At 69.0% G+C, this 57321-nt stretch carries 47 protein-coding genes and 2 pseudogenes (1 of these 49 only partly in view); 33 read left to right on the forward strand and 16 right to left on the reverse strand.

The window, feature by feature from the left end; all coding sequences use genetic code 11:
• The first annotated feature begins 41 nt into the window (after positions 1–41).
• Together JHL17_RS23065 and JHL17_RS23070 are read left to right on the forward strand one after the other, a co-directional pair.
• Entirely contained in the window at positions 42–395 is a 354-nt protein-coding gene (locus JHL17_RS23065; RefSeq protein ID WP_200196777.1) for a DUF6867 family protein, read from the forward strand.
• A 375-nt stretch (positions 396–770) separates the two neighbouring features.
• Positions 771–2456 carry a methyl-accepting chemotaxis protein gene (locus JHL17_RS23070; protein WP_200196778.1) on the forward strand — a complete coding sequence of 562 codons (1686 nt, stop codon included), beginning with the start codon at positions 771–773 and terminating at the stop codon, positions 2454–2456.
• A 30-nt stretch (positions 2457–2486) separates the two neighbouring features.
• On the opposite strand, the gene JHL17_RS23075 is transcribed toward JHL17_RS23070, so the two are convergent.
• The 3 genes from JHL17_RS23075 to JHL17_RS23085 form a co-directional block, all read right to left on the reverse strand.
• On the reverse strand, positions 2487–3155 hold the full coding sequence (locus tag JHL17_RS23075; RefSeq protein WP_200196780.1) for a hypothetical protein: 669 nt from the start codon (positions 3153–3155) through the stop codon (positions 2487–2489).
• A gap of 21 nt (positions 3156–3176) precedes the next feature.
• On the reverse strand, positions 3177–4709 hold the full coding sequence (locus JHL17_RS23080; RefSeq protein WP_247893757.1) for a selenium-binding family protein: 1533 nt from the start codon (positions 4707–4709) through the stop codon (positions 3177–3179).
• Positions 4710–4954: 245 nt separating this feature from the next.
• Positions 4955–6133: an acyl-CoA dehydrogenase family protein gene (locus JHL17_RS23085; RefSeq protein WP_200196781.1), complete on the reverse strand. Its 1179-nt coding sequence runs from the start codon at positions 6131–6133 to the stop codon at positions 4955–4957.
• 248 nt (positions 6134–6381) lie between these two features.
• Here JHL17_RS23085 and JHL17_RS23090 point away from each other — a divergent pair, with 248 nt between their 5' ends.
• Both JHL17_RS23090 and JHL17_RS23095 read left to right on the forward strand, forming a co-directional pair.
• Entirely contained in the window at positions 6382–8100 is a 1719-nt protein-coding gene (locus JHL17_RS23090; RefSeq protein WP_200196783.1) for a VTT domain-containing protein, read from the forward strand.
• A gap of 31 nt (positions 8101–8131) precedes the next feature.
• Positions 8132–8782 (forward strand): DUF1345 domain-containing protein, encoded by a 651-nt coding sequence (locus tag JHL17_RS23095; protein ID WP_200196785.1) that lies wholly within the window; start codon positions 8132–8134, stop codon positions 8780–8782.
• On the opposite strand, the gene JHL17_RS23100 is transcribed toward JHL17_RS23095, so the two are convergent.
• From JHL17_RS23100 to JHL17_RS23115, 4 genes are all read right to left on the reverse strand, one after another.
• Positions 8775–9836 carry a hypothetical protein gene (locus tag JHL17_RS23100; protein WP_200196787.1) on the reverse strand — a complete coding sequence of 354 codons (1062 nt, stop codon included), beginning with the start codon at positions 9834–9836 and terminating at the stop codon, positions 8775–8777. The two genes, JHL17_RS23095 and JHL17_RS23100, sit on opposite strands and share 8 nt — an antisense overlap.
• A gap of 259 nt (positions 9837–10095) precedes the next feature.
• Positions 10096–11412, reverse strand: coding sequence for an aspartate aminotransferase family protein (locus tag JHL17_RS23105; RefSeq protein WP_200196789.1), 1317 nt, complete (start codon positions 11410–11412; stop codon positions 10096–10098).
• Between the two features lie 6 nt (positions 11413–11418).
• Entirely contained in the window at positions 11419–12456 is a 1038-nt protein-coding gene (locus tag JHL17_RS23110; RefSeq protein ID WP_200196791.1) for a phosphotransferase, read from the reverse strand.
• A 109-nt stretch (positions 12457–12565) separates the two neighbouring features.
• Positions 12566–13285, reverse strand: a complete 720-nt coding sequence (locus JHL17_RS23115) for a GntR family transcriptional regulator (RefSeq protein WP_247893759.1) — start codon at positions 13283–13285, stop codon at positions 12566–12568.
• Positions 13286–13629: 344 nt separating this feature from the next.
• Between JHL17_RS23115 and JHL17_RS23120 the strand changes: the two genes are divergently transcribed.
• The 13 genes and pseudogenes from JHL17_RS23120 (at position 13630) to JHL17_RS23175 (ending at position 26010) form a co-directional block, all read left to right on the forward strand.
• Positions 13630–15537, forward strand: a complete 1908-nt coding sequence (locus JHL17_RS23120) for an ABC transporter permease subunit (protein WP_425599645.1) — start codon at positions 13630–13632, stop codon at positions 15535–15537.
• Between the two features lie 14 nt (positions 15538–15551).
• Complete coding sequence (locus JHL17_RS23125) at positions 15552–16202, forward strand: amino acid ABC transporter permease (protein WP_200196796.1); 651 nt, start codon at positions 15552–15554, stop codon at positions 16200–16202.
• Positions 16189–16917 carry an amino acid ABC transporter ATP-binding protein gene (locus tag JHL17_RS23130; RefSeq protein ID WP_200196798.1) on the forward strand — a complete coding sequence of 243 codons (729 nt, stop codon included), beginning with the start codon at positions 16189–16191 and terminating at the stop codon, positions 16915–16917. The genes JHL17_RS23125 and JHL17_RS23130 overlap by 14 nt, the downstream gene beginning before the upstream one ends.
• Before the next feature lie 68 nt (positions 16918–16985).
• Positions 16986–17786, forward strand: a complete 801-nt coding sequence (locus tag JHL17_RS23135; protein WP_200196800.1) for a transporter substrate-binding domain-containing protein — start codon at positions 16986–16988, stop codon at positions 17784–17786.
• A gap of 33 nt (positions 17787–17819) precedes the next feature.
• Complete coding sequence (locus JHL17_RS23140) at positions 17820–18164, forward strand: RidA family protein (protein ID WP_200196801.1); 345 nt, start codon at positions 17820–17822, stop codon at positions 18162–18164.
• Positions 18165–18255: 91 nt separating this feature from the next.
• Positions 18256–19290 carry a M14 family metallopeptidase gene (locus JHL17_RS23145; RefSeq protein ID WP_200196803.1) on the forward strand — a complete coding sequence of 345 codons (1035 nt, stop codon included), beginning with the start codon at positions 18256–18258 and terminating at the stop codon, positions 19288–19290.
• 32 nt (positions 19291–19322) lie between these two features.
• Complete coding sequence (locus JHL17_RS23150) at positions 19323–20444, forward strand: LacI family DNA-binding transcriptional regulator (RefSeq protein WP_200196804.1); 1122 nt, start codon at positions 19323–19325, stop codon at positions 20442–20444.
• A gap of 29 nt (positions 20445–20473) precedes the next feature.
• Positions 20474–20699: pseudogene (locus JHL17_RS37240) on the forward strand (IS5/IS1182 family transposase); the annotation flags it as partial.
• Between the two features lie 165 nt (positions 20700–20864).
• A complete protein-coding gene (locus tag JHL17_RS23155) occupies positions 20865–21119 on the forward strand; it encodes a BrnT family toxin (protein WP_200196806.1) in 255 nt (84 codons plus the stop codon).
• Positions 21112–21495: a helix-turn-helix domain-containing protein gene (locus JHL17_RS23160; protein WP_200196808.1), complete on the forward strand. Its 384-nt coding sequence runs from the start codon at positions 21112–21114 to the stop codon at positions 21493–21495. The genes JHL17_RS23155 and JHL17_RS23160 overlap by 8 nt, the downstream gene beginning before the upstream one ends.
• 333 nt (positions 21496–21828) lie before the next feature.
• Positions 21829–22827: an MYG1 family protein gene (locus JHL17_RS23165; protein WP_200196810.1), complete on the forward strand. Its 999-nt coding sequence runs from the start codon at positions 21829–21831 to the stop codon at positions 22825–22827.
• 86 nt (positions 22828–22913) lie between these two features.
• Positions 22914–23732: an alpha/beta fold hydrolase gene (locus JHL17_RS23170; RefSeq protein ID WP_200196876.1), complete on the forward strand. Its 819-nt coding sequence runs from the start codon at positions 22914–22916 to the stop codon at positions 23730–23732.
• A 574-nt stretch (positions 23733–24306) separates the two neighbouring features.
• Positions 24307–26010: a methyl-accepting chemotaxis protein gene (locus tag JHL17_RS23175; RefSeq protein WP_200196812.1), complete on the forward strand. Its 1704-nt coding sequence runs from the start codon at positions 24307–24309 to the stop codon at positions 26008–26010.
• A gap of 102 nt (positions 26011–26112) precedes the next feature.
• Here JHL17_RS23175 and poxB read toward each other — a convergent pair whose 3' ends face one another.
• From poxB to JHL17_RS23190, 3 genes and pseudogenes are all read right to left on the reverse strand, one after another.
• Positions 26113–27840 (reverse strand): ubiquinone-dependent pyruvate dehydrogenase, encoded by a 1728-nt coding sequence (poxB, locus tag JHL17_RS23180; protein ID WP_200196814.1) that lies wholly within the window; start codon positions 27838–27840, stop codon positions 26113–26115.
• A gap of 70 nt (positions 27841–27910) precedes the next feature.
• Positions 27911–28207: pseudogene (locus JHL17_RS37245) on the reverse strand (malate:quinone oxidoreductase); the annotation flags it as partial.
• Between the two features lie 153 nt (positions 28208–28360).
• The gene (locus JHL17_RS23190) at positions 28361–29836 is read right to left on the reverse strand and encodes an aminotransferase-like domain-containing protein (protein WP_200196816.1); all 1476 of its coding nucleotides are present in this window, start codon (positions 29834–29836) and stop codon (positions 28361–28363) included.
• A gap of 521 nt (positions 29837–30357) precedes the next feature.
• Between JHL17_RS23190 and JHL17_RS23195 the strand changes: the two genes are divergently transcribed.
• From JHL17_RS23195 to JHL17_RS23235, 9 genes are read left to right on the forward strand one after another with little or no spacing between them, the layout of a single operon-like run.
• Positions 30358–30840 carry an MSMEG_0572/Sll0783 family nitrogen starvation response protein gene (locus JHL17_RS23195; protein WP_200196818.1) on the forward strand — a complete coding sequence of 161 codons (483 nt, stop codon included), beginning with the start codon at positions 30358–30360 and terminating at the stop codon, positions 30838–30840.
• Positions 30841–30873: 33 nt separating this feature from the next.
• A complete protein-coding gene (locus tag JHL17_RS23200) occupies positions 30874–31887 on the forward strand; it encodes a Nit6803 family nitrilase (protein ID WP_200196820.1) in 1014 nt (337 codons plus the stop codon).
• The gene (locus JHL17_RS23205; RefSeq protein WP_200196822.1) at positions 31853–32965 is read left to right on the forward strand and encodes an MSMEG_0568 family radical SAM protein; all 1113 of its coding nucleotides are present in this window, start codon (positions 31853–31855) and stop codon (positions 32963–32965) included. Before JHL17_RS23200 ends, JHL17_RS23205 begins: the two co-directional genes overlap by 35 nt.
• Positions 32966–32987: 22 nt before the next feature.
• On the forward strand, positions 32988–34244 hold the full coding sequence (locus JHL17_RS23210) for an MSMEG_0569 family flavin-dependent oxidoreductase (protein WP_200196825.1): 1257 nt from the start codon (positions 32988–32990) through the stop codon (positions 34242–34244).
• A gap of 33 nt (positions 34245–34277) precedes the next feature.
• Positions 34278–34877: an MSMEG_0567/Sll0786 family nitrogen starvation N-acetyltransferase gene (locus JHL17_RS23215; RefSeq protein ID WP_200196827.1), complete on the forward strand. Its 600-nt coding sequence runs from the start codon at positions 34278–34280 to the stop codon at positions 34875–34877.
• On the forward strand, positions 34874–35896 hold the full coding sequence (locus JHL17_RS23220) for a sll0787 family AIR synthase-like protein (RefSeq protein WP_200196829.1): 1023 nt from the start codon (positions 34874–34876) through the stop codon (positions 35894–35896). The genes JHL17_RS23215 and JHL17_RS23220 overlap by 4 nt, the downstream gene beginning before the upstream one ends.
• The gene (locus tag JHL17_RS23225; RefSeq protein ID WP_200196831.1) at positions 35893–37071 is read left to right on the forward strand and encodes an MSMEG_0565 family glycosyltransferase; all 1179 of its coding nucleotides are present in this window, start codon (positions 35893–35895) and stop codon (positions 37069–37071) included. Before JHL17_RS23220 ends, JHL17_RS23225 begins: the two co-directional genes overlap by 4 nt.
• Complete coding sequence (locus JHL17_RS23230; protein ID WP_200196833.1) at positions 37064–37348, forward strand: MSMEG_0570 family nitrogen starvation response protein; 285 nt, start codon at positions 37064–37066, stop codon at positions 37346–37348. Before JHL17_RS23225 ends, JHL17_RS23230 begins: the two co-directional genes overlap by 8 nt.
• Positions 37349–37367: 19 nt before the next feature.
• Positions 37368–38252 carry a Pnap_2097 family protein gene (locus JHL17_RS23235; RefSeq protein WP_200196835.1) on the forward strand — a complete coding sequence of 295 codons (885 nt, stop codon included), beginning with the start codon at positions 37368–37370 and terminating at the stop codon, positions 38250–38252.
• 34 nt (positions 38253–38286) lie between these two features.
• Here JHL17_RS23235 and JHL17_RS23240 read toward each other — a convergent pair whose 3' ends face one another.
• Positions 38287–39429, reverse strand: a complete 1143-nt coding sequence (locus tag JHL17_RS23240) for a D-alanyl-D-alanine carboxypeptidase family protein (protein WP_200196837.1) — start codon at positions 39427–39429, stop codon at positions 38287–38289.
• Positions 39430–39582: 153 nt separating this feature from the next.
• The gene (locus JHL17_RS23245) at positions 39583–40005 is read right to left on the reverse strand and encodes a MerR family transcriptional regulator (protein ID WP_200196839.1); all 423 of its coding nucleotides are present in this window, start codon (positions 40003–40005) and stop codon (positions 39583–39585) included.
• Between the two features lie 76 nt (positions 40006–40081).
• Between JHL17_RS23245 and JHL17_RS23250 the strand changes: the two genes are divergently transcribed.
• Positions 40082–42361 (forward strand): heavy metal translocating P-type ATPase, encoded by a 2280-nt coding sequence (locus tag JHL17_RS23250; protein WP_200196841.1) that lies wholly within the window; start codon positions 40082–40084, stop codon positions 42359–42361.
• 72 nt (positions 42362–42433) lie between these two features.
• Here the strand turns inward: JHL17_RS23250 and JHL17_RS23255 are convergent, their stop codons facing one another.
• Positions 42434–43381 carry a LysR substrate-binding domain-containing protein gene (locus tag JHL17_RS23255; RefSeq protein WP_200196842.1) on the reverse strand — a complete coding sequence of 316 codons (948 nt, stop codon included), beginning with the start codon at positions 43379–43381 and terminating at the stop codon, positions 42434–42436.
• Positions 43382–43614: 233 nt separating this feature from the next.
• Between JHL17_RS23255 and JHL17_RS23260 the strand changes: the two genes are divergently transcribed.
• Positions 43615–44547 (forward strand): zinc-dependent alcohol dehydrogenase family protein, encoded by a 933-nt coding sequence (locus JHL17_RS23260; protein WP_345773864.1) that lies wholly within the window; start codon positions 43615–43617, stop codon positions 44545–44547.
• Between the two features lie 23 nt (positions 44548–44570).
• On the opposite strand, the gene JHL17_RS23265 is transcribed toward JHL17_RS23260, so the two are convergent.
• From JHL17_RS23265 to JHL17_RS23275, 3 genes are read right to left on the reverse strand one after another with little or no spacing between them, the layout of a single operon-like run.
• Complete coding sequence (locus JHL17_RS23265) at positions 44571–44768, reverse strand: hypothetical protein (RefSeq protein ID WP_200196844.1); 198 nt, start codon at positions 44766–44768, stop codon at positions 44571–44573.
• Entirely contained in the window at positions 44765–45919 is a 1155-nt protein-coding gene (locus tag JHL17_RS23270; protein ID WP_247893760.1) for a PepSY-associated TM helix domain-containing protein, read from the reverse strand. The genes JHL17_RS23265 and JHL17_RS23270 overlap by 4 nt, the downstream gene beginning before the upstream one ends.
• A gap of 44 nt (positions 45920–45963) precedes the next feature.
• Complete coding sequence (locus tag JHL17_RS23275) at positions 45964–48132, reverse strand: TonB-dependent siderophore receptor (RefSeq protein ID WP_345773865.1); 2169 nt, start codon at positions 48130–48132, stop codon at positions 45964–45966.
• A gap of 292 nt (positions 48133–48424) precedes the next feature.
• Here JHL17_RS23275 and JHL17_RS23280 point away from each other — a divergent pair, with 292 nt between their 5' ends.
• The 5 genes from JHL17_RS23280 to JHL17_RS23300 all read left to right on the forward strand — a co-directional run.
• A complete protein-coding gene (locus JHL17_RS23280) occupies positions 48425–48913 on the forward strand; it encodes a hypothetical protein (RefSeq protein ID WP_200196845.1) in 489 nt (162 codons plus the stop codon).
• Positions 48867–49643, forward strand: coding sequence for a nucleotidyl transferase AbiEii/AbiGii toxin family protein (locus tag JHL17_RS23285; RefSeq protein ID WP_200196846.1), 777 nt, complete (start codon positions 48867–48869; stop codon positions 49641–49643). Before JHL17_RS23280 ends, JHL17_RS23285 begins: the two co-directional genes overlap by 47 nt.
• A 169-nt stretch (positions 49644–49812) precedes the next feature.
• Complete coding sequence (locus JHL17_RS23290; RefSeq protein ID WP_200196847.1) at positions 49813–51168, forward strand: efflux RND transporter periplasmic adaptor subunit; 1356 nt, start codon at positions 49813–49815, stop codon at positions 51166–51168.
• Positions 51165–54308, forward strand: coding sequence for a multidrug efflux RND transporter permease subunit (locus JHL17_RS23295; protein WP_200196848.1), 3144 nt, complete (start codon positions 51165–51167; stop codon positions 54306–54308). The genes JHL17_RS23290 and JHL17_RS23295 overlap by 4 nt, the downstream gene beginning before the upstream one ends.
• 6 nt (positions 54309–54314) lie before the next feature.
• A protein-coding gene (locus JHL17_RS23300; RefSeq protein ID WP_200196850.1) for an efflux RND transporter permease subunit crosses the window boundary here: on the forward strand, positions 54315–57321 show its 5' portion. The gene runs 113 nt beyond the window's last position; the window shows 3007 of its 3120 coding nt (coding positions 1–3007); it begins with the start codon at positions 54315–54317; its stop codon lies beyond the right edge, outside the window.

Here is a 57321-nt window from a genome sequence, read left to right on the forward strand (position 1 = left end):
CCCGGAGGTGCGCTCGGCCTATCTGGAAGGGGGGCACTGAGATGGAGACGATCCTTGGGTCTTCGGTTCCGGTGTTCGTGTTCCTGACGGTGCTGGTGTTCGGCGGCTGCGGCGTGCTGACCGGGCAGACGCTGGCGGAGGGCTGGAAGCCGGTGTCCAGCGTGGCGGCCTACTCGCTGCTGCTGGGGGCGGGCGACCGCTTCCTGGCCTGGGGCCTGTTCGGCGAGCAGCTGTTGTCGCCCTGGGGCTTCATCGTCCACACCCTGGTGATCGGGCTGATCACCTTCACCGCCCACCGCATCGCCATCGCAAGGCGCATGGTCAACCAGTACCCGTGGCTCTACGAGACTGTCGGGCCGTTCGGCTGGCGCGAGCGCAACCCAGCCCGTGGCTGAGACGATTCCGTCCTGACGCGGTCCGGTTCCCGTAGAAGAACGGGCCGCATCAGGAAAAAAGGCTCCCACCAGAAGAACTGAAGCCGGATTGGCGACATTTCCGGCTTGAAGAGGCGCCGCCCCGTCAAAGAAACGGCGGCGCCTTTTCTTTAATCATTTCCGGGCAAGACTTTTGGATTGCCGTCATGATCGGCAATCATCCGAAAGTCAGAGAAGAAGATCATGGCGCAGTCCATGACCTCCTGTTACAATACCATTTAAATTTTGCAATTCGTTGACGCTTTCACAGCGAACGCCGGCATTGCCGGCGACTGGATCGTCGTGCCTGCGCGGCCGGCGATGCAGCAGGGCATCCGCACGGGAAGGGACAAGAGCATGGCAGTGGACAAGGCGGCCGGATCCCGGTCGCGGCGGTTCTGGAGCGTCGGGCGGAAGGTGACGGCGGCCTTCGTCGCCGCCATCGTCGGCGGCTTCATCGTCATCATGGGGTTGCAGGCCAAGATGCAGTATGACGACGCGGTGCGGCTCGCCACGCACGACGCCCGCGTCAAGACGGACATGCTGGCGAACGCCACCAAGACCAGCTTCGTCGCCGGCGACGGCGCCTCCATCGAGACGGAGTTCATGCCGCTGGCCGACAGCCACGAGGTCCAGCTCGCCTCGCTGCGCGCCGCATCGGCATCCTCCACGCTCGCCGACTTCTCCAACCCGCGCTTCGCCAAATACGACCTGAAGGCCGATCAGGATCTCGTCGAGGCGGTGCTGGCCGGCAAGGGAGCGCAGACCCGCTCCGCCAACGGCCATATCGTGGTGACGGTGCCGGTGGTGACCGGCAAGAGCAACCGGCTGGTCGGCGCCCTCCAGATCGCCTGGAGCCTGGACCAGCAGGTCGACGCCATCGCCGCCCAGATGCGCAACCAGATCGCCATCTGCCTGATCGCCCTGGTTGTGCAGATCGCCCTGCTGAACGCCCTGCTCGGCCGCATCGTCATTCGCCCGCTGCGCGCCATGGCGGCGGCGATGGCGAAGCTCGCCGACGGCGACACCACCGTCGAGGTGCCGGGCAACGCCCGCTCCGACGAGATCGGCGCCATGGCCGGTTCGGTCACCGTCTTCCGCGACAACGCCCGCGCCATCGAGCGCATGCATGCGGCCCAGGCCGAAGCCGACGCCAAGGCGGAAGCGGTCAAGCGCGCCGCCCTGCTCGACCTCGCCGACCGCTTCCAGGGCACGGTGAAGCGGCTGGTCGAGGGCATCGCCGAGTCGGCATCGGGCATGGCCGACAGCGCCGACCGCATGGCCGCCGTCGTCGGCGAGGCGTCCAGCCAGACCCGCAACGTCGCCCGCGAATCCGACGACATCCAGTCGAACGTCCGCTCCGCGGCGGCGGCGGCGACCGAACTCGCCAGCTCCATCGGCGGCATTTCCGAGCAGGTCGGCCATTCCGCCCGCATCGCCGGCGAGGCGGTGTCCCATGCCGACCGCACCAACGCCACCGTCCAGGGGCTGATCGCCAACGCCGAGCGCATCGGCCAGGTGGTCGGGCTGATCCACGCCATCGCCAAGCAGACCAACCTGCTGGCGCTGAACGCCACCATCGAGGCGGCCCGTGCCGGCGAGGCCGGCAAGGGCTTCGCCGTGGTGGCGACCGAGGTGAAGGGGCTGGCCGACCAGACCGCCAAGGCCACCGACGAGATCGCCGCCCAGGTCAACGCCATGCAGTCGGTGACCCGCGAGGCCGCCGACGCCATCGGCGCCATCGGCAGCACCATCACCGAGATCGACGGCATCTCCGGCACCATCACCCAGTCGGTGCAGGAACAGAATTCCGCCACCCAGGAGATCGCCCGGGCGGTGGAGATGGCGGCGCTCGGCACCCAGGGCGTATCGACGACCATCGCCGCCCTGGCCCACACGGCGGAGAGCGCCGGCAGCACCGCGCTCGGCGTCCAGGATGCCGCGCGCGGCCTATCCGGCCAGACCCGTACGCTCGCGGCGGAGGTCGAGCGCTTCCTGACGGAGGTGCGTCAGCAGGCGACCGGGGACGTGAAGGCGGCGTGAAGTCCCTGACGGGACTCACGCCGGCGGATCTCACCCCAGCAGCAGGAACCCCACCCCGGTGCCGATCAGGGCGCCCGCCCACAGCAGATCGAAATTCACCCAGCCGCGGCGCAGGATTCCGAGCCCGACGGTTTCGAAAACCGCCAGCCCGATGACGGCGATCATCGCCAGCATCGCCGCCATATGCACGAGGACCACCGCCAGCCCGGCCGCCGCCGATCCGAGCGCGGCGACCGGGCCGGTCATCTCCGCCCCCGGTCCGCATAGGGACAGCGCCATCAGCTGAGCCGGGGCCAACATGCCCAGCAGCAGGGGCAGGATCATCAGCCCGGCCCCGTGGGCCGACGCCATCAGGAAGGACCAGAGCGTCAGCCCGGCAAAGCCGGCGCGCATGCCGACCCGCAGCCGGTGACGGTATCCTCGCACCAGCCGGTAGAGGCCGAAGCCGATCAGAAGGGCGGGCGTGACCAGCCTCAGCGGGGCCGTCGTGACGACCAGCTGCAGGACGGCAAATCCCGCCACCACCACCAGCACCGACAGGGCATGCCCCAGCGCGATGGGGGGCAGAGCCCTGATGACGGCGGCGCGCCGCCCCTCCTGAAGGCCGAGCGCCACGGCGAAGAGCCATCCCATCGCCGGGTTCAGTCCATGGAAGGCGCCGAGTCCCGCGAGCGCCAGCCATTGCCAGGGGTCATCCATGGGGCGCCCCTCCGGCCGCGGTCATGGATAGCAGTAGGAATCCGAGGAGGCGTCGCCCCCCTCCAGCCGGATCTGGTGACCGCGGAAGTCATCGTCGAAGCGCAGGAAGAACCGCTCGTCGATGGTCAGGCCGCCGTCCGGATCGGCATCGAGCTTGACCATCCAGCTCTTGATGCCGTCCGGGTAGAACTGGTCGTCCCAGCTCCGGTACAGCGAGTTGGTGAAGTAGACCCGCTTGCCGTCGCGGCTGACCTCGACCATCTGCGGACCACCGTTGAGGGCTCCGCCATCGGCATCGCCGCCGCCGGGATGACGGCCGCGTCCGACGATCCCTCCCAGCCGCACCGAGCCGGTCAGCCTGGGCTGGAACGGATCGGACACGTCGTATCGCCGCATCTCCCCCGTGCCCCAGCACGACACGTAGAGCCAGCGGTCGTCCAGAGACAGGTCGATGTCGGTGACGAGCGGCGGCACCGCCTTGAAGCCCTTGAGCATCGGCGGCAACAAATCCGGGTCTGCCGGTTCGGCCGGGATATCGATCACCTTCCGCATGGCCCAGCGGCCAGACTTGCTGCCGTCATCCTCGCGATACCAAAGCCAGATCGACGAGGACAGGTCCGACAGGTTGACCACGGCATTCATGAATCCGTGCGTCCTGGTCGGGTCGTGGGCCGGCCGCAGCTCCAGCGCCAGCTGATACTCCGGGCCCAGGTCGATGGTCTGCCGGTGCCGGCGTTTCCGCAAATCCCAGAAATGGACCTGATGACCATATTTTCCGCCGAGCAGCAGTTCGGGGTTCAGTCCGCCCTCGATCATGTCGGGCGTGCCCCATTCGCTGGTGATCAGCGTGTCCTGGCCGAGATGCCACCAGACATCGTAGGCCAGGAATTGCGGTCCGCGGTCAATTTCCCACTGGCCGAGCACATCGAAGGTTTCGTGATCCATCAGGAAGACGCCGCCCGGCCCGCCGCCATCGCCGCTGCCATTGCCGAGCGCGCTGACATAGATGCCTTCCGGCCCGCAATGCATCGTATGCGGGCGGGAGTAATTGGCGCGTGCCGCGAGCTCCTCCGGCTCGATGACCTTGACGATCCTGGGGCTGGCCGGATCCGGCTTGGTGTCCAGGATGTGGATGCGCGACGACCGCAGTCCGGGCACGATCAGGTACCGCCGCTCCACATGCGGATGCGGAGCGTAGGGGCACAAGGCGGAACTGCAAGCGTTCCAGCCGAAATGATGCAGTTCGTCACCGACATTCGGCATATCGACGCGGCGAAGGAGCCGGCCGTAGCTGGCCGAGGAGGGGTCGACATCGACCACCCCCAGCGCATCCGGCCCCGCACCGACGTTCAACATCGCCACATAGGCCAGCCGTTCCGGAGGGGCTTGCATCGCCATGCGTGGCGAAGGATAGAAACTGGGGTCAGGAGTCCAGGTTGCCATGGAAAATCCTCCCAAGTCGGCCTGCGCCGAATTGGAAAGAATACCCCAGCCTTGAGAGACGGCCACGGAAGCAATCGGGGTGTATTGTCTATATACCGAGCCGACAATCATCCCAATTTCGAATTACGGGAAAATTCCCGCCTCGGGAAAGAGGAAGCCGACGCCGCCCGAGAGGAGGGGCCTGTTCCGGGAATCCGCAACCACACCGATTCCCGTATGTGCCCACGCCTCCGCCGCATCGCGATGACTCCCTCCCTCTCCCGGACATCGGAGCGGATCTGCGATCCGCCCGATGCCGCCGGCAACGCATGCGTTGGCCCGAGAGGCGGGAAAGGGGATGGACGCTCCGTACCGGTTTACGAGAACGCCTGCAGGCCCGTCTGCGCCCGGCCCAGGATCAGGGCGTGGACGTCATGGGTGCCTTCATAGGTGTTCACCGTCTCCAGGTTCACCATGTGGCGGATGACCTGGAACTCCTCGGAGATGCCGTTGCCGCCGTGCATGTCGCGGGCGATGCGGGCGATGTCCAGCGCCTTGCCGCAGTTGTTGCGCTTGATCAGCGACACCGCCTCCGGCGACCAGCTGCCGTCGTCCATCATGCGGCCGACCCGCAAGGCAGCCTGCAGGCCGAGCGTGATCTCCGTCATCATGTCGGCCAGCTTCTTCTGCACCAGCTGGGTCTGGGCCAGCGGCCGGCCGAACTGCTTGCGGTCCATCGTGTACTGGCGGGCGGCGTGCCAGCAGAACTCCGCCGCGCCCATCACGCCCCAGGCGATGCCATAGCGCGCCTTGTTCAGGCAGCCGAACGGACCGCCGAGACCCGACGCGTCGGGCAGCAGGTTCTCGTCCGGCACGAAGGCCTCGTCCAGGACGATCTCGCCGGTGACCGACGCGCGCAGCGACAGCTTGCCCTCGATCTTCGGGGTGGAGAAGCCCTTGGTCCCGCGCTCCACCACGAAGCCCTTGATCTTGTTGTCATGGGCGGCCGACTTCGCCCAGACCACGGCGAGATCGGCGATCGGCGAATTGGTGATCCACATCTTGGAGCCCGACAGCAGGTAGCCGCCGTCGACCTTGGTGGCGCGGGTCTTCATGCCGTTAGGATCGGAGCCGTGGTCCGGCTCGGTCAGGCCGAAGCAGCCGATCAGTTCGCCGGTGGCGAGCCGCGGCAGCCACTTCTTCTTCTGCTCCTCGCTGCCGTAGGAGTAGATCGGGTGCATGACCAGCGACGACTGCACCGACATGGCGGAGCGATACCCGCTGTCCACCCGCTCCACCTCGCGGGCGACCAGACCATAGGCGACATGGCTGACGCCCGGCCCGCCGTATTCCTCCGGGATGGTCGGCCCCAGCAGGCCCAGCTCGCCCATCTCGGTCATGATCTCGCGGTCGAACCGCTCCTCGCGGAAGGCGGAGATGACGCGGGGCTGCAGCCGGTCCTGGCAGTAGGCGCGGGCGCTGTCGCGCACCAGCTTCTCATCCTCGCTCAGCTGGGCTTCAAGGAGGAAGGCGTCGTCCCACTGGATGCTCTGCACGGTGCGTCTCCTGGTCATGTCGGGTGGCGGTTCGGCCGCCGGTCATCGATTGAAGCGCACTCTGCCGTGCCATCGCCATACCTGCAAACACATATTTTCTATCATGCCCATAACGATACGATATGGCTCAAAAGAAACAGTCGCTGTGTCGCACGGTTCCATAAAAGTTTTAACGTGAAGCTTACCATTTCCTATGCAATTTTGCCTAAGGTACACCAGCCGCCACCCACCCAACGGACATCCGCCCCGTGTTTGCTGCATTGCAACCAATAACCGCCTTCGCCGGTTTCCCCCTATTGCTGGGCCTTGCTTTGCTTACGCTTCTGCACGAAGACGTTGCGATTGCGGTCGGAGCCAGCCTCGTCAGCGTCGGTACCGTCAGCATCGGGGTGACCGCCATCACGCTGCTGTGTGGGATTGTTATCGGAGATTTGTTCATTTATGTCCTCGGACTATTGTCGCTGCGGATCAGTTGGATTCGGCGGCGGACCGAAGGGCCAATGCTTGAACGCTGCCGCAAGGCCTTGCAGGGCAACCTGCTGCCGACCTTGGTGACTTGCCGGCTGGTGCCGGGCGTCTTGTTCCCGACCTATTTCGCCTGCGGCGTGATGCGGGTGCCGTTCCTCCGCTTCGTCGCCATCACGCTGGCGACCGCGGGCGTGCATGTCGGGCTGCTGCTGACGCTGATGACCTCCTCGCTGGAGGCGGCGGCGGTGCAGGTCCAGGTGATCGGCATCGGCTGCGCGGCGCTGCTGATGATCCTGCGCACCAAGCGCGCCCAATCCATCGTCCGGGCGCTGTTCGGCCGCATCCGGGCGGCGCTGGAGCCGCTGCTGCCCAAGCCCTTGCGCGACGCCCTGCACGGCAGCCCGACCCCGCGCGCCATCGCCCTGCCCGGCCTGCCGGTGGTGCCGGCCGGGGCCCCGACCATCGGCTGGGCGGAGCGCATCCCGCCGCTGCTGTTCTACATCCCGCTGGTGGCGCAATGGTTCGCGCTGGGCCTCCGCTACCGCAGCCTGACCCTGCCGACCGCCGCCAACCCGTCGATCGAGGCGGGCGGGCTGCTCGGCGAATCGAAGATCGCCTGCATGGACCTGATCGGCCCGGAGGCACGCAAATGGGCGGCGAAGTCCGTCGCCCTGGTCAACCGGCCGTCGCTGACCCCGGCGATGCTGGAGTCGCTGGCCTCGGGCGCCGGGCTGTCCTTCCCGCTGGTCGCCAAGCCCGACATCGGCTGGCGCGGCATCGGCGTGCGGCTGGTGCATGATTCCGCCGACCTCTGCGCCTATCTCCGCGGCTTTCCGGCGGACGTGCGGCTGATCCTGCAGGAGCATGTGCCCTATGTCGGCGAAGCCGGCATCTTCTACGTCCGCAAGCCGGGCGAACGGCACGGTCGCATCTTCTCGATGACCTTTCGCTACTACCCGCATGTGGTCGGCGACGGGCGCTCCAGCCTGCGCGCCCTGATCGCCGCCGACCCGCGCGCCTCCTGGAAGGCCGACCTGCACCACGAGGCGCTGGCCGACCGGCTGGATGAGGTTCCGGCGGCGGGCGAGACGGTGCGGCTGTCGCTGGTCGGCAGCAGCCGGGTCGGCGGCCTCTACAAGGATGCCTGCGGCCATGTCACGGCGACGCTGACCGCCCGTTTCGACGAGATCGCCGACGAGATGCCGGGCTTCCATTTCGGCCGCTTCGACGTGCGCTTCCTGTCGGTGGAACAGCTGGCGGTGGGCGAAGATTTCCGCATCATCGAGGTGAACGGCGCCGGGGCCGAGGCCATCCACATGTGGGACCCGGAGTTCAGGCTGGGCGACGCCTACGCCACCCTGTTCCACCAGCAGGCGCTGATGTTCGAGGTCGCCGACGCCTGCCGGGCGCAGGGAGCCCGGCCGCTGACGGCGCTGGAGCTGGTGCGCTACCAGCGCCGCCAGCAGACCTTGCTTCCGCTCTACCCCGCCTCCAACTGATCGCACGGACACTCCACGATCCGGAGGCGCGATGCGCCACAGCCTGAACCATCTCCGCAACCGCCCTTCCCTCGCCAGCGCGCTGGCGGTGGCGCTGATGGCCGGAGGCACCGCGGCCTTCTGGCTGCACGCGTCCACCGCATTGCTGATCGGCTGGGACCTCGGGGTCGCCGTCTACATCCTGCTGGCCGGCATCCTGATGAGCCGGGCGACGGTGGCGTCGATGCGCCGGCGGGCCCGACTGCTGGATCCCGGCAAGTGGGGTGTGCTAGCCGGGGCCGTGCTGGCCTCGCTGGTGGCGCTGGCCGCCATCGTGGTGGAGCTGGTGTCGGCCAAGGGCTCCCCGCATGAAGGGATGGCGGCGGTGCTGTCGGCGGCGACGGTCCTGCTGTCCTGGAGCTTCCTGCACGTCTTCTTCGCCCAGCATTACGCCCATGACTACTGGCTGAACGGCCGGACGGAGCAGGACCGCAGCCTGGATTTTCCCGGCAACGACACGCCCGATTATCTGGAGTTCCTGTATTTCAGCTTCACCGTCGGGATGACGGCGCAGGTCTCCGACGTCACCACCCGCAGCGCCGGAATACGCCGGCTGGTGCTGATGCACGGCGCGCTGTCCTTCCTGTTCAACACCGCGGTGCTGGCGCTGGGCGTCAACCTGGCCGCCGGGCTGGTCAGCTGACGGGGGCCGAAGCCGCCGGGCGCAACGCCCGCCACAGGCGCAGCGCCGCCTTCAGCTTCATCACGGCGCAGACGAGGAACGACAGGGCGCTGATCACCGCCGCGACCAGCGCGAGGATCAGCTTCGCGCCCATCTTCCAGGCATGTGCCATCACCGAGAACACCCGCTTTCCGGCAAGCCGGAAGGCACCGCTCACCGGCTTGCCGAGGAGCTTCGCGGCGCGCTCGGCATCCCGCAGATCCTTGATGTCGTCGACATGGCGCAGGATGGCCAGGGTCCTGGAAGGCGACGTCGCCCTGCCGACTTCGGCCACCGAACCGAGCACATGCCGCAGCTCGCCCATGTCGACACGGGCGGCATGGCTGCGGGCGGCCCGCGCCAGATCGTCGACGCGGTACCAGGGGATCCCCGCCACCGATTGCCGGAAGGCAGGCGTATCGGCGGCGCGGACGACGACCCGGGAGAGTTCCTGCTGAAAGCGGGCGGTCAGCGCGCCGGTCCTCCGGGCCAGCTTGGCCAGGGAAACCCCGGTCTTGACCGGCAGGGCGCCTCCCGCCGTGGCCATGGTCGCCGCCGACATCGCCACCCCGGCGATCGCAAGGCCCAGCACCAGATCGTCGACCGGCTCGCCCCTGACGATGCGCGACGCCTGCTCCGTCAGGTCGCGGATGTCGCCGACCACCGTCAGGTCGGAGGCGATCGCGGCGGCCATTCCCGCGGCTCCCTCCCCGTCGCCGGTCACGAAGCCCGTCGCGGCACGCCTGACCGTCCGTTCCGCCGCCCGCAGGCCCGAGGTCTCGTCGGCGAAACGGCTGCGCAACGCCGGGTCGATCGGCACCCGCAGGAAATCGGCGACGTCGAGATAGTCCTCGGCCTCCTCGGGCGCATCGCGGTCGAGCGCCGACGCGATCCGCTGTTCCAACTGCTCCTTGGGGGCGGCCTGTTCGAGCATGGAGACCAGCGCGGCGCGGACATCCTCGTCCGTCGGGGCCGTGTCGTGCAGCGGAAGCCAAAGCAGGGCCGCGGCGGCGGCGGCCGCGACTCCCGCAACCATCAGCCGAGTCCCCGAACGGCCGGACTTCCCCTCCGGGCTGCGATCGGCTCCCGGCCCGGCCCCCGGCCCGGTCCTCGTCGACGCTGGAGACTGAGTCATCGGCTGGCGGCCACTCCTCTCGACGTCACCATCAGGAATGGCATGAGGGTAGCAGTTTCATGCCGGCCGTACAGAGGGATCGCCTCTTCCGTCGCCCACCTGTCGCGGGTTCGCCCGACGGCGAACCCGCATTGCGCTGACCGATGGTCGGCGGCCCGGATCAGAGCGCCGCCAGCACCTCGTCCAGCGTGGCGAGGAACAGCTTGGCGTCGTCGGAGGAGAACACCAGCGGCGGACGGATCTTCAGGATGTGCCCCTCCTGCCCGGTGGCGCTGATCAGCACCCGGCGCTGGCGCATGCCGTTGACCACGCGGGCGGTCTCCTCCGGGGCCGGGGTCTTCAGGCCGCGGTCGCGCACCATCTCGACGCCGATGAACAGGCCGCTGCCGCGGACGTCGCCGATCAGGTCGTGCTTGGCGGCCAGCGCGCGCAAGCCCTCGATCATCTCGGTGCCGACCGCCAGGGCGTTCTCCTGCAGCCGGTCCGCCTTGATCACGCGCAGCACGGCCAGCGCCACGGCGCAGGACACCGGGTTGCCGCCGAAGGTGTTGAAATAGCGCTGGCTCCGGCCGAACGCCTCGATCACCTCCGGCCGGAACACCGCCCCCGCCACCGGATGGCCGTTGCCCATCGGCTTGCCCACCGTCACGATGTCGGGCACCAGCCCATGGCGCGCGAAGCCCCACATGTGGGTGCCGAGCCGGCCGAAGCCGGGCTGCACCTCGTCGGCGATGAAGAGGCCGCCGGCCTTGCGCATCGCCTCCACCGCCGGGGCGAGGAAGCCGGCCGGATCGGTGAAGACGCCGCTGCTGGAGAAGATGGTGTCGACCAGCAGCGCCGCCGGGGCGATGCCGTTCTCGCGCAGGTCGGCGATGGCCGCCTCGACGGAGCGCGCGAAGGCGGCGCCGACCTCCGACTCCGGGATGCGGTAGCCGTCGGGGGCCGGCACGACGCGGACATGGTCGCCCAGCTTCACCGCGGCGCCCAGCGAGGGCGACATCTCCGCCAGCGCCGAGGTGACGCCGTGATAGGCATTGTGGGCGATGACGACGCCGGTCCCGCCGGTGTGGACGCGGGCGACGCGCAGGGCCAGATCGTTGGCCTCGCTGCCGGTGCAGGTCAGCATCAGCTGCGACAGTTCCGCCGGGAACTCCGCCAGGAAGGCTTCGGCGAAGTCGAGGATGCCGTCGGTCAGGTAGCGCGTGTGGGTGTTCAGCACGGCCGCCTGCTTGGCCATCGCCTCCACCACCTCCGGCCGCGAATGGCCGACCGAGGCGACGTTGTTGTAGGCGTCGAGGTAGCGGTTGCCCTCGGCGTCATAGAGCGACGAGCCCTCCCCCCGCACGACATGGATCGGGTCGGCGTAGAACAGGCGGTAGGCCGGGCCGAGCAGCCTCTCGCGGCGGGCGATCAGGGTGCGCTCGCGCTCCGGCAGGGATCCGGCGGAGTCGGGCGCGTAGGCGTTGATCATGGTCATGGCGGTTCACACTCTCTGGCAGGCGAGATGGAGCAGGCGGTGCGCGGTGGCGGCCTCGTCGCCGGTCAGCTTTTCCAGCCCGGCGAAGGCGCGTTCGGAATTGCGCAGGATGTAGGCGGCGTTGTCCGGATATTCGGCCGCCCGCCAGCCGGTGATGGCGATGGTGAGGGCCAGCCGGGCCGCCACCAGTTCGGGCAGCAGCTCGACCTCCTCCGCCGTCAGCGGCAGCACGGCGTTGTAGGCGCGGGTCATCTCGACCAGCGAGCCGAAGGGCGTCTCGCCGCTGGTGACGTGGTAGGCGAGCGCCGTCGCCAGGTCGTTGACCAGCGGCGCCTTCAGCGCGTCGCCGAAATCGATGATCCCGGTGACCGTCTCGTGCCCGACCGGATCGACCACCGCGTTGTGCGGGTTGAGGTCGTTGTGGATCACCTGATGCCGCAGGCCAGGCAGCCGCGGCGCCACCCGCTCGGCGAAGCGGGCGATGAAGCGCTCGACCATCCGGCGGCGCGGGCCGTCCGCCAAGTAATGCAGCCGGTCGGCGACACCGGCGGTGCGCGTGATGTCCCACAGCAGATCGCGCTCCGAGCCGGGATGCTCGTAGTCGGCCAGCGCCAGATCCAGCCGGGCCAGCGTCGACCCCAGCGCCCGCATCTGTCCCGCCGAGGCCGGCGCGGCGTGAAGCGGCGTGCCGTCGAGATAGGTCAGCAGCCGCAGGACCATCGCGCTGCCCTCGACCTGGACGACGGCCTGTGCCTGCCCCTCCAGCGTCGGCACGACGCGCGGCACCGGCAGGGCCGGGTCGCGGGCGGCCACATGCTGCATCGCCCCGGTCTGGAAGCCGGTGACCAGCTGCGACTCCGCCGGGTTGGTGAACTTCAGCACATACCCCCGCCCGTCGGGGGCGGTGACGTGGAAATTGCGGTCGCGCTCGCTGCTCAGTTCGCGAATCCCGCCGGTCACCCCGAAATGCCGCTGCATCATGGCGCCGGCCTCGTCCGGGGAAATCGGCGGCGCGACGGTGGTCAGAACATCACCCGCTGTCATGGCCGCACTCTCCTCGTTGCTCGAAGCCTCGTTGCTCGAAGCGTTGAATGTTTGATGCATCATCACCATGGCTGGCTTGGCCTTGGGAACCGATGTGGGGGCAGGGGGATCAGGAGACCAGCGCCTCGGGACGTTCGGCATCGACCCGTTCCAGGATCGGGCCGCTGGCCAGCAGGATGTCGGCCTGGATGGCGCGGGCGGCGGCCGGGCCGTCATGGCGGCGGATGGCGTCCATCAAGGGATAATGGTGGTCGATCATCGTGCGCCCGGCACCGCCATAGACGTCGGCGATCAAGGGTCCCATCTGGAGCCACAGGCGGCGCAGGATGTCGCCGAGCACCGGCATGTCTGCGATTTCCGACAGCTTGAAATGGAAGATCTGGTTGAGTTCGGTGGCCCGCGCGGTGTCGCCGGCGGCCATGGCGTCCTCATTGCGCTTCAGCAGCGCTTCCAGCAGCGCGATCTCGGCGGGCGTGACCTTCTCGGCGGCGCGCGCGGCGGCCAGCCCCTCGAGAGTGACGCGGATGTCGCGAATTTCCAGATAGGCGGCGCGGGTCAGCATCGGAACGCGGATGTCGCGCGGCGAGCGCAGCACCAGCGCCTGATCCTGCACCAGACGCAGGATGGCGTCCCGCACCGGCGTGACGCTGGTCCCCAGCCGTTCGGCGAGATCGCGGATCTTGAGGCGGTCGTTCGGCTTGAACGCCCCCTTCATCAGGGCCTCGCACAGCTTCTGATAGATCGTGCTGCCGAGATTGTCGTGCTCGAGAAGTGTGAGGTCGAACCCGCTCATCGTCAGCCCTTCGCCGCCATCCGTAATTTGCTGCATGATGCATCATAATGCCGGCGGGCGGATGGAAGGTCAAGGCGTCCCTTGCGCCGAACGGGACTGAGGCGTGAGGAAACCATCAGCAACGGCAACCAATGTTTGAAATTTCACCAAATCGCAATGACAACGTTGTCATTTACGGCCTGCCACTTTATGGTAACGTTGTCATCAGGCATTCGCCGCCCCTTCCCGTTCGGCCGTTCAGGATTTCCCTCATGAGCCCGTTTCTCGACGCCCTGCTCGACAGCAGTTTGGACGACAGCATCCGCGGGGTGCCGCCGGGGACGGCATCATTGCGGCTGCGCGACGTCGGCGCCCAGGGCTGGCGACCGGCCGCCGGCGACATGGCGTTGCCGGTGCTGACGCTCGACGAGGAAGCCTTCGCCGCCAACCGCGACCTGATCTTCGCCTATGCCCGCCGCCATGGCGTGGCGCTGGCGCCGCATGCCAAGACGCCGATGGCGCCGCAGATCGCGGCCGGACTGATGGAGGCCGGTGCCTGGGGCGCCACCGTCGCCAATTTGCAGCAGGCCGCCGTGCTGCTGCGCGCCGGCGTGACTCGGCTGATCCTCGGCAACGAGATCGGCGGCCTCGCCAGCGGCAAGCGGCTGGGCGCGTTGCTCGCCGCCCATCCCGATGCTGACCTGCGCGCCTTCGCCGACTCACCCGCCGCCGTCGAGACGCTCGCCGCCGCCGCGCGTGCCGCCGGCCGGCCCCCCGAAAATCCGCTGGCCGTCCTGGTCGAGGTCGGCGCCGGCCGCGGCGGCGCCCGCGACCGGGCGGCGGTGGAGGCGATCCTCACCGCGGTGCTGCTGCATCCCGGCTTGCTGGTCCTCGACGGGGTCGCCACCTACGAAGGGGCCGTCGCCACCTCCGACCCGGCCGAGACCGCCGCCAACATCGCCACCCTGATGCAGCGCACGGCGGAAGCCTTCGCCCTGGTGCGTTCGCTGGCGCCGGAGCGGCCGCTGCTGCTCACCGCCGGCGGCTCCGCCTTCTTCGACATGGTGGTCGCCGGCCTGGCGCCGGTCGCCGAGACCGACGGCAACGCCACGCTGGTGCTGCGCAGCGGCGCCATCTTCTTCCACGACCATGGCGTCTACGAACGCGCGCTCGGCGCGCTCGACGCCCGCCGCGGCTTCGCCTGCGGCGGGGCGGCGGCGGCCGATTTCCGCCCGGCCCTGCGCCTGTGGGCGGAGGTGCTGACCCGGCCNCGATTTCCGCCCGGCCCTGCGCCTGTGGGCGGAGGTGCTGACCCGGCCGGAGCCGGGCCTCGCCATCTGCGGCTTCGGCATGCGCGACGCCTCCTTCGACCAGGATCTGCCCCGCCCGCTGCGAATCCACCGCGACGGCGTGGCGCTGCCCGCGGATGGGCTGCAGGTGATCCGGCTGAACGACCAGCACGCCTTCCTCGCCGTGCCGGCCGGCCAGGAACTGGCCGTCGGCGACATCGTCGAGTTCGGAATCTCCCATCCCTGCACCTGCATCGACCGCTGGCGGGTGCTGTTCGGCCTCGGCGCCGACGGGCGGGTCCGCAGCGCCTACCGCACCTTCTTCGGCTGACCCGAGACGGCCCGGCATCCATGCAGACCTTGAATTTCCAGCAGCTCTGGCGCTACCAGGACCAGCTGATCGACGGCACGCTGCACACGCTGCTGCTGACCCTGGTCGCCGCGGCGATCGGCACCGCCATCGGCGTCGCCGCGGCGGCGGCGGTGCGCAGCGGGCCGCGCCCGGTGCGCTGGGCGATCCGCGGCTATGTCGAACTGATCCGCAACACGCCCTCGCTGATCCAGCTCTTCGTGGTCTTCTTCGTGCTGCCGGGCTTCGGCCTGCGGATGGGAGCCTTCGAGGCGGCGTCGATCGCGCTCGGCCTCTATTTCGGCGCCTACTGCACCGAGATCGTCCGCGCCGGGCTCGACGCCATTCCCGGCAGCCAAGTCGAGGCCGGCCAGTGCCTGGGGCTCACCCGCTGGCAGGTCTTCCGCCACATCGTGCTGCCGCCCGCCCTGCGCAGCGTCTATCCCGCCTTTACCAGCCAGTTCGTCCTGCTGCTGCTCGGCACCTCGCTGGCCTCGCAGATCTCGGCGGAGGAACTGTTCCACACCGGCGGTTTCATCGAGACCCGCACCTACCGCAGCTTCGAGGTCTATGCCGTCATCTGCGGCATCTACTTCGCCCTGGTGATGACCTTCAAACTGCTGTTCGCCGCGGTGGGGCATCTCGCCTTCCGCTGGCCGGTTCGGCGCTGACGGAGACACCAGCCATGCGTTCCTTCTCCCTCGGCGACTTCCTGTCGCTGCTCAGCGCCCTGCAATGGACCGCCGTCCTCGTCCTCATCGCGCTCGGCCTCGGCGCGCCGCTGGCGCTGCTGCTCGCCCTGATGCGGACCAGCGCCAGCCGTGCGCTGCGCTGGACCGCCACCGCCTTCCTGCAGCTCGTCCAGGGCGTGCCGCTGCTCGGCCTGCTGATGTTCTTCTATTTCGGCATGCCGGTCTTCCTCGGCATCGAGATGCCGCCGCTGGTCGCCGTCGGCATCGCCATGACCGTCTACACCGCCTCCTTCCTCGGCGAGATCTGGCGCGGCGGCATCGAGGCGGTGAAGCACGAGCAGTGGGAGGCCGCCGCCTGCCTCGGCCTGTCGACCTGGCACCAGTTCCGCTACGTCATCGCGCCGCAGGCCTTCCGCATGGCGCTGCCGCCGACCGTCGGCTTCCTCGTCCAGTTGATCAAGGGGACCTCGCTGGCCTCGATCGTCGGCTTCGTCGAACTCGCCCGCGCCGGCCAGCTGGTCAGCGCCGCCACCTTCCAGCCCCTGCTGGTCTACTCGATCGTCGCGGCGATCTATTTCGCCGCCTGCCTGCCGCTCACCCTGTGGGCCCGTTCCCTGGAGGTCCGTCTCAATGGCGCTCGTTGACATCCGAAACGTTTCCAAGAGCTATGGGTCGACCCAGGTGCTCAAGGGGGTGTCGCTCGACATCGACGAAGGCGAGATCGTCACCATCATCGGCAAGTCCGGGTCCGGCAAATCGACCCTGCTGCGCTGCATCAACGCGCTGGAGCGCATCGACGGCGGCGAGATCACGGTGGAGGGCCGGCCGGTGCGTACCGACATGCCGAACCTGCGCGATTTCCGCCAGCGCGTCGGCATCGTCTTCCAGGCCTTCAACCTGTTCCCGCACATGACGGTGGAGCGCAACATCACGCTGGCGCCGGTCCTCAACAAGCGGATCGCCAAGGCGGAAGGCCGGGCGCTGGCGCTGGAGGTGCTGGAGCGCGTCGGGCTGGCCGACAAGATCGACGCCTATCCGGCCCAGCTCTCCGGCGGGCAGCAGCAGCGCGTCGCCATCGCCCGCTGCCTCGCCATGAAACCGCAGCTGATGCTGTTCGACGAGGTGACCTCGGCACTGGACCCCGAACTGGTCGGTGAGGTGCTGAAGGTGATGGAGGACATGGCGCGCCAGGGCATGACCATGGTCCTGGTCACCCACGAGATGGGCTTCGCCCGCAACGTCGCCTCCAAGATCGTCTTCATGCACCAGGGCCGCGTCTGGGAGGAGGGGCCGCCGGCCGAACTCTTCGCCAACCCGCGCACTCCCGAATTGCAGAGTTTCATCGCTTCCGTGCGCTGAGGCGCGCCGAGCCAACCACCGGTTCCCTGCCGAGGACCGGACAACGAGCAGAACAGAGGAGAAACGTCGTGAGACTCTTCCGGACCTTCGCCGCCGCCGTGGCGGTCTGCGCCACCGTCGCGCTCTCCGCCGCCCTGCCCGCCACCGCGAAGGCGGATGCCCTGCAGGACGTGCTGTCGGCCGGCAAGCTGCGCGTCGGCGTGCTGATGGACGCCGCCCCCTGGGGCTTCAAGGACGCCAAGGGCGAGGCCGCCGGCCTCGACATCGACATGGCCAAGCTGATGGCCGCCGACATGGGCGTGAAGCTGGATCTGGTCCAGGTGACCGGCGCCAACCGCATTCCCAGTCTGCTCGCCAACAAGGTGGACGTGCTGATCGCCGCCGCCGGCGCCACGCCGGAGCGTGCCCAGCAGGTGACCTTCACCCAGCCCTACGCCGCGGTCAATCTCGGCGTCTACGGGCCGAAGTCGATGGCGACATCCACCGATCCGGCCGAGTTGAAGGGCCACAGCATCGGCGTCGCCAAGGGCTCGACGCTCGACATCTGGCTGACCGACAACGCCCCCGGCGCCAAGGTGGTGCGCTTCGAGGACACCCCCGGCGCCATCGCCGCCTATCTGGCCGGCCAGGTCGAGACCTTCGCCGAGAACAGCGCCATCGCGCTGAAGGTCGCCGAGGACAATCCCGGCAAGGACGTCGAGCTGAAGTTCCTGATCCGCCAGTCGCCGGCCCATGTCGTCCTCCGCCACGGCGAGCAGGACCTGCGCGACTGGGTCAATACCTTCCTGTTCTACAACCGCCTGAACGGCAAGCTGGGCGCCCTTCAGATGAAGTGGTTCAAGGAAAAGCAGACGCTTCCGCAGATGTAATCCGCCGTTCGGCATCCAAGAGAGGTTTTTTCGATGATCACGAGGTTCCAGGTCGGCCCGCGCATGAGCCAGGCCGTCGTCTGCCACGGCATGGTCCACATCGCGGGCCAGGTCGCCGACAACCGCACCGGTTCCATCCGGGAACAGACCCGCGACGTGCTGGCGAAGATCGACGCCCTGCTGGAGGAAGCAGGCAGCGACAAGTCCAAGCTGGTCGCCGTCAACGTCTTCCTGCCGCACATCACCGACTTCGACGCCATGAACGAGGTCTACGACGCCTGGATCGATCCGGCCAACCCGCCGGCCCGCGCCTGCACCGAGGCGCGGCTGGCCGACCCGGACCTGCGCGTCGAGATGACGGCGCTGGCCGCCCTGTAAGCGGGCCCCTTAGGCGAACCGGGGGAGGCGCCGGGCAGCCGCTGCCGCGGCAGATGCTGCCGAGGCGCCCCTCCGCCAGAAGGTTTTTGGAATGCACACTGGCCTCTACCACGCGCTCGATTTCACCGTCGACGGCAAGTCGCTGGATTTCCTCAGCATCCCGTTTTCGGTGGACCGCTCCCCCTATTACCAGGTGAAGGTCCCGGTCTGCCGCGTGCGCAACGGGACGGGCCCGCGCGTGCTGCTGATGGCGGGCAACCACGGCGACGAATACGAGGGCGAACTGCTGCTGGGCCGGCTGTTCCGCCGCCTCGATCCCGCGCGCATCCGCGGCGAGGTGACGATCCTGCCGGCCGTCAACGCGCCGGCGGTGATGGCGGCGCGGCGCCGGTCGCCGCTGGACGAGGGCAACCTCAACCGCGCCTTCCCCGGCGACCCCGCCGGCAGCCCGACCTTCCGGCTGGCGCATTTCCTGGAGCACGAGCTGTTCCCGCGCCACGACGTGGTGTTCGACATCCATTCCGGCGGCACCTCGATGGCCCACCTGCCCTGCGCCCTGATCGAGCGGCAGGGCACGCCTGACCGGCTCGGCCGCGCCCTGGAGCTGATGCGGGCGCTGGGTATGCCCTACGGCTTCGTGGCGGAGAACGGCGCCACGGCGCCGACCTCGATGGCCGCCGCCGCACGGGCCGGTGTCCTCGGCATCAGCGGCGAGTTCGGTGGTGGGGGGACGGTGACGCCGGAGACCATGGCCTATACCGCCCGCGCGATCGACAATTTGCTGATCACCGTCGGATTGACCGATGCGCCGGTCCTCTCGGACCCCGCGCCTGTTCCGGACCAGATGCAACTGCTGCAGCTTGACAGCCACCGTCAGGCGATCTACGCGCTGCGGCGCGGCTGGTTCGAGCCGGCGGTCGATGTCGGGGCTCGGGTCGCCGCCGGTGATCTCGCCGGCTGGTTCCACGACCTGACGCGGCTCGACCAGCAAGAGGAGGAGCTGCGCTTCCAGGAAGCCGGCATCGTCATCTCGCGGCGCCTGCACAGCGACAGCGAAGCCGGCGACTGCCTGATCCAGGTGGCGCGTCCGGTGGAGGAGGCGGGCATCCTGGCGCGCGCGGCCTGACCCGCGGGACATCCTATGGAAAGGCGGGCGGCATGAGTGAGAGCAGCACGGCGAAGCGTCCGCCGACCATCGACGACGTCCTCCGACTCCGGGCGGCGGAACCGGTGCCGCCAGCCGACGGAGAAGCAGCCGCCGGGGAAGCCGCCGGGGACGCAGATGGGGGGGCGGCCCCGACGCGCATCGTCGAGATCGCCCGGCTGGCCGGGGTGTCGCCGATCACCGTGTCGCGCGCCCTGCGCCAGCCGGAGAAGGTGGCCGAGGCCAAGCGCCGGAAGATCCTGGAGATCGTCGAGCGCACGGGCTACGCCACCAACCCCCATGCCCGCGCGCTGCGGTCGGGCCAGTCGAACATCGTCGCCGCCTTCGTCTCCAACCTCCAGAGCCAGCAGTTCTGCCTTGCCGTGCAGGGCTGCGGCGAGGTGCTGGAGCCGCAGGGCTACCAGTTGATGATCGGGCAGACCTCCTACTCCTACGCCAAGGAGACGACGATGATCCAGTCGCTGCGCGAGATGCGCCCGGCGGCGGTCATGTTCACCGGCGTCATCGAGATCGAGGAGAACCGGCGGGCATTGCGGGCGCTCGGCATCCCGATCATGGAGACCTGGGCCTATCCCCGCGATCCCATCGACATGCTGGTCGGCTTCTCGAACATCGACGGCGGCCGGCTGGCGGCCGAGCATTTCGCCGGGCGCGGCTATCGCCGCGTCGCCTTCATCGGCCGCCGCAGCGGCCGAGGCGCCCTCCGCCTCACCGGCTTCCGCGAGGGCGCCCGCGCCGCCGGGCTCGACATCGTCGCCGAGCTGTCGGTCGACAGGGTCGGCAGCATGCTCGACGGCCGCCGGGCGCTTGGCGAGCTGCTGGCGCGCAACACGGCGGTCGAGGCGGTGTTCTGCGCCAACGACCTGCTGGCGGCCGGGGCTCTGCTGGAGGCGCGCCGGCTGGGCATGCGGCTGCCCGACGACATCGCCATCCTGGGATTCGGCCACAACGACGTCGCCGAGGAACTGCCGCCCGGCCTGACCACCATCGGCATCGACAGCCGCGACCTCGGCCGCCAGGCCGGATCGCTGATCCTGCAGCGGATGCGCGGCGAGACGCCGGATGAGCCGACCCGCGCCGTCGAACTGACGCTGACCCGCCGCGGCAGCAGCTGAGACGGCCCCGGCCGGCATCTTGCTCTTGTTGCAGTCCGGGCATGACCTCTGCTGGCACCGGCTGCACGAATGGCACCGAGCCGGTATCTCTAAGCAGCTGGAACTCGTGTTGCTCGACCGGATCGGCGACGCCAACGCCATGAACCGTGATAACGCGGCGGAGGACAGCGCCAGCATTCCGGCCAAACGGGGGCGATCGGGCCAACCCCGCCGGGCTGTGGCAAGGCGAGTTCCAAGCGTCATATCCCCGTCGATGTGCAGGCCGGGGGAGACCGGCAGCAGGCCTTGTCCACCATCCGCCGTTCGGCCCCATCGGATGCGTGCACCATCAGAATGAGCGCAGTACGGGCATCCCGTAGCTGTCTGTTGACGGAGATACCGAAAACCCACAGCATGGGCGCATCGAGAACGGAACCAACGATGTACTGCTGGGACGACGCCAAAAACGAGACCAACATCGAAAAGCACGGTGTCGGGTTCGTCGCCGCTGCCCTGGTCTTCGAAGGCCTCGTCGCCGAAATTCAAGACACCCGCACCACTTCCGAGATACGCATCAACGCGTTTGGCCTGATCAACGGGCGGCTATTCGTCTGCACCTACACACTGCGCTACGGCTGGCGCCACATCATCAGCCTGCGCAAGGCCAATAAGAGAGAGGTGAAGCGCTATGGGTAAGCCAACCCTCACTGATGCCGAACGTACCGCGGCCCTGGCGGCTGTCGATTGGGAGCGCATCGACGCCATGACGGACGAGGACATTGCTCGTCAGATAGCCGAGAACCCCGATGCCGCTCCCGACCTGTCGGATGTCCCGGCCGACGCGCTACGCGTCATCCACCCGCCAGGTGGCGTTAGTGTTCGCGGCATTCGTGCTAAGCTCAATCTTACCCAACGCGCATTTGCCGACCGTTTCGGTTTCAATCTCGCAACCCTGCGGGATTGGGAGCAGGGCCGTTATCAGCCCGACATTGCCACCCAAACCCTGCTCTTCGTGATCGAACGGGAACCGGAATTGGTGGCAAACGTGGTGGCCGAGAGGAACGCCGCATGAATTGGCCGATAGGCTGACGGGGGAGCCTCGCTACGCTCCGCTGGCGAAGGGGGGCGGCGATCACCTCCCATCCGCAGGCGGCACAAGATCGCGTAAACGACGGCGCACCGATATCGCGAGCGCATGGACTGCACCCGCGAATAGCGGGACGGAGCATGCCCGCTGCAGCCGGATCCTTCGGACGCGCCGGTCACGGAAAGCCTTGACCCTGACATCCTCGGCAGGGGAGAAGGTGGCGACCTTCGGCGACCTGGGAAGGCCCCGGCCGCATCGGCCGGGAGATGGGTGGGTTTCCGGGAATGATCGCCGGATCCCGGATGATGGGAGACCGGCATGACCGATGGACTTCGACTTGTCACCCATGGCGGCTCGTTCCACTGCGACGAGGTGCTCGGCTACGCCATCCTGTGCCGCGCCCTGCCGCCCGGGACGCTGGCCGCCTCCACGCTGGTGCGCACCCGCGATCGCGGCGCGATCGAGGCCGCCGACATCGTCTGGGACGTCGGCGGCGTCTTCGATGCCGCGCGACGGCGCTTCGACCATCACCAGCGCGGCGCCCCGGTGCGCACGGACGGGTCGCCCTACTCCTCGGCCGGCCTGCTGTGGGCCGCCTTCGGCCGCGACGCGGTGCGCGCCGCCCTGGCCGGGCGCGGCGGCGAGGACGTCGTCGAGCGGGTCTGGGCGGAGATGGACGAGCAGGTCGTCCGCCTCGTCGACCTCGCCGACAACGGCCAGCGCCCGGTGCCGGATTTCAACGACGAGGCGCTCGACCGGGCGGCGCGGATCGCCGAAGGCTTGGCGCTGCCGTCCCTCGTCGAAGTCCTGAACCTGCCGTGGGACACCGCCCCGGCCGACCGGGCGCGGGCCGAGGACGAGCGCTTCGCCCGGGCGGCGGAGATCGCAGGCGCCTTCCTGGACGGCCGCATCGAGCGGATCCGTGCCCGCGTCGCCGCCTATGACACCGTCCTTGAAGCGCACGCCCGCTCGGCCGACCCGCGGGTGCTGGAGCTTGCCCGCGGCATGCCCTGGCAGGGGCCGGCGCATGACGCCGACCTGCCGGTGCTGTTCGCCGTCTATCCGGACAAGGGCGGTGACGCCTGGATGGTCGGCTGCATGCCGCCGGAGCCGGGCAGCTTCGCCCAAAAGCTGCCGCTGCCCGCGGCGTGGGCGGGCCTGCGCGACGCCGACCTCGCCCGCGTGTCCGGGGTGGGTGATGCGGTGTTCTGCCACCTGAACCGCTTCATCGCCGCCGCCCGCTCGCGCGAGGGCGCGCTGGCGCTGGCCCGCACCGCCCTCGGCCTTGCCCCCGTGCCGGCGGCCGGCCTCCCGTAAGATCGGGCTCCGACCGCTTCATAGGTCTTCGGAACGTTGGGCTTGATCGGCGGGTTGATGGCCGGCAAGTCCCACGGAGATCAATGATGGCATTCGTCGAAGCGAAAGATGGTACCAAGCTCCATGTAAAGGACAGCGGGCACGGTCGTCCCGTCGTCCTCATCCATGGATGGCCCCTGACGGGCGACATGTTCGAGTATCAAAGCCTCGCCCTGCTCGAGGCGGGGTACCGGGTCATCACCTATGATCGCCGCGGCTTCGGCCAGTCGGGCCATCCGGCGTCCGGCTACGACTACGACACCTTCGCCGACGATCTGGCTGCCGTTCTCGATGACCTCGACGTGCAGGGCGCCACGCTCGTCGGATTTTCCATGGGCGGCGGCGAGATCGCACGCTACCTGACGCGGCACGGCGCCGGGCGGATCGCCAAGGTCGCGCTGGTCGCGTCCGTCGTGCCCTATCTGCTGAAGGACCAGGACAACCCCGACGGCGTCGACCAGAGCGTCTTCGACGACATGAAGGCGCAGATCCGCAAGGACCGCTTCGCTTTCCTGCAAAGCTTCGCCAAGCAGTTCTACGGCGTCGGCTTCGTCACCAGCCCGGTCAGCAGCGCCCTGCTCGACTGGACCTTCGTGCTTGCGGTGATGGCCGGCCCGAAGGCGACGATCGACTGCGTCGATGCGTTCGGCAAGACCGATTTCCGCCAGGATCTCCGCTCCTTCACGGTGCCCACCCTGGTCATCCACGGCACCTCCGACAAGACCGTGCCGATCACCCCCTCCGGGCGCGCGGCGGCGCAGGGAATCCCGGGCGCCAAGCTCATCGAGTATGACGGGGAGCCGCACGGCCTGTTCGCAACGGCGCCGGACCGGTTGAACGGCGACCTCATCGACTTCATCGGCTGACCTTCACCGCCGGAGCCGTCAACGTCGAAGGAGGCTTCGCCTGCCTCTGGCCGACGACGGCTCCGGCGTCTTTGGCGGGCGTCGGTCGGCTCGAAAGGTCGGGGAACGAGCCGGACCGAACCGGTACGGAGCGAGTTCGACGGCCGTCTTCCTGGGCCATACGCACATAAATTCAGCAATCCAGTCTCGGAGACCATGTCTTGATCTTTCCGCTAAGGAAGGATCGGGAGGCCGGCAAGTCGTGCCATTCCCTTGAATAGAGTCTTCGCTGAAACCGCCCAGTACGGCGACATCCCCCCACATAATTACCTTCAACGTCCAATGTGCGGCCAAATACGGCCGAACTACTTGTTCACGCATCGGCACCGTACGGCTGCGTACAAGGCGCACGGTGCAAAACACACGGCCGGCAGGAAAAACTATTTGTTCGAACATAAGCTATTGTTTATCATATTGCAGTTGGACCAATTGCATAGCGATTATGTTGGCCGGGGCATTCCGTTCCCGCCATCGATCGCCTTGGGCAGAACACCCCCCTTCCGGTCCGCTCCATGTCTTCAGAAAGAGATAAGCAATGGCCCTGAACCGCTGGTTTTCCGACCGGAAACTGATCCACAAGCTGCTGATCCCCGCGGTTCTGCTGCTTGCCGTCATGGGGAGCGTGGTCTGGACCGCCCAGTCGGCCCTGGTCGAACTGACCGCCTCCACCAGCCGGGTGACCGACGTGGTGGCCGGACGGCTGTCGGCGGCGCTGGCGATCCAATCCGCCATGAGCGACGCGATGGACGCGGAGTCCAACGCGCTGGTCGCCGGAACGCGCGACCGCATCGACGCCGCCTTCGGGACCTACAAGGACAACATCGGCAAGGCGCTGACCGCCATCGACCGGCTGGCCGCGGCCTATGACGCCCCGGCCGACCGCGAGGCGATCACCGGGATCAAGTCCATCGTCGGCGAGTACGAGCGGGTGTCGCAGAAGGCGGTGGAACTGGCGCGGGGCTACGACACCGACAGCGCGATCCGCGTGTCGATCGACGTCGGCCGCCCGGTCCGCCAGAAGCTGACCATGGCGCTGTCGGAGCGGGTGGAACACAGCCTGGAGGAAACCAAGCGAGCCGAGGACCGGGCGCTGGCGCTGTCGTCCAGCGTGATGACCCGCCTCTATGCGGTGACCGGCGCCGGGCTGCTGGTCGCCTTCGGCCTGTTCGGCTCCATCATCCTGGCCTTCGTCGTCCGGCCGCTGCACCGGCTGGTCGCCGACATGACCGCCATCGCCGGCGGCGACCTCGCGGTGGAGGTCCAGGGCGCCGCGCGCAAGGACGAGGTCGGCCTGCTCGCCCGCGCGCTGCAGGTCTTCAAGAGCAACGGCCTCGCCATGCGCAGCCTGCAGGAGGAACGCGAGGCGCAGAAGCTCCAGGCGGAACGCGACCGGCAGGCCGCCATGCGGGCGCTGGCCGACCGCTTCGACGCCGACGTGCAGGACGTGGTGCAGGCCGTGGCGTCCGCCGCCCGCCATCTCCGCGGCAATGCCGAGACCATGACCGCCATCGCCTCGCACACGACGGAACAGGCCTCGGCCGTCGCCGCGACCACGGCGCAGTCCTCCGCCAACGTCGCCACCGTCGCCGCCGCGTCGGAGGAGCTGGGCGGCTCGATCGGCGAGATCGGCCGGCAGGTCAACGCCGCCGCCGCCATCGCCCGCGACGCGGTGCAGGAAGGCGAGCGGACCAACGCGCTGGTCACCCGGCTGGTGCAGGCGGCCCAGCGGATCGGCGACGTGGTCAGCCTGATCCAGAACATCGCCAGCCAGACCAATCTCCTGGCCCTGAACGCCACCATCGAGGCCGCCCGTGCCGGTGAAGCCGGCAAGGGTTTCGCCGTCGTCGCGCAGGAGGTGAAGGCGCTCGCCACCCAGACCGCCCAGGCGACGGAGGAGATCGGCAACCAGATCGCCGAAATCCAGACGGTGACCGACGGCACCGTGACCGCGATCCAGACCATCGGCCGCACCATCAACGACGTCGACGCCATCGCCAGCGCCATCGCCGCGGCGGTGGAACAGCAGACCGCCGCCACCCGGGAGATCGGCCGCAACATCCAGCAGGCCGCGCAGGGAACCCAGTTGGTCACCGGCAGCATCGCCGCGGTCAGCGGCTCGGCCGGGCAGGTCGGGCAGGCCGCCTCGGAGGTGCTGGGCGCCGCCGACAGCCTGTCCCACGACTCCGACCGCCTGCGCGAACGGATCCAGGCCTTCATCGGCGAGGTCCGGGCGGCGTAAGGCGGGCAGGCGAAGCGGTTTCCGGACTGCGGATCGCGTCGGATCGGTCGGGGTGGAGCTGGAACCGATCCGACGCGTGACCTTCGGCCGCCGCAGCGGACGTCAGCGCAGAAGGTTGGTGCGGGCGAGATCGATCAGCTCGTCGCCCCGCCCGTTCATCACAGCCTGCAAGGCCCACAGGCCGAAGCCCTTCACCTGCGCCGGCCCGATCGTCGGCGGCAGCGCCAGTTCCTGCGGCGCCACGACGACGTCGAGCAGAGCCGGCCCCGGATGGGCGAGCACGTCGCGGATCGCGGCGTCGAGTTCGCCCGGATCCTCGACGCGGATCGCATGGACGCCGGTCGCCCGCGCCATGGCGGCGAAGTCGGGGTTCTGCAAATCGGTGCCGGTCTCCAGGAAGCCCGCCCCCTTCATCTCCAGCGCGACGAAGCCGAGCGAGCCGTTGTTGTAGACCACCACCTTGACCGGGAGCTTCTGCTGGTTGAGGGTCAGGAAATCGCCCATCAGCATGGTGAATCCACCGTCGCCCGACAGGCTGATCACCTGGCGTCCGGGGAAGGCCGCCTGGGCGCCGATCGCCTGCGGCATCGCATTGGCCATCGATCCATGCGACAGCGAGCCGATCATGCGGCGCCGTCCGTTCATCCGGAGGTAGCGTGCCGCCCACACGGTCGGCGTGCCGACGTCGAAGGTGAACACCGCATCATCCGACGCCTGCTCGCTGAGCAGCCGGGTGAGATATTGCGGATGGATCGGCTTGCGGCCCGGCTTGCCGGTGGCGAGGTCGTCCAGCCCCTCGCGCGCGGCGCGGTAGTTGGCGAGGCTGCCGGCGAGGTGCGCGTCGTCGGACTTGACCGTGAGGCGTGGCAGCAGCGCCTCGATCGTCGCCTTCACGTCGCCGACCAGCGCAAGGTCGAGCGTCGTTCGATGGCCGAGATTTTCGGCGCGGAGGTCGACCTGCGCGATCTTCGCATCCGTCGGATAGAACTGCCGGTACGGGAAATCCGTGCCGAGCATCAGCAGGGTGTCGCACTCCTTCATCGCCCGGTAGCCGGAGGAGAATCCCAGCATGCCGGTCAGCCCGACGTCATAGGGATTGTCCCACTCGACATGCTCCTTGCCGCCGAGCGCGTGGACGATCGGCGCCTTCAGCGTCTCCGCCAGCTTGATCAGCGGCTCGTGCGCGCCCTGGCAGCCGCGGCCGCAGAACAGCGTGACGCGGCTGCCGGCATTGAGCAACTCGGCCAGCGCCTCGACCTCCTCGACGGCGGGAACCGTGACCGGCCGGCGGATGGCGAGTGCCGCCGGCGCCGAGAAGGGCGCCTCGAACTCCTCCAGGGCAATGTCGCCCGGAATGACGATGACCGAGACGCTGCGCCGCCCGAGCGCGCTGCGGACGGCCGCCTCCAGCACTCCCGGCAGCTGCGAGGGATGCGAGACCGTCTCGCAGAAGTCGCTGCAGCCGCGGAAGAGTTCCTCCGGCTTGGTCTCCTGGAAATAGTTGCGGCCGATCTCGGCCGACGGGATCTGCGCGGCGATCGCCAGAACCGGTACGCGCGTCCTGTGGCAATCGTAGAGCCCGTTGATGAGGTGGAGGTTGCCGGGCCCGCAGGAGCCGGCGCAGACCGCCAGCTCGCCGGTCAGGGCGGCCTCCGCACCGGCGGCGAAGGCGGCGACCTCTTCATGGCGCACATGCACCCAGTCGATGCCGCCCTTGCGGCGGAGCGAGTCGGTGAGCCCGTTCAGGCTGTCGCCGACGACGCCGTAGATGCGGCGCACGCCCGTCGCAGCGAGGATGTCGATGATCAGGTCGGCGACTTTCTGCGTCATGGTCGAATGCCCCTGGGGTTGATGGTCGCGGACGGGAAGCCCGTCCTCGGACGAACGCGAGCTTGAGGGCCCCGGCGGTGGCGGCTGGGATGTCGCGGCAGGCGGTCGCGTTCCGCCGGAGGTCGATCCCGTAGCTTGGAATGATCCTCTTCAGCCCGTCCAGCCACCCGTCCGGAGTCAGCCGGTCGTCGAAACAGGCTTGCAGGACCTCCACCGCGATGAAGGCGGCGGTCGAGGCCCCGGCGAGGCCGCAATGCCCGCCCGCATGTCTCAAGCCATGCCGTCGAGGTTGCATCGCTCGCCATCGCCGCCGGCTCCGCAATTCCAATCGGAAGCGTTGCGCCGCGCCGGTCCCGAGCCCGGTCATGGCAAAGGAGGTGACGCGGGATCCGCTTCCTCGGATTTACCCTGACATCCGGCGGGTGCGCCGATCAACCACACCTACAGATAACTGGAATAGACCCAACCGCGCGGTCGCACGGCTGTCGTCAGGAACCTCACCCAACGGTTCGCAACCCCCTCACAGGAAAACGGAGGCCAGTTCCGGCGGACGCGACAGGGTGTGGGCGATCATGTCGAGCGCGCCGCGGGTCTCGTCGCGGTCGCAGCCACCCAGGCACAGCCGCACCGCCTCCGGTGCCGGGCTGTTCACCGAAAAGGCGTCGCTGACGACGATGCCGAGCTTCGCCCCGCGCAGGGTCGCGGCGAAGCTCGACCGGCTCCATCCCGCGGGCAGCGGCAGCCAGTAATGGAAGGCCTCCGGCCTGGAGCGCGGGGCCGGTCCCGGTAGGGTGCCGCGGGCGATCGTCTGTCGCAGCGTCGATTCCGCCCGGATGGCCGCCAGGATCGCCTGCGCCGTGCCGTCGCCGATCCAGCGGGTCGCCAGCGCCACGGTCAGCGGCGAGGCCATCACCGTCGTCGCCCGCAGGAAGGCGGACAGCTGCCAGACATGGCGCGCCTCCGGAACCACCAGATAGGCGACGCGCAGGCCGGCCCCCAGGACCTTCGCCAGACCACCGATATAGAAGACGAGGTCCGGGGCCAGGGCCGCCATGGGAACCGGCCCGCCGACCGGCAGCGCGCCATAGGCGTCGTCCTCGACGATGGCGACGCCATACTGGCGGGCGATGTTGACCAGGGCCTGACGGCGTTCCGCCGACAGGGTGACGGTGGTCGGGTTCTGCAGGGTCGGGTTGCAGTAGAGCGCCTTGGGCGGACGGGTGCGGCAGACCTCGGCGAAGGCGTCGGGCAGGATGCCGTCCTGGTCCATCGGCAGGCCGACCACCTCCAGCCCGAGCTGCGCCGCCAGCCCGCGCAGGCCGGGATAGGTGAGATCCTCGGCGCAGATGCGGTCGCCCGGCTTTGCCAGCGCGCCCAGCACCGCATGCAGGGCGCTGTGGGTGCCGGCACAGACCAGCAGCCGCTCCGCCCGCACCGGCAGGCCGCGCAGCGCCAGCCAGTCGACGCCGGCCTGCCGGTCCTGTTCGGCGCCGCCGAATTCCTGGTAGCGCAGCAGATCGACCAGATCCTGCCCGACCTCTGCCAGACCGGCGCGCATGCGCGCCAACAGTTCCGGATCGTCGATGTCCGGCGGCAGGTTCATCGACAGGTCGGCGGAACAACGCGCGGTGGACCGGGCAGGCGGCTGGGCGGCAGGAATGATGGCATCCGCGGTCGGCAGCGCTTCCGGAGCGCAAGGGGCCGCCCCCGCCCCGTCACGGACGAAGGTGCCTGCGCCGACGCGGGATTCGATCAGGCCGCGCCGCTGCGCCTCCTGATAGCCGCGGGCGACCGTGGTGAAATCGACCTCCAGCGCTTCGGCCAGCACCCGCTGCGCCGGCAGCCGGGCACCGGGCGGTAGCCGGCCGTTGAGCATGTCGTCGGCGATGACGTCGGCGATCGCGACGTAGCGCGGCTTGTCGCTGCCGTGGATCACCGCATGCCAGGGGTGCGGGCGCCCGACGGGAGAGAGAGACTGACCTTGCAGCGTTTGCATTCAAACCACGTCCAGCGCATGGATCCAAAATATGCAGCGCCCGTTCCGAAGGCACCCCGCCCCGGACGGGACGGCGCATCCTAAGCGCCCCACCCCACCCGTGGCAACCACCAGCTCCGACGCCGCGACAAAGTCCCGCGGCCCTTTGTTTCCGGCCATTTCGATCATCCCACGCTGCATGCCGCACCCCCGGCGTCTTCTCCCCCGCACTTTGCGGAACAGCATCGCGTCGAGACGAAAAACCCGCTCAAATCATGGGCAGTCTGGCCGATTGGTCAAAAATTCGCCACTCACAGCCCGATCATTGAGCGGAAGCCGCCCTCTTGAACGCAGTCATTATACGCGGTCGCGGCGTTGATTGTATGGAAATCTAGAAGTTCCGCCGGAAAAATGACAGGATAAGTGACTGGCACGCACTTTGCTGATGACTGGATGCCGGACGCCGTCACGCCAGGAGCGGACAGTCCGGCGCCGGGGGCGTCGATCCCGAAGACGCCGAGACCAATAAAGGAGTGCGATCCATGCCTGCCGTCACCAAGCCGCAAAACCAGACCGGCGACGTCCTGGTGGATTATGAGGAAAAGGTGTTCGAGGACGTCAAGGCCGAGCCGGGGGAAAAGGCTCTGGTCACCTTCCACACCGTGGCGTTCGAAGGGTCCATCGGGCTGGTCAACCTGCTGCAGGCGACCCGGCTGCTGCGCAAGGGGTTCGAGACCTCGGTCCTGCTCTACGGCCCCGGCGTCACGCTGGGCGTGCAGCGCGGCTTCCCGACCCTGGGCGACGAAGCGTTTCCGGGCCATCAGGCGATGAACAAGCAGATCGTCAAGTTCATGGAGGAGGGCGGCAAGGTCTATGCCTGCCGCTTCGCGCTCCAGGCGCTCTACGGCCATGGTGAAGGGGCGCTGATCCCCGGCGTGCGCCCGATCAATCCGCTGGACGTGCTGGACATCGTCCTGTTTCACCGCAAAGCGAATGCATTCATTCTGAACACCTGGACGCTGTAACGGCGCTGCGAGCGTAAGTCTGGAGGGCGGAGCATGATGGAGAAAAGAACGGTCCGGGTGGCGGCGGTGCAGATCGCCCCCGACCTGGAGAGCGCGGACGGGACAGTGGAGCGGGTGTGCCGGGCGATCGCCGACGCCGCGGCGCAAGGGGCGGCGCTGGTCGTCTTCCCGGAGACCTTCGTCCCCTACTATCCCTATTTCTCCTTCGTGCGTCCGCCCGTCCTGGCCGGCGCCGACCATCTGCGGCTCTACGAGCGCGCGGTCGTCGTTCCCGGCCCGGTCACCGAGGCGGTCGCCGCCGCCGCCCGCGCCCATGGCGTGGTGGTGGTGCTGGGGGTGAACGAGCGCGACCACGGCTCGCTCTACAACACCCAGCTGGTGTTCGACGCCGACGGCCGGCTGGTACTGAAGCGGCGCAAGATCACCCCGACCTATCACGAGCGCATGATCTGGGGCCAGGGCGACGGCGCCGGGCTGACCGTCGTCGACACCGCCGTCGGCCGGGTCGGCGCGCTGGCCTGCTGGGAACATTACAACCCGCTGGCCCGCTATGCCCTGATGACCCAGCACGAGGAAATCCACGTCGCCCAGTTCCCCGGCTCGCTGGTCGGCCAGATCTTCGCCGACCAGATCGAGGTCACCATCCGCCACCACGCGCTGGAATCCGGCTGCTTCGTAGTGAACGCCACCGGCTGGCTGACCGACGACCAGATCCAGTCGATCACCCCCGACGCCGGCTTGCAGAAGGCGCTGCGCGGCGGCTGCATGACCGCCATCGTCTCGCCGGAAGGCACCCATGTCGTGCCGCCGCTGACCTCGGGCGAGGGCATCCTGGTTGCCGACCTCGACATGGCCCTGATCACCAAGCGCAAGCGGATGATGGATTCGGTCGGCCACTACGCCCGGCCGGAGCTGCTGTCGCTCCATCTCGACAACCGTCCCGCCGTGCCGATGACGACGACCGCCCAGGCGACGGCGCCCATCCCCTCCCCTCAGAAGACCGAGGCCGACCATGACGACGCCCAGCTCCTCCAGCTTGCCCGCTAGCCGGCTGATCACCGAACTGCAATCCTTCGGCGTCCGTCTGGCCGATCCGCGGGCCGGCGCCCCCAGCCGCCGCGGCGGCGCCGGTCCCAGCGACCACAAGGCGATGACGGTGGACGGCCGCACGGTGATGGTGCCGGTCCACACCGCCGGTGCCTTCTCTTCCCCCTATATCGCCGAGCCGCCGGGCGCCGACGGCGCCAGCTTGGTGCGGCGCGACGGGGTGGCGATGGGACGGGTGACCTTTCCGCGCCAGCCGCGCTTCCACGCGCTGCAGACCATGGACGGAATCCCCTATTCCAAGATCGCCGTCCTGCACGGCGCCGACGTGCTGGCGACCACGGTTCTGCAAACCTGCATCCGCTACCAGAGCCGGACCAAGACCTGCCAGTTCTGTTCCATCGGCCAGTCGCTGGCGGCAGGACGGACCATCGCCCGCAAAACGCCGGAACAGCTCGCCGAGGTGGCGCGGGCCGCCGTCCTGCTGGACGGCGTCCGCCACATGGTGATGACCACCGGCACACCGGCCACCCCCGACCGCGGCGCCGCCATCCTGTGCGAGAGCGCCGCCGCGGTGAAGGCGGCGGTCGACCTGCCGATCCAGGGCCAGTGCGAGCCGCCCGACGACGACCGCTGGTTCGCCCGCCTGCGCGACGCCGGCATCGACACGCTCGGCATGCATCTGGAGGCGGTGACGCCGGAGGTGCGCGCCCGCATCATGCCCGGCAAGGCCAGCGTCCCGCTGGAGCGCTACTACTCGGCCTTCGAGGCGGCGGTGCCGGTCTTCGGCCGCGGGCAGGTGTCGACCTACATCCTGGCCGGGCTGGGCGACAGCCGCGAGGCGATCCTCGCCATGGCGGAGCGGCTGATCGGGATGGGTGTCTATCCCTTCGTCGTCCCCTTCGTCCCGGTTTCCGGCACGCCGCTGGAGGACCACCCCGCCCCGCCCCCCGCCTTCATGCACGACCTGCTGTCCGCCGTCGGCGGCATGCTGAAGCGCGCCGGCATGCGGGCCTCCGACAGCAAAGCCGGCTGCGGCAAATGCGGCGCCTGTTCCGCCCTGTCGCTCTTCGAAGACTGACCCTTTCCCCGGAGTGTTTCTCATGACCAGCGTTCCCCATGTCCCGGTCGTCATCGTCGGCGGCGGACAGGCCGGCCTGTCGGTCAGCCACAATCTGAAGAAGCAGGGCGTCGAGCATCTGGTGCTGGAGAAGAACCGGATCGGCCATTCCTGGCGCAACGACCGCTGGGACAGCTTCTGCCTCGTCACGCCCAACTGGCAGTGCCGCCTGCCCGACTACCCCTATCGGGGGGCCGATCCCACCGGCTACATGGTGAAGGACGAGATCGTCTCCTACCTGGAGGGTTTCGCCGAGATGGTGAAGCCGCCGATCCGCGAAGGCGTCGCCGTCACCCGCCTGTCGCGCGGCACGCATGGTGGTTTCGATCTGGAGACCAGCGACGGGCCGATGACCGCCGATCAGGTGGTGGTGGCGACCGGCGGCTACGACATCCCGATCGTCCCGCCCTATGCCCATGCCCTGTCGCGCGACATCGTCCAGATGCATTCGGTCGACTACCGCAACCCGGACCAGCTGCCGCCGGGCGCCGTGCTGGTGGTCGGATCCGGCCAGTCGGGCGTGCAGATCATGGAGGATCTCTATATCGCCGGCCGGCAGGTGCATCTCTGCGTCGGCCCCGCCCCGCGCTCCCCCCGCCGCTACCGTGGCAAGGATGCGACCGAATGGCTGATGGAGATGGGCTATTACCAGCTGACGGTCGACAAGCACCCGCTGGGCGACCGCGCCAAGGAGAAGACCAACCACTATATGTCCGGCCGCGCCGGCGGTCATGAGATCGACCTGCGCCGCTTCGCCCTGCAAGGCGTGAAGCTCCATGGCAGCATGGCCGGGATGGACGGCACGACGGTGCGCTTCGCCGACGATCTGGCGAAGAATCTCGACGATGCCGACGAGGTCTACGTTTCCATCCGCCGCGACATCGACGCCTACATCGCCAGGGCCGGCCTCGACGCGCCGGAGGAACCGCCCTTCGTCCCGGTCTGGGCGCCGGACGCCATCCCGGACGTCATCGACTGCGCCGCCGAGGGCATCTCGGCCATCGTCTGGGCCATCGGCTTCCGCCCCAACTATGGCTGGATCGAGCTGCCGGCCTTCGACGGCCGCGGCAACCCGAAGTTCCGGCGCGGCGTGTCGCCGGTGGATGGGCTTTATTTCATCGGACTGCCCTGGCTGAACACCTGGGGTTCGGGCCGCTTCCTGGGGGTGGCCGAGGATTCGGCCTATCTGGCCGAGGTGATGCGCGCCCGCATCGACGCCCGCCAGCCGGTCGCCGCCTGACCCCCGTTCCGCCCTCGCAGGGAGCCTGTCCCCATGGCAGAAACGACGACACATGACAGCCCGCTGTTTTCCGTCATCGCGAACCCGCTCCCGGAACGGCCCTTCGTTCCCGGTCTCCACCGCATCAAGCATGCGACCGAAGGCTGGGAACTGCGGCAGGCGGCGGCCCTGCGCCGGCAGGTCTTCTGCGTCGAGCAGGGCCTGTTCGACGGCGACGACCGCGACGCCATCGACGACCGGGCGCTGACCATCGTCGCCCTGTCCGAGCTTTGCGGCATGCCGGACCGGGTGGTCGGCACCGTCCGCATCCACCAACCGGAACCGGGCCCGGCCCCCGGCGAATGGATCGGCTCCCGGCTGGCGGTGGCGGCGGACCACCGGCGGGCGGGGTCGCTGGGGGCGTCGCTGATCCGCATGGCGGTCTGCACGGCGACGGCGCGCGGCTGCACCCGCTTCCACGCCCTGGTGCAGAGCCGGAACGCCCTGCTGTTCCGCCGGCTGCGCTGGCGCACGCTGGCGGAGATGGACCTGCACGGCCGGCCGCACCACCATATGGAGGCCGATCTCGCCCATTACCCGCCGATCCATGACGGCGCGGCCGGCTTCCTGACGCTGGCGCGGCGGGCGGCATGAGCGCCGCCGTTCCCTCCTTGTCGGAACTGGCCCTGTCGGAGCTGGCCGACCGGCTGCGCGCCAGCCCCGGCTTCGCCCACAAGGCCGACATCGCCGCGGTGGTCGGCGCGCTCGGCGTCGGCGGAGTGGTAGCAGGGGCCGGAGCGGTGCCGGTCGGCGACGACTGCGCCGCTCTTCCCGATGGCGACGGCCATCTGCTGGTCGCGGCCGAGGGCTTCGTCAACGGCTTCGTCGCGGCGGAGCCCTGGTTCGCCGGCTGGTGCGGCGTGATGGTCAATGTCAGCGACATCGCGGCGATGGGCGGCCGGCCGCTCGCCATCGTCGATGCGCTGTGGAGCTGCGGCGAGGCGCAGGCCCGGCCGATCCTCGACGGGCTGCGCGCCGCCTCGGCCGCCTATGGCGTGCCCGTCGTCGGCGGCCACACCAACAGCCGCAGCGACCGGCCGCAGCTGGCGGTGTCGATCGTCGGGCGGGCCGGGCCGCTGCTGACCAGCTTCGCCGCCCAGCCGGGCGACCAACTAATGATGACGGTGGATCTGCGCGGCCGCTATCACGAACCCAACCCCTTCTTCGATGCCGCCACCGCCGCCCCGCCGGAGCGGCTGCGCGGCGACCTCGCCCTGCTGCCGGGGCTGGCGGAGGACGGGCTGTGCCGTGCCGCCAAGGACATCAGCATGGCGGGGACCGTCGGCACGGCGTTGATGCTGCTGGAATGCTCCGGCGTCGGCGCCGTCATCGATGTCGGCGCCGTGCCGAAGCCCGAGGACGTGCCGCTCGACCGCTGGCTGCTGTCCTTCCCCAGCTTCGGCTTCCTGCTGAGCGTGGCGCCGGAGCATGAGGCAGCGGTCGCCGCCCGCTTTCACGCCCGCGGCTTGGCCTGCACGACCATCGGCGAGGTGCTGGAAGGACGGCGGGTCACGCTGACTGACGGCACGGACGCGGTGCCGCTGTGGGATTTCGCCGATCGGCCGCTGATCGGCTGCGGCACGGCCGGCCTGCCGGCGAAGGCGCGGTCATGACGCTGTCCGTCGCCATCCTCGCCCATTCCACCAACCCGCGCGGCGGCGTCGTCCATGCGCTGGAACTGGCAGACGCGCTGACCGCGCTCGGCCACCATGCCGTGGTGCATGCGCCCGACCCGGCGGGACGCGGCTTCTTCCGGACGACCCGCTGCGCAACGGTCGGCGTGCCGGCCCGCCCGGTCCCGCGCGACGCCGGGCTGCGGGCGCTGGTCGAGGCGCGGATCGCCGACTATGTCGCCTTCTTCGCCCAGCCCGGCGCGGCGCGGTTCGACCTCTACCACGCCCAGGACGGCATCAGCGGCAACGCGCTCGCCGACCTGCACGACCGGGGGCGGATTTCCGGCTATCTCTACACCGTCCACCACATCGACGGCTTCGGCGACCCGGTGGTCGACGCCCTGCAATTGCGGGCGATCCGCTCCGCCGACCGGGTGCTGTGCGTCAGCCGGCTGTGGCGGGACGCCCTGGTACAGGACCACGGCATCGACGCGGCCATCGTCGGCAACGGCGTCGACCGCAGCCGCTTCACCCCGGTTTCCGCAGCGGAGGACGTGAAATGGCGCAGCCGTCTCGGCCTGACCGGTGGCCCGGTCTTCCTGTCGGTCGGCGGGGTCGAGGCGCGCAAGAACAGCGTCAGGATCCTCGATGCCTTCCGCGAGGTCCGGCACGACCGCCCCGACGCGCAGCTGGTTGTCGCCGGCGGCGCCTCGCTGCTCGACCACAGCCCGGAATTGCTGGCGTTCGAAGCGCGCATCGCCGCCGACGCCCTTCCCACCGGTCCCGGCGGAGCCATCATCCGCACCGGACCGTTTCCCGACGCGGCGATGCCGGCGCTCTACCGGCTGGCCGACGCGCTGGTCTTCCCCTCCCTGCGCGAGGGATTCGGGCTGGCGGTGCTGGAGGCGATGGCCTGCGGCACCCCGACCATCGTGCCGGCCATCGCCCCCTTCACCGAACATCTCGAACCCGGCGACGCCCTATGGGTCGATCCGCTCGACGGCGGCGACATCGCACGGGCGATGCTGGCCGTGCTGGAGCCGCGCCGGGCGCAGGCCCTGCGCGCCGCCGGCTTGGCAAGGGCGGCCGGCTTCGGCTGGGAAGCCTGCGCCGCACGCCATGTCGCCGAATACACCCGTTTCCCGACCCTGCGGAGGAGCCTGTCCCATGCCTGAAATGATCTTCCGCGTGCGCTGGCCCGACGGCAGCCTGTCCGACTGCTATTCGCCCTCCCTGGTGATCCGCGACCATCTGGAAGAAGGGAAAACCTACGGCCTCGCCGATTTCGTCCGCATCAGCCGCACCGCCCTGACCATCGCCAGCGACCGCGTGGCGGCCAAGTTCGGCTTCCCCTGTTCGCGGGCCGCCCGCCAGATCGCCGCCATCGACGTCGCGGCCGCCCGCTTCGCCGGCGATCCGGCGGCGACGGTCACCGTCGTCGCCCTCACCTGACCGCAAGGGGAGCCCCGCCATGGCCGTCGCCCTCACCCGCCCCATGCCATCCGGCCCGTCGGCGGACATCGTCCGGCCGGTCACGGTCGGCATGCCGCAGCTCGCCCTGCACGGGCTGTCGGAAATCTGGCTGCTGAAGGACTGCGGCCACCGGCACTGGCTGATGCTGGCGGAGCTGTTCGGGCAGCCCCTGCCCGACTTCCGCGACGGCGAGGGCGCGACGCTCTACGCCACCTTCACCGGCCTCTCCCTGACCGGCGCCTGTCTCGACCGGGTGGCGGAACATGACCGGCTCGACATCGCCGGCCGGATCGTCCGGATCTCGCGGACCCAGTATCTGAGCACCCAGACCGTCCATGCCAACGGCGCCCCCGTCGGCACCGTCACGCTGCAATCGATCTTCCTGAAACGGGCCGTGGCGGGGGACAATCACAGCGTTCTGCGCGCCGTCCCGCAGCCGGCGCCGCTCTTCGCTCCCGCTCCCACCGAGGGGCTGCCCTTCGCCTCGCTGTGCCAGGGCTTCCGCCGGGACAATTGGGAGACTCATCGCGGTTTCCGCCGCGACCTGCGCCGCCCCGATGGCGAAACTGTCGTCGACCCCTGCCCGGCCGCCGACTTCAACGGTGCCGGCTTCCTCTATTTCGCCAGCTTTCCGGCGATCCTGGACCGGGCCGACTGGGCACTGGAACGATCGGCGGGGCCGGACTGGATCACCTCCGAGCGCGAGATCTTCTATTACGGCAACGTCAACCCCGGCGACCGGCTGATCGTCCGCCGCTGCGGCGCCCGCGACGGGGCGGACCGGCGCATGCGCTGGGTCGACATCCTGCGGGAAAGCGACGGGAAGCGCATCGCCGACGCCTTCTGGACGAAGGCGAAAGGCGCCGGACGATCCGCGGCATGATCCGGCCGGATGCCGCCCCTGCGGAACGGAACGATCAGGAGGTTTTCCGGATGGCGATGCAGTCCGTCTTCGCCTTCTTCAGGCTCCGGCAGGCGGACCGCGCCGCCGCCGCGTCGAACCCGACGAGCTGGGCCTTGTACTGCGCACCCGACCGCTGGACCGCCGGCTTCGCCGTGCCGGCCAGGCTGCCCAGGCTTTTCCGGGCGGTCTCGGCATCCCGGCGGGCCGCCTGCTGGCTGCCGTAGACTCCGGTCTGGATCGCCCAGCCGCCCGTCCCGGCGGCCGCCGCAAGCCGGGCCTTCGGCTTGGCGTCGGACACCAGCGTCTCCTCCGGCTTCGCCGGGGCCTGGTTGCGGAAGCCGGCGTCCATGAGTTCGACGATGCGCCGGTCCCGCTTCCTGGCGCTTTCGCCGCCCAGCACCACCGCGATCAGCCGGCGCCCGTCGCGGGCGGCCGAAGCGGCCAGATTGAAGCCGGAGGCGGCGATGTAGCCGGTCTTGATCCCGTCCATTCCGTCATACTGGTCGAGCAGGCGGTTGTGGCCGTATACGGTCTGATTCTGCCAGTCGAAGCTGCGGCGGCTGAAATACGGATAGTAGCGCGCGTGGCTGCGGATGAGTTCCCGGGACAGCAGCGCCATGTCGCGCGCCGTGGTCCGCTGCTCGCGGTCCGGCAGGCCGGACGCGTTGCGGAAAACGGTATGCTTCATCCCGATCTCGCGCGCCCGCCGGGTCATCGCCTGCGCGAAGGCGTCCTCGCTTCCGCCGATCGCCTCACCGAGGACCACGGCGACGTCATTGGCCGACTTGGTGCTGAGCGCCAGGATCGCGTCCTCGACGCGGATGCTGTCCCCCGGCACGACGCCGAGCCGGGAGGGCGCCATCGTCGTGGCGTAATAGGAGACCGGGAGCGGCTGGTCGAGCCGGAGCTGGCCGCGGTCGAGCGCCTCGAAGGTCAGGAGCAGCGTCATCATCTTGGTCAGCGACGCCGGATAGGTCGAGACGTCGGCATTGCGGGCACTCAACACGGCGCCGCTGGACGCATCCATCAGGAATTCCGCGACGACCGGCCGCGGCGCCGCCGACTTGCGCCCCGCCTTGGCCGCAGCCGGCACCGACAGGGAAGACAGCGCCACCACGGCGACGATGGCGGCTGCAAGGCGTGCTCGGGCGAACATTGGCGGGATGACCGGTTCAGCGGTTGGGGGCAGGATCACCGGTAGTCCAACCAGCCTTAAAGGACTGTTAAGCACCCCATCCTTCTCACAGGACGGAGAGCCATGTCCGATAGCGGCCCTCCACCGGATGACGACGGCACCCGCATGCCGCCGTCAATGATGCTCGTGCAGGCAATGGGCATGGTCGGCCAGCACCTCGATCACATGGCAGCTGCGCACCTCCCCTTGTTCGCACTGGTCCACCATCTGCCGGACCTCCGCCCGGAGCGCCTGCAGCCGCCGGATCTTCGACTCGATGTCGGCCAGATGGGCACGGGCGAGGGCATCGGCCGCCTCGCAGGGCTGTCCCGGATCGTCGGCCAGTGTCAGCAGCTGGCGGATGGCGTCGACCTCGAAACCCAGTTCGCGGGCATGGCGGATGAAGCGCAGCCGGCGCACCGCGGCGGCGTCATAGGTCCGGCGGTTGCTGTCGGTCCGTGACGGGGGGCGCAGCAACCCGATGCTCTCGTAGTAGCGGATGGTCGGAATCTTCACCCCGGCCTGCGTCGAAAGGGCGCCGATCGTCAGAGTGCTCATGATGAATTTTCCCCCTTGATCCTCCAGTCGCTGGAGAATGTACGGTCGCGGCAGGACATCGACAAGGGAGCCCGCCATGAGCGCCGACGACGACATCACCCCGACGGACCGGCAGCGGACCCGCTTCCGGGTGGGCGGGATGGATTGCGGCTCCTGCGCCGCGAAGATCGAGACCGCGCTGCGGCGGGTTCCCGGGGTGCATGAGGTCCGGGTCTCCGTGCCCAACGGCACGATGACCGTCACCCACGACCCGTCGACCGCCGGCGACGCCATCACCGCTCCCGTCGTCCGGCTGGGCTATCGGACGGGTCCTGCCGAGGTCTTGACGGCCACCGGCGTGGCCGCCGAGCCGAGCCATGGCACGGATGCCTGCCGCGGCCACGACCATTCCCATGCCGAAGGGGATGGTCATGACCATGGCCATGATCACGCCCATAGCCACGCCCACGGCCATGACCATGGTGCCGACGAATGGTCGGACCCGACGCTCGGCGAGCTTCCCTGGTGGCGGCGGCCGAAGGCGCGGCTGGCGCTCGCCTCCGGCCTCGCGCTCGGCGTCGCCTATGTCGTGGGCGCCCTGGTTCCCGCCGTTTCGCAATGGGCCTTCCTGCTGGCGATGGCGGTCGGGCTGGTGCCGATCGCGCGCCGCGCCTTCGCCGCCGCTGGTGCCGGCACGCCGTTCTCGATCGAGATGCTGATGACGATCGCGGCGGTGGGCGCCGTCGTCATCGGTGCGGTGGAGGAAGCGACGGCGGTGGTCTTCCTGTTCCTGGTCGGCGAATTGCTGGAAGGGGTCGCTGCCGGCCGGGCGCGCGCCAGCATCCAGGGGCTGATCGGCCTGATGCCCGACAGCGCCCTGGTCGAGAGCGATGGCGGGACCCGGACGGTGCCGGCGTCGGGGCTGCAGGTCGGCGCGGTCATCCTGGTGCGCCCGGGCGACCGGGTGGCGGCCGACGGGGTGATCCTGTCCGGGGACAGCGCGCTCGACGAGGCGCCGGTGACCGGTGAGAGCGTGCCCAAGCGCAAGGGCGAAGGCGACCGGGTGTTCGCCGGCACCATCAACGGCGACGGCACCCTGCGGGTACGGGTGAGCGCCACGGCGAAGGACAACACCATCGCCCGCGTCGTCCGGCTGGTCGAGGAGGCGCAGGAGAGCAAGGCGCCGACCGAACGCTTCATCGACCGCTTCTCCCGCTGGTACACGCCGGGGGTCGTGGTGGTGGCGGCGCTCGTCGCCGTGCTGCCGCCGCTGCTGGCCGGGGGAAGCTGGGGGGACTGGGTCTACAAGGGGCTGGCGGTCCTGCTGATCGGCTGCCCCTGCGCCCTGGTGATCTCCACCCCGGCGGCGATCGCCGCCGGCCTGTCCAACGGCGCGCGCCGCGGCCTGCTGATGAAGGGCGGTGCCGTGCTGGAGGCGCTGGGCCGCATCACCACGGTCGCCTTCGACAAGACCGGCACCCTGACCGAGGGCAGGCCGCGGGTGACCGACGTGGTCGCCTTCGCCGGCGGCGAGCGGGAGCTTCTGGCCCGGGCGGCCTCGCTGGAGGCCGGATCGAGCCACCCCCTGGCCAAGGCGATCCTCGCCGCCGCCGCCGAGGCCGGCCTGACCGTCGCCGCGGCGTCCGACACCGGTGCGCTCGCCGGCAAGGGCGTGCGGGGCCGGCTGGACGGGCTGGACCTGGCCCTGGTCTCGCCGCGGGCCGCCGGCGAGCGGACCCCGTTGACGCCGGAGCAGGCGGAGCGGATCGCCGCGTTGAACGGCGAGGGCAAGACGGTGTCGGTCCTGCTGGTGGACGGCCTTGCGTCTGGCCTGCTGGCGATGCGCGACGAGCCGAGGGCCGATGCGCCGGCCGGCATCGCGGCGCTGCGCGAGGCCGGAATCCGGTCGCTGATGGTGACCGGCGACAATGCGCGGACCGCCAAGGCGGTGGCGGACAGGCTGGGGGTGGAGCCCCATGCCGAGCTTCTGCCGGAGGACAAGCAGCGCATCGTCCGCGACCTGCAGGCGCGCGGCGAGCGGGTCGCCAAGGTCGGCGACGGCATCAACGACGCCCCGGCGCTGGCCGCCGCCGACGTCGGCATCGCCATGGGCGGCGGCACCGACGTGGCGCTGGAAACCGCCGACGCCGCCGCCCTGCATGCCCGGGTCGGCGACGTGGCGGCGATGGTCCACCTGTCGCGCCGGACCATGGCGAACATCCGCCAGAACATCGTGCTGGCGCTGGGGCTGAAGGCCGTGTTCCTCGTCACCACCGTGGCCGGGATCACCGGGCTGTGGCCGGCGATCCTCGCCGACACCGGCGCCACCGTCCTGGTCACCGCCAACGCCCTGCGCCTGCTGTCGCTTCGCCCGTGAGGCTTTCGAGTGCGCCGGAACCCAACCGGAGAAGCGATCCGGCTTGCCCCCATGGTCAAGCGTTGCCGGGGATCACGCCATGCCCCGCCCGCTGCCGGGGCCGGCAGGTCGACGGTGTCCGTTCGTCGAAACCGACGACTTGATCGCATCGACGAAAGCCCTCAGCGCCGCGGGCATGTGCGGCCTGTTGATGTAGTACAGGTGAAAGCCGGAAAACGGCCTGCACCAATCCCCGAGAACCTGAACGAGTTCGCCGTCCTCGATGGAAGGCTTCGCGGAATTTTCCTCGATATAGGCAAGTCCGGCGCCTTGCCTTGCGGCATCCAGAAGGAAGTCCGTCTCGTTGGCGGTGATGACGCTCTCGACAGCGACGAAGATGGCCCCGGCCGGTCCCTGGAACTCCCATCGCTGCAGGACGCCGGTATCGTCCCAGCGGTAGGTGAGGCACGGATGGTCGCGCAGATCCTGGGGGTGTTCGGGCGGCGGCCGACCGGCGAAATAGGCCGGCGAACCGACGACGGCCATCCGCAGCTCCGGCGTGAGCCTGACGGCGATCATGTCCTGCTGCACCAGCCCGCCGGACCGGATGCCGGCATCGAACCCTGCCCCGACGATGTCGGTGATGCTGTCGTCGATGACCAGGTCGAGCCGCACGTCCGGATAGGCTGCCCTGAAGGCCGGCAGCATCGGCGTGACCAGCAGGCGGGCCGCGACACGGGGCAGATTGACCCGGACCAGCCCCCGCGGCTGCGCTTGGCAGGCGCCGACATCGCGCACCGCCGCGCCGATCTCCTCGATGGCGGGCCTCAGGCGATCGAACAGGACTTGCCCCGCCTCCGTCGGCGCGACGCTCCGGGTCGTCCGGTTGAGCAGCCGGGCGCCGAGACGCTGCTCCAGCGCACGGATCGTGTGGCTGAGAGCGGAGGGCGACATCCCAAGCCGCTCGGCGGCGCGCCGGAAGCTCCTTTCCTCCGCGACGCAGAGGAACGCCGCCAGTTCGTTGAAATCTCCACCCCTCACATTGATGCTCCTGAATGCAACACCCCATGCCGATTATAGCGCATTAACCCCTACAATCGATTCCGCGACACTGAGTTCCTGATCCGGAGCGGCCGCTTGGAATGAGCGCTCCGGCATGGATCGAGGAAGGACGTGTCATGGAAAACAGGATGCGGCGTTGGGAGATCGACGCCATCGGACGGGAGAAACTGGAGCTGAGATCGGTGTCGATCCCGTCGCCGGGACCGCGGGAGGTGCTGGTCAAGGTGGCGGCGGTGGCCTTGAACCACCGGGACAAGATGGTGATCGAGAGCGGCCGGGGCCTGCCGCTCGCATTTCCTTTCACACCCGGCTCCGATCTGGCCGGCGAGGTCGTCGCACTCGGCCAGGGCGTTACCCGCTTTGTGGAAGGCGACCGGGTGATTTCGACCTTCACCCCCGACTGGATCGACGGCCTTCGTCCTGGCGATGCGCGAACCCCGGCTTACCGAACCCTCGGCGGCCACTATCCCGGCGTGCTTGCGGACTATGTCGCGATGTCGGAGGAGTGGTTCGTCGCCGCACCGAAGACGCTGGACTCCGCACAGGCCGCGACGTTGCCCTGCGCCGGATTGACCGCCTGGTTCGCATTGGTGGAGCGCGCCCGGGTGCAGGCGGGCGACACCGTGCTCATCCCCAGCACCGGCGGCGTGGCGCTGTTCGGCTTGCAGATCGCCAAGGCGAACGGCGCGGAGGTCATCGTCTCCGGAAAGGCGGGCAACGCCGAGCGTGCCAAGGCCCTGGGTGCCGACCATTATGTCGACAGCGAGCGGGAGGACTGGGTCGAGGCGATCTACCGGCTCACGGGAAACCGGGGCGCCGACCATATCCTCGAGGTGATCGGCGGCCGGCATCTCGGCAAGTCCGTGCAGCTTGCCGCGGTGGGCGGACACATCTGCCAGATCGGCGCGCTCGACGGATTCGAGGTCAGCGCGCCGGCCATGCCCCTCATGCTCAAGGACGTGACCATCCACGGCATCGGCACCGGCAGCCGGCGAGCGCTGACCCGCCTTGTCCGGGCGGTCGACCAGACCGGCATCCGGCCCGTCATCGATTCCCACTATTCCTTCGCCGACCTGCCCGCGGCCCTCGACCATCTGGACAAGGGGCCATTCGGCAAGGTGGTGATCGACGTCTGCCCTGCGTAAGGACCGGAAATCCGCCGGATGCTTCAATTTGCTCCCGGTGGACTCCGCAGAAGACTCAAGCCGGGCCATTGCCGCCACAGCTTGACGGCACAAGCCGCCAGCGGCACCGACAGCGTGGCCCAGCACAGCCAGTCCCAGACGCCGTCGCCCAGGATGGCGGCGGCCAGGCCGAAAACGGACAGCGCCGCCAATGCGGCCGGAATGCGCCAGACGCCGGTCATGCCTTGCTCCCCAGCTTGTCCTGCATCTTGCCGTCTGCCGCACCGCGCCCGGCCGCCGCCGCCCGTGCCCGCGGCCGTTTCAGCCAGACGACGAAGCCGGTCACCGTCACCATGCCGGTGACGATGGTGAACAGCGCCCAGATGATCTGCAGCGGCAGCCCGCCGTAATCGCCGAAATGGAAGGGCCCCGACAGCATCAGCACCGTCATGTACCAGGGCGTGCCGGCCGCCTCGGCGACCACCCCGGTCTCGGCGTCGACCAGGGCGACGCTCAGCAGCCGCTGGGTCAGTTCGGTGTGGCCGCGCACGATCACGCTGAAATGGCGGCTGCCGGCATATTCGTTGCCGGGATAGGCGATGAAGGCCAGATCCTTGCCGGGAAAGGCCGCCAGCCCGGCCGCGGCCACCCGGTCGATCGACACCATGCTTCCGGTCATCGGTTCGGGATGGCGCGCGGTCATCGCCGCCAGCTCGGTCTTCTGCCAATAGCCGGTGATCAGCGGCGAGAAGGACAGGATGGCGCCGGTCAGCCCGACGACGAAGGCCCAGACCAGGGTCGCCACGCCGAACAGATTGTGCAGGTCGATGTTGCCGATCCGCGTTCCCCGGCCGAAGCGCAGGATGCCGAAGGCCAGCTTCTTCATGAAGGGGCCGTAGACGACCAGCCCGCTGACCGTGCTGACCACGAACAGCAGTCCCATCACCCCGACGAACATCTGGCCGGCGAAGCCGGTGAACAAGTCGACATGCAGCTTCAGCAGAAAGCCGACCAGCGTCTCCTCCGGCTGCTTCAGCATCTGGTTGGCCCCGGTGAAGCCGTTCAGCACCACCCAACGCCCCAGGTCGAAGCCGCTCTCCTCCGGCTTGCCGAGATAGATGTAGTTGACCGCCTTGTCCTCCGCGTCGAAGGACAGCATCTTCGGCACCAGCGCCGGGTCGGCCTTCTGCGCGATGTCGACCAGCGACTGGAGCGGCAGGCGGGCCTGCCCCTCCGTGTAGCTGCTGTCGAGATCCTCCCCCATCAGATGCTGGATCTCGTGGTGGAACACCAGGATCAGCCCGGTGACGCAGAGGATCAGCAGGTTCGCCGAGCAGATCAGGCTGGTCCAGCGGTGGACGAGGCGCCAGCCCCGCAGGCTCGCAGGCGTCATGACGGCTTCCTTTGCCAAGGGGGAAGGAGGGACGGCAAGCAGGCTTACCAGCGGTAGCGCAGGCCGGCGGTCACCGTCCGCCGATAGCCGTAGGCGCACCAGTCGCCGTAGTAGCAGGAGGCGACATACTCCTTGTCGAACAGGTTCTTGCCGTTGACGGTGACCTCCGCCCCCTGCAGCTTCGGCGACAGGGCGCCGAGATCGTAGGACACGGTGGCGTCCACCAGGGTGAAGGACGGCACCTTGAAGGTATTGGCCGTGTTGGCCGTGCTGCCGGTGTAGCGCAGGCCGGCGCCGACGCCGAGGCCGGTCAGCGGGGTGCCGTCGGGCATGTGGTACATCGCCCAGGCCGACGCCTGATGGCGCGGCACCGCGGCCAGGCGCTTGCCCTCCAGCCCGCCATTGTCCTTGGTGTATGTGGTGTCGAGGTAGGTGTAGGCGCCGATCAGCTCCAGATCCTTGGTCACGCCGACCTTGGCCTCCAGCTCGACGCCGCGCGACCGCGCCTCGCCGCTCTGGACGGAGAAGCCGGGATGGACGGGGTCGCTGGTCAGCAGGTTGCTGCGGGTCAGGTCGAACACCGCCGCGGTGAACAGGCTGTTGAGGCCGGGCGGCTGGTACTTCACGCCGACCTCGTACTGGGTCCCCTCCTCCGGCTTGAACGGCGTGCCGCCGAAATCGACGCCGCTGCTGGGCGTGAAGGATTCGGCATAGCTGACATAGGGGGCGATGCCGTTCTCGAAGACATAGGTCAGGCCGGCGCGGCCGGTCCAGGCCTGATCGGACTGGGTGCTGCTGCCGAAGGCGGAGTTGGAGGTGGTCTTCGCCCAGTCGCGGCGACCGGCGACCGTCAGGACGAAACCGCCCAGCTTCATCTGGTCCTGGAGATAGATGCCGGTCTGGCGGCCGTCGATGTCGGTGCGGCTGGCCGCCGGCGGGGTGACGGCGATGCCGTAGACCGGGTTGAACACGTCCAGCGACGGCGCCAGCCCGAAGCCGGCGGTGTAATGGCCGTCCAGCCGCTGGTGGTCGACGCCGGCCAGCAGCGTGTGGCTGACCGGACCGGTGGAGAAGCGCCCTTCGATCTGGTTGTCGAAGGTGTAGGCGTTCATCTCCTCCCGCGAGGTGGCGATGCCGCGGTAGAGGCTGCGGTTGTCGGCGTCGAGGCCGTTGGCGTAGAGGCTGTCGTAGGCGACCTTGGCGTTCAGCCAGCGCCCGTTCAGCCGCATGGTCCAGACGTCGCTCAGCTTCTTGTCGAAGGCGTAGCCGACCGAGGCCTGACGGCGGTCGAACTTCTCGTAATTCGGGTCGCCGTCATAGAAATCGACCGGAATCCTGCCCAGCGGGTTGGGCAGCACCGTGCCCTGCGGCGGGATGCCGCCATAGGAATTGCCCTTCGGGTCGTGCTGGTAGAAGCCCAGCAGGGTCAGGCTGGTCTCGGCGTCCGGCCTCCAGGTGAAGGAGGGGGCGACGGCGATGCGCTCGTTCTCCGTCATCCGGATCTGGCCGTCCTCGCTGAGGCCGACGGCGGTCAGGCGGTAGAGGAACTTGCCGTCCTTGTCGATCGGGCCGGAGAAGTCGGCGGTGCCGCGCCAGTGGTTGTCGGTGCCGTATTCGACCCCGACCTCGTTCAGCGCGCTGGCGGTCGGGCGCTTGGAAACCTGATTGATCAAGCCGCCGGGCTGCGCCTGTCCGTATAGCACGGAGGTCGGACCCTTCAGCACCTCCGCCCGCTCCAGCAGATAGGGGTCGATCTGCGGCGCCGCGTAATAGAGCGACTGGAGCTTCAGCCCGTTCAGATAGGTGTCGGCGTCGAAGCCGCGGATCTTCAGCTGGTCATAGCGGGTCGCCACCGCGCCGCGCGTCTCCGCCGTGACGCCGGCGGTGTAGCGCACCACCTGATTCAGCGTCTGCGCGTTCTGGTCGCGGATCTGGTCGGCCGGAATGACCGAAATCGACTGCGGTGTCTCGATCAGCGGGGTGTCGGTCTTGGTGCCGGTCGCCTGCTGGTTGGCGACATAGCCGGTCACCGGCGACAGCGCCGTTTCGCCCCGCCCGGTCACCGTCACCGCCGGCATCTGCACGGCGGCGCCGCTGCCTACACCGTCGGTGCTCTGCGCGCCCGCTGCCGCCGGCACCATCAGGCCGCCCAGCACCATGGCGCCGAACGCCGCCCCCCGCGACATCCGGCCACCGTCCACTCGTCTCTTCACGTGTTCGCCCCCAGAACGAATAATAATCATTCGCAGTTGGAGGCCGTCATAATGCAAATGATTCTTATCTTCAATACCTATTCGAGTATGCGGCGGGGCAATCGCATCATGCCGGCAGTGAACCGCGGGGGTGCATCTGCGTCATCGGGCATCCGGCAAGACGGCTATCGTCACCAAGGGGCTGCCGTCGTGACAGAGCGCATCCACTCATCGGCGGCGGGCCGCTTCTTGACTCGTCAAATTCAATCTATCATATTGATATCTGCCGATGATTTCCTTTGGATGTCAAATCATGGCAACGCTGATGAACGGAACCTTGCCGATGCGGCTCCTGCACGACCTGCGGCGCAGCGGCGCTGCGACCGTCGCATCTGGGACGCTGGTCGGGCGTTACGGGCCCGCATCGACGGTAAGCCGTGCGCTCAGGAAACTGGTTGCCGCCGAGAAAATCGAACCCATCCAGCGCGGCCTCTACCGCATCCTGCCTGACCAGCAACCGCGTCTTGCCTTCAACCGGGCCTGGAGCAATCCCAGCGGCACGTTCGACGCCGACCACCTGATCGCCATGACGCTTGCCCGGCCGACGTTCAGGGACGTTGCCCGTCTTTGCAAATCCTACGGCGTCGGCCGGGTGCGCCGCGTCCTGAACGACCTCGAAACGGATAGGGAGGTCCCTTCGGTGCTGGCGTCGGAGTGGCGTTATCGCCTGACCAACATCGAGAAGGGGTTCCGCGATGCTGCGCGTCGACTGCCTGCCGGGCGAAACCAAGCGGCTGCTTGATGCAATCTCCTCCTGTCCGGAAATCGGTCAATTCACGCTGATCGGAGGCACGGCCCTGGCGCTGGCATGGGAGCATCGCCGCAGCGAGGATCTCGATTTTGCCATCCCAGGAAACCAACTGCCGCGCGAGAGCTGCCGGACCATTCTTGATCGGCTCACTGCCCTGGGCTGGCGGATCTCGGACATCTCCAGCGAGATGGCGCGTATGTATGCCGAGAACGACGGCGAAGACCTTGCCGACACCCAGCAGGACTGGCTCTGCCGGACTGGCGGAGCGGAGACCGGCGTCAAGCTGACCTTCTTCGCCGACTATTCACCGAAGCGGCACGAAGCCTACGCGCTGGAGCCGTCGTGCCTGCATTGCGTCAAGGCGATGCCGCCGGACGGCATTTTCCTGCTCAAATCTCAGCTCATCCTGCGTCGGACGACATCGCGCGACCTGTTCGATCTTTGGTCGTTCCTCGAACGAGGCAAGACCATCGACGGCATCCTCGCCGCCGCGAAGCGGGAGGACCCGTATCTCTCCTATGAGAAACGCCGCACCCACTTGCTGCCGTCGCGCCTGCTCCGCACCGATCCGGGCCTGGCTTCTCTGGTCGATGACGGGCCTGCGGACCTCGATTCCCTCAAGTCCGCGATCATCAAGCATCTGGACCGATACGAGGAAGCCCTTGCGGCGGAGATCCTGGTAAACGACCGCACCGATCCGGCGGACGACGCCACCCCGTAAAAGCTGCCATCGCCGCGATCCGCCGCGGAGGATCGGATGCCCCCCGTGCAAAAAATCTTCGCCACCCCCGACGAATCCGCCCCGACGCTCCGTATAAGGATGGACAAAAAGACCGGAGCGGCCGAAAGCGCCGTGCGGTCGAACGTCGGGGCAAGCGTCGGGACAGGTCATGACGATTCGTTGGAAGCCGGTGGTCACCGGCGTTGTTCTCGCCGGTCTGGTCGGCGGCGTCGCTTACACGGTCCAGCAGAAGCTGGCGCCTCCGGCGACGGCGCAGCCGGGCCAGCCTCCCGGTCCGCGCGGCGGCTCTTCCGGCAACGCGCGCAACAGCGTGGTGGCGGTGCAGGCCGGCACCGTGGCGCGCGAGGACGTGCCGATCTGGTTCGACGGCATCGGCACGGTCCAGGCCTTCAACACGGTCACCGTGCGCGCCCGCGTCGACGGCGAGCTTCAGCGCGTCTCGCTTCAGGAAGGCCAGCTGGTCAAGGCCGGCGACCTGCTGGCGACCATCGATTCCCGCCCGCTGCAGGCCCAACTGGCCCAGGCGGTCGCCAAGAAGGCGCAGGACGAGGCTCAGCTCGCCAACGCCCGCCGCGACCTCGACCGCAACATGGGGCTGAAGGAATTCGCCTCGCGCCAGACGGTGGACACCCAGCGCGCCCTGGTCACCCAGTACGAGGCGCAGATCCGCGCCGACGAGGCGGCGATCGAGGCGGTGCAGGTCCAGCTCAACTACACCACCGTCACCGCCCCGCTCAGCGGCCGCATCGGCCTGCGCAACGTCGACCAGGGCAACGTGGTGCGGGCCAGCGACCAGAACGGCATCGCCACCATCACGCAGATCCAGCCCATCGCCGTCCTTTTCACCCTGCCGGAGAAACAGCTCCAGGCGGTGCTGGCCGCCCAGGCGCAGGGGTCGGTCACGGTGGAGGCGCAGGACCGCGAAGGCCGCCGCATGCTCGACACCGGCAAGCTGGCGGTGGTGGACAATCTGATCGACAGCGGCACCGGCACCATCCGGCTCAAGGCCGAGATGCCCAACGACCCGCAGAAGCTGTGGCCGGGCCAGTTCGTCAATGTCCGCCTGCTCTCCACCATCCGCCGCGGCGCCACCACGGTGCCCGCCACCGTGGTGCAGCGCGGACCGCAGGGCACCTACGCCTACGTCATCAAGGACGACCTGACGGTGGAGCAGCGCCCGATCAAGGTCGCCCGCCAGGAGGAGACCAAGGCCATCGTCGAGGAGGGCCTGACCCCCGGCGAGCGCGTGGTGGTGGACGGCCAGTACCGCCTGCAGCCCGGCTCCAAGATCCGCATCGTCGACCCCATCGCCTCGGCGGCCCCAGCCGGCGCCGCCCCCACCGGCATCGCTCCCGCCACCACCGCACCGGAGGCCGCCCCCGCCAACCGGCAACAAGACCCCGCCGCCCGCGAGGAACGGCGGCGCGAACGCCAGCAGCAGCGCGAGAACAACGGCTCCGCCCCCGCTCCCACCGGACCGCGCGAGGGACGGCAGCCCTCATGAACATCTCCGCCCCCTTCATCCTGCGGCCGGTCGCCACCGGCCTGCTGATGCTGGCGGTGGTGCTGCTGGGCCTGCTGGGCTACAGCACCCTGCCGATCTCCTCGCTGCCGACGGTCGATTTCCCGACGGTGCGCGTCACCACCCAGCTTCCGGGCGCCGCCCCCGACGTCATGGCCTCCTCGGTCACCGCGCCCTTGGAACGCCAGCTCGGCCAGATCGCCGGCATCTCCTCGATGGTGTCGACCAGCTCCTTCGGCCTGTCGGTCATCACCCTGCAATTCGACCTGACCCGCGACATCGACGCCGCCTCGCAGGACGTGCAGTCGGCGATCAGCGCCGCGTCGGGCACCCTGCCCAAGGGGCTGCCGAACCCGCCGGTCTACGACAAGGTCAACCCGGCCGACACGCCGGTGATGGTGCTGGCGCTGAGTTCCGACAGCCTGCGGCTGGAGACCGTCAGCGACGCCGCCGACACGCTGCTGGCGCAGAAGCTGTCCCAGGTCGACGGCGTCGGCTATGTCGGGATCGAGGGCGGGTTGCGCCCCGCCGTCCGCGTGCAGGTCAACCCGGCCGCCGTCGCCGGTCTGGGGCTGACGCTGGAGGATGTGCGGACCACCATCACCCAGGCCAATGTCAACGCCCCGAAGGGCAGCTTCGACGGCCCGCGCCAGTCCTGGTCGATCGGCGTCAACGACCAGATCGAGAATGCCGCCGCCTACCGCCCGATCATCGTCGCCTACAAGAACGGCGGCCCGGTGCGGCTGACCGACATCGGCACCGTGGTCGATTCGGTGGAGAACACCCGGCTGGCCGCCTGGCACGACGGCAGACCGGCGGTGCTGCTGAACGTGCTGCGCCAGCCCGGCGCCAACATCATCGACACGGTGGACCGCATCCACAAGCTGCTGCCGTCGCTCCAGGCCAGCCTGCCGCCGCAGATCCACATGGCGGTGCTGACCGACCGGACGGAGACCATCCGCGCCTCGGTGGTGGACGTGCAGAAGACGCTGGTGCTGACCGCCGGGCTGGTGGTTCTGGTGATCTTCCTGTTCCTGCGCAAGGCGTGGGCGACGGTGATCCCGGCGGCGGCCCTGCCGCTGTCGCTGATCGGCACCTTCGGCATCATGGCGCTCTGCGGCTTCAGCCTGGACAATCTGTCGCTGATGGCGCTGACCATCGCGTCCGGCTTCGTCGTCGACGACGCCATCGTGATGATCGAGAACATCGTCCGCTACATCGAGGAGGGCGAGAAGCCGTTGCCGGCGGCGCTGAAGGGCGCCCGCCAGATCGGCTTCACCGTCGTGTCGCTGACCCTGTCGCTGATCGCGGTGTTCATCCCGCTGCTGTTCATGGGCGGCGTGGTCGGCCGGCTGTTCCGCGAATTCGCCATCACGCTGTCCATCGCCGTGCTGGTGTCGGCGGTGATCTCGCTGACGCTGACGCCGATGATGTGCGCCCGCCTGCTGAAACCGGAAACCGAGACCAAGCCCAACGGCCTGTTCCGCTGGACCGAGCGCGGCTTCGACGCGCTGCTGAACGGCTATGCCGCCTCGCTGCGCTTCGTGCTGCGCCACCAGCCGGCGACGCTGATGGTCACCATCGCGACGCTGGCCGCCACCCTCTACCTCTACGACGTGGTGCCCAAGGGCTTCCTGCCGCAGCAGGACACCGGCGTCATCATCGGCGTCACCGACGCCGCCCCCTCGATCTCGGTCAAGGCGATGGCGGAGCGCCAGAGCGAGGTCGCCGACATCGTGCGGCGCGATCCCGACGTGGCCGGGGTGGCGAGCTTCGTCGGCACCGGCACGGTGAATGCCACCACCAACACCGGCAACCTGACCATCGCGCTGAAGCCGCGCGACCAGCGGAGTTCCTCGGCGGAGGAGATCATCGCCCGGCTGCGCGCCGCGACTTCCGACCTGAAGGGCGTGTCGCTGTTCATGCAGGCGGTGCAGGACGTGCAGATCGACAGCCGCGTCAGCCGCACCCAGTACCAGTACGTCCTTCAGGACGCCGACCCGCGCGAGCTGGAGAACTGGACACCGCGCCTGCTGGAAGCCTTGCGGGCAAGGCCGGAACTGACCGACGTGGCGACCGACCAGCAGCCGGACGGCTTGCAGGTCTATCTCACCATCGACCGCGACGCCGCCAGCCGCCTGCATGTGCTGCCACAGGCCATCGACGACACGCTGTACGACGCCTTCGGCCAGCGTCAGGTCTCGACCATCTACACCCAGACCAACCAGTACCGCGTGATCCTGGAGGTCGAGCCGTCCTTCCAGATGGACCCGGCGTCCTTGTCCAAGATCTATGTGAAGGCCAGCGGCGGCACCGTCGTTCCCTTGAACGCCATCGTGTCGGTGGAGCGCAGGACCGCGCCGCTGGTCATCACCCACCAGGGCCAGTTCCCCTCCGTCACCCTGTCCTTCAACGTGGCGCACGGCGTTTCGCTGGGGGCGGCGGTGGCGGCGATCCAGCAGGCACGCGACAGCATCGGCATGCCCGACACCGCGACCGCCCGCTTCGCCGGCACGGCCGCCGAGTTCCGCGCCTCGCTCGACACCCAGCCCTGGCTGATCCTGGCGGCGGTGGTCGCCGTCTACATCGTGCTGGGCGTGCTGTACGAGAGCACGATCCACCCCATCACCATCCTGTCGACCCTGCCGTCCGCCGGCATCGGCGCCCTGCTGGCGCTGATGGCGACCGGCCACGACCTGTCGCTGATCGCGCTGGTCGGCATCGTGCTGCTGATCGGCATCGTCAAGAAGAACGCCATCATGATGATCGACTTCGCCCTGGAGGCGGAGCGCAACCAGGGCATGGCGCCGGAACGCTCGATCTACGAGGCGTCGCTCCTGCGCTTCCGCCCGATCATGATGACGACCATGGCGGCGCTGCTCGGCGCCCTGCCGCTGGCGCTGGAGAACGGCACCGGGTCGGAGCTGCGCAAGCCGATGGGCATTGCCATCGTCGGCGGGCTTCTGCTCAGCCAGGTGCTGACGCTCTACACCACGCCGGTGGTCTATCTCTACATGGACCGTCTCGGCAAGCGGCTGGGCCGCTGGCTGCGGCCGTGGCGGCGGAAGGACGCGGCGGAACCGGGCAACGACGCCTCCGCCGGCCGGGCGGCGGCGGAGTAGCCGGCCATGCTCCCCCCAAATCTTCTCCCCTCCGCATCCTCGCTCTCCGCCCTGTTCATCCGGCGGCCGGTCGGCACGGCGCTGCTGATGGTCGGGCTGATGATCCTCGGTGCCGTGGCCTACCGCTTCCTGCCGGTGGCGCCGCTGCCGCAGGTCGAATTCCCCACCATCATCGTCACCGCCGCGCTGCCCGGCGCCAGCCCGGAAACCATGGCGGCCTCCGTCGCCACGCCGCTGGAACGCCGCCTCTCCCGCATCGCCGGCGTGTCGGAGATGACCTCCAACAGCAAGCTCGGCAGCACCACCGTCGTCGTCCAGTTCGACCTCAACCGCAATGTCGAGGCGGCGTCGCGCGACGTCCAGGCCGCCATCAACGCCGCCGGCGGCGACCTGCCGGCCGATTTGCCGAGCCCGCCTCGGATGCGGCGCATCAACCCGGCCGACGCGCCGGTGATGACGCTCGCCATGACCTCGACCACGCTGGCCCCGGCGGAGCTCTACAATCTTGCCGACAGCATCATCGGCCAGCGGCTGAGCCAGATCGAGGGGGTGGCCCAGGTCTCGATCAACGGGGCGGAGAAGACGGCGGTGCGGGTGCGGGTGAACGCCACCGCCGCGGCCAACATGGGCGTCAGCCTGGAAACGATCCGCAGCGTCATTTCCCAGGCCAACGCCAACGGCGCCAAGGGCAGCTTCGACGGCACGCATGAATCCTGGTCGATCGGCGCCAGCGACCAGCTGTTCGGGGCCGATGCCTACCGTAAGCTGATCGTGACCGAGAAGAACGGCGCCACCATTCGGCTGGGCGACGTCGCCGACGTGATCGAGGCGCCGGAGAACAGCCGCACCGCCGCCTGGCAGGACGGCCAGCGCGCGATCCTGATCAACATCCAGAAGCAGCCGGGCTCCAACGTGGTCGACACGGTCGACCTCATCCGGGCAGAGCTGCCGACGCTGCGCGGCTGGATGCCGCCGGGCGTCAGCCTGTCGGTGCGCACCGACCGCACGCCGACCATCCGCGCCTCCATCGACGACGTGCAGAAGACGCTGGCGGTCACGGTGGCGCTGGTGGTGATGGTGATGGCGCTGTTCCTGCGCCGGCTGTGGGCGACGGTGATCCCGGCCGCCTCGGTGCCGCTGTCGCTGGCCGGCACCTGCGGGGTGATGTGGATCGTCGGCTACAGCCTGGACAATTTCTCGCTGATGGCGCTGACCATCTCGGTCGGCTTCGTGGTGGACGACGCCATCGTCGTCATCGAGAACATCGTCCGCCACATCGAGAAGGGCACCAAGCCCTTCGAGGCGGCGGTCAAGGGCGCCCGGCAGGTCGCCTTCACCGTGGTGTCGATCAGCCTGTCGCTGGTCGCCGTCTTCATCCCCATCCTGTTCATGGGCGGCATCCAGGGCCGGCTGTTCCGCGAGTTCGCCGTGGTGCTGTCGGTCGCCATCGCCGTCTCGGCGGTGGTATCGCTGACCCTGACCCCGATGATGTGCGCCCATCTGCTGCAGCCGGAGGCGGAACGCGGTCCCCCCGGCCGCCTCGCCCGTGCGCTCGCCTGGATCGGCGACCGGCTGTTCGGCCTCTATGCCAGCGGGCTGGACTGGGTGCTGGCCCACCGCCGCACCATGCTGGTGGCGACCGCGGCGATCATCGGCGTCAGCGTCTGGCTCTACGGGCAGGTGCCCAAGGGCTTCGTGCCGCAGCAGGACACCGGCCTGCTGATCGGCTTCAGCGACCCACCGCCGGACATCTCCTTCCGCGCCATGGTGACGCGCCAGCAGGCCCTGCAGGACGCGGTGGCCGGCGACCCGGCGGTTGACAGCGTCGGCGGCACCATCGGCGGCGGCGGTCCGGGCGGCACCTATTCCGGCCAGATCTTCATCGGGCTGAAACCGAAGGCGGAACGCGACGACCTCGCCACCGTCACCCAGCGGCTGCGCCAGCGCGCCGGCCGGGTGCCGGGGGTACAGCTCTACCTGACGCCGGTGCAGGACATCCGCGTCGGCGGCTTCCAGGGCCGCAGCCAGTACCGCTACAGCCTGCAGGATTCCGACATCAATGCGCTGAACGAGTGGGCGCCCAAGCTGGTCGACAAGATGCGCACCCTGCCGGAGCTGGTCGACGTCGCCAACGACCGCCAGAACGGCGGCATCCAGGCCAACGTCATCGTCGACCGCGACGCCGCCACCCGCCTCGGCGTGTCGCTCAGCGCCCTGGAATCGACGCTCTACGACGCCTTCGGCCAGCGGCAGGTCTCGACCATGTATCTGGCGCAGAACCAGCACAAGGTTGTGCTGGAGGTCGAGCCGTCGGAAGCGCTCGGCCCCGACGACCTCAAGCGCATCTATGTGGCGGGCCGCGGCGGCATGGTGCCGCTATCGGCGGTGTCGCGCGTCGTCATCGGCAACCAGGCGGCCAGCATCCAGCACCAGAGCGGCTTCCCGGTCGCCAATTTGACCTTCGACCTCGCCCCCGGCGTCTCGCTGTCCCAGGCGACCGAGCTGATCCAGCGCGCGGCCGAGGACATCGGCATGCCGGCCAGCATCCGCGCCGGCTTCCAGGGCGACGCGCGCGCCTTCCAGCAATCCTCCTCCAGCCAGCCGCTGCTGATCCTGGCGGCGCTGATCACCATCTACATCGTGCTGGGCGTGCTGTACGAAAGCCTGATCCACCCGCTGACCATCCTGTCGACCCTGCCCTCGGCCGGTCTGGGGGCGCTGATCGCGCTGATCCTGACCGGCTACGACCTGTCGATCGTGGCCTTGATCGGCATCATCCTGCTGATCGGCATCGTCAAGAAGAACGCGATCATGATGATCGACTTCGCCCTGGAGGCGGAGCGGACGCGCGGCCTGTCGCCGCTGGAGGCGATCCGCGAGGCCGGTCTGGTCCGCTTCCGCCCGATCATGATGACGACGATGGCGGCGCTGCTCGGCGCCGTGCCCTTGGCCTTCGACTTTGGGACCGGCGGCGAGCTCCGCCGTCCGCTCGGCATCGCCATCATCGGCGGGC

Source organism: Azospirillum endophyticum (assembly GCF_016595245.1).
GTDB lineage: Bacteria > Pseudomonadota > Alphaproteobacteria > Azospirillales > Azospirillaceae > Azospirillum > Azospirillum endophyticum.

Bases quoted from the DNA above. Each gene is read 5' to 3' on its own strand.
- JHL17_RS23280 (WP_200196845.1), top strand. From the start codon at position 48,425: ATGGCAACGCTGATGAACGGAACCTTGCCGATGCGGCTCCTGCACGAC.
- JHL17_RS23155 (WP_200196806.1), top strand. From the start codon at position 20,865: ATGTACTGCTGGGACGACGCCAAAAACGAGACCAACATCGAAAAGCAC.
- JHL17_RS23115 (WP_247893759.1), bottom strand. From the start codon at position 13,285: ATGCAGCAAATTACGGATGGCGGCGAAGGGCTGACGATGAGCGGGTTC.
- JHL17_RS23110 (WP_200196791.1), bottom strand. From the start codon at position 12,456: ATGACAGCGGGTGATGTTCTGACCACCGTCGCGCCGCCGATTTCCCCG.
- JHL17_RS23285 (WP_200196846.1), top strand. From the start codon at position 48,867: ATGCTGCGCGTCGACTGCCTGCCGGGCGAAACCAAGCGGCTGCTTGAT.
- JHL17_RS23170 (WP_200196876.1), top strand. From the start codon at position 22,914: ATGGCATTCGTCGAAGCGAAAGATGGTACCAAGCTCCATGTAAAGGAC.
- JHL17_RS23225 (WP_200196831.1), top strand. From the start codon at position 35,893: ATGACGCTGTCCGTCGCCATCCTCGCCCATTCCACCAACCCGCGCGGC.
- JHL17_RS23250 (WP_200196841.1), top strand. From the start codon at position 40,082: ATGAGCGCCGACGACGACATCACCCCGACGGACCGGCAGCGGACCCGC.
- JHL17_RS23160 (WP_200196808.1), top strand. From the start codon at position 21,112: ATGGGTAAGCCAACCCTCACTGATGCCGAACGTACCGCGGCCCTGGCG.
- JHL17_RS23205 (WP_200196822.1), top strand. From the start codon at position 31,853: ATGACGACGCCCAGCTCCTCCAGCTTGCCCGCTAGCCGGCTGATCACC.
- JHL17_RS23175 (WP_200196812.1), top strand. From the start codon at position 24,307: ATGGCCCTGAACCGCTGGTTTTCCGACCGGAAACTGATCCACAAGCTG.
- JHL17_RS23235 (WP_200196835.1), top strand. From the start codon at position 37,368: ATGGCCGTCGCCCTCACCCGCCCCATGCCATCCGGCCCGTCGGCGGAC.
- JHL17_RS23095 (WP_200196785.1), top strand. From the start codon at position 8,132: ATGCGCCACAGCCTGAACCATCTCCGCAACCGCCCTTCCCTCGCCAGC.
- JHL17_RS23065 (WP_200196777.1), top strand. From the start codon at position 42: ATGGAGACGATCCTTGGGTCTTCGGTTCCGGTGTTCGTGTTCCTGACG.
- JHL17_RS23215 (WP_200196827.1), top strand. From the start codon at position 34,278: ATGGCAGAAACGACGACACATGACAGCCCGCTGTTTTCCGTCATCGCG.
- JHL17_RS23210 (WP_200196825.1), top strand. From the start codon at position 32,988: ATGACCAGCGTTCCCCATGTCCCGGTCGTCATCGTCGGCGGCGGACAG.
- JHL17_RS23070 (WP_200196778.1), top strand. From the start codon at position 771: ATGGCAGTGGACAAGGCGGCCGGATCCCGGTCGCGGCGGTTCTGGAGC.
- JHL17_RS23295 (WP_200196848.1), top strand. From the start codon at position 51,165: ATGAACATCTCCGCCCCCTTCATCCTGCGGCCGGTCGCCACCGGCCTG.
- JHL17_RS23125 (WP_200196796.1), top strand. From the start codon at position 15,552: ATGCGTTCCTTCTCCCTCGGCGACTTCCTGTCGCTGCTCAGCGCCCTG.
- JHL17_RS23245 (WP_200196839.1), bottom strand. From the start codon at position 40,005: ATGAGCACTCTGACGATCGGCGCCCTTTCGACGCAGGCCGGGGTGAAG.
- JHL17_RS23230 (WP_200196833.1), top strand. From the start codon at position 37,064: ATGCCTGAAATGATCTTCCGCGTGCGCTGGCCCGACGGCAGCCTGTCC.
- JHL17_RS23240 (WP_200196837.1), bottom strand. From the start codon at position 39,429: ATGTTCGCCCGAGCACGCCTTGCAGCCGCCATCGTCGCCGTGGTGGCG.
- poxB (WP_200196814.1), bottom strand. From the start codon at position 27,840: ATGACGCAGAAAGTCGCCGACCTGATCATCGACATCCTCGCTGCGACG.
- JHL17_RS23075 (WP_200196780.1), bottom strand. From the start codon at position 3,155: ATGGATGACCCCTGGCAATGGCTGGCGCTCGCGGGACTCGGCGCCTTC.
- JHL17_RS23200 (WP_200196820.1), top strand. From the start codon at position 30,874: ATGATGGAGAAAAGAACGGTCCGGGTGGCGGCGGTGCAGATCGCCCCC.
- JHL17_RS23105 (WP_200196789.1), bottom strand. From the start codon at position 11,412: ATGACCATGATCAACGCCTACGCGCCCGACTCCGCCGGATCCCTGCCG.
- JHL17_RS23080 (WP_247893757.1), bottom strand. From the start codon at position 4,709: ATGATTGTCGGCTCGGTATATAGACAATACACCCCGATTGCTTCCGTG.
- JHL17_RS23190 (WP_200196816.1), bottom strand. From the start codon at position 29,836: ATGCAAACGCTGCAAGGTCAGTCTCTCTCTCCCGTCGGGCGCCCGCAC.
- JHL17_RS23145 (WP_200196803.1), top strand. From the start codon at position 18,256: ATGCACACTGGCCTCTACCACGCGCTCGATTTCACCGTCGACGGCAAG.
- JHL17_RS23265 (WP_200196844.1), bottom strand. From the start codon at position 44,768: ATGACCGGCGTCTGGCGCATTCCGGCCGCATTGGCGGCGCTGTCCGTT.
- JHL17_RS23165 (WP_200196810.1), top strand. From the start codon at position 21,829: ATGACCGATGGACTTCGACTTGTCACCCATGGCGGCTCGTTCCACTGC.
- JHL17_RS23290 (WP_200196847.1), top strand. From the start codon at position 49,813: ATGACGATTCGTTGGAAGCCGGTGGTCACCGGCGTTGTTCTCGCCGGT.
- JHL17_RS23140 (WP_200196801.1), top strand. From the start codon at position 17,820: ATGATCACGAGGTTCCAGGTCGGCCCGCGCATGAGCCAGGCCGTCGTC.
- JHL17_RS23150 (WP_200196804.1), top strand. From the start codon at position 19,323: ATGAGTGAGAGCAGCACGGCGAAGCGTCCGCCGACCATCGACGACGTC.
- JHL17_RS23195 (WP_200196818.1), top strand. From the start codon at position 30,358: ATGCCTGCCGTCACCAAGCCGCAAAACCAGACCGGCGACGTCCTGGTG.
- JHL17_RS23100 (WP_200196787.1), bottom strand. From the start codon at position 9,836: ATGGTTGCGGGAGTCGCGGCCGCCGCCGCCGCGGCCCTGCTTTGGCTT.
- JHL17_RS23270 (WP_247893760.1), bottom strand. From the start codon at position 45,919: ATGACGCCTGCGAGCCTGCGGGGCTGGCGCCTCGTCCACCGCTGGACC.
- JHL17_RS23130 (WP_200196798.1), top strand. From the start codon at position 16,189: ATGGCGCTCGTTGACATCCGAAACGTTTCCAAGAGCTATGGGTCGACC.
- JHL17_RS23220 (WP_200196829.1), top strand. From the start codon at position 34,874: ATGAGCGCCGCCGTTCCCTCCTTGTCGGAACTGGCCCTGTCGGAGCTG.